This window comes from Streptomyces sp. NPDC001292 (assembly GCF_042896465.1).
In the GTDB taxonomy this organism is placed as follows: Bacteria; Actinomycetota; Actinomycetes; order Streptomycetales; family Streptomycetaceae; genus Streptomyces.
On the sequence record NZ_JBIAXG010000053.1, the window covers coordinates 1 to 53766 of the forward strand.

The 53766-nt window shown below is 70.7% G+C and carries 39 protein-coding genes and 5 pseudogenes; 20 read left to right on the top strand and 24 right to left on the bottom strand.

From position 1 onward, the window contains the following. Window positions 1-715 precede the first annotated feature (715 nt). Window positions 716-817: pseudogene (locus ACFY4A_RS36110) on the bottom strand (DUF4291 family protein); the annotation flags it as partial. A 316-nt stretch (window positions 818-1133) separates the two neighbouring features. Here ACFY4A_RS36110 and ACFY4A_RS36115 point away from each other — a divergent pair. Continuing rightward, the gene (locus ACFY4A_RS36115; protein WP_390833546.1) at window positions 1134-1778 is read left to right on the top strand and encodes a CBS domain-containing protein; all 645 of its coding nucleotides are present in this window, start codon (window positions 1134-1136) and stop codon (window positions 1776-1778) included. A gap of 208 nt (window positions 1779-1986) precedes the next feature. On the opposite strand, the gene ACFY4A_RS36120 is transcribed toward ACFY4A_RS36115, so the two are convergent. Next, window positions 1987-2580: a DUF4291 domain-containing protein gene (locus ACFY4A_RS36120; protein WP_390833547.1), complete on the bottom strand. Its 594-nt coding sequence runs from the start codon at window positions 2578-2580 to the stop codon at window positions 1987-1989. 398 nt (window positions 2581-2978) lie between these two features. Between ACFY4A_RS36120 and ACFY4A_RS36125 the strand changes: the two genes are divergently transcribed. Next, window positions 2979-3719 (top strand): NAD-dependent deacetylase, encoded by a 741-nt coding sequence (locus ACFY4A_RS36125; RefSeq protein ID WP_390833548.1) that lies wholly within the window; start codon window positions 2979-2981, stop codon window positions 3717-3719. Here the strand turns inward: ACFY4A_RS36125 and ACFY4A_RS36130 are convergent. Further along, window positions 3716-4198 carry a methylated-DNA--[protein]-cysteine S-methyltransferase gene (locus ACFY4A_RS36130; RefSeq protein WP_390833549.1) on the bottom strand — a complete coding sequence of 161 codons (483 nt, stop codon included), beginning with the start codon at window positions 4196-4198 and terminating at the stop codon, window positions 3716-3718. The genes ACFY4A_RS36125 and ACFY4A_RS36130 overlap by 4 nt on opposite strands. 12 nt (window positions 4199-4210) lie before the next feature. Further along, window positions 4211-5722, bottom strand: coding sequence for an AlkA N-terminal domain-containing protein (locus ACFY4A_RS36135; RefSeq protein ID WP_390833550.1), 1512 nt, complete (start codon window positions 5720-5722; stop codon window positions 4211-4213). A 143-nt stretch (window positions 5723-5865) separates the two neighbouring features. Between ACFY4A_RS36135 and ACFY4A_RS36140 the strand changes: the two genes are divergently transcribed. The 10 genes and pseudogenes from ACFY4A_RS36140 (at window position 5866) to pqqE (ending at window position 16008) form a co-directional block, all read left to right on the top strand. Then, window positions 5866-6447, top strand: a complete 582-nt coding sequence (locus tag ACFY4A_RS36140; protein WP_390833551.1) for a DUF488 family protein — start codon at window positions 5866-5868, stop codon at window positions 6445-6447. Window positions 6448-6729: 282 nt separating this feature from the next. Next, complete coding sequence (locus tag ACFY4A_RS36145; RefSeq protein WP_390833552.1) at window positions 6730-8124, top strand: LytTR family transcriptional regulator DNA-binding domain-containing protein; 1395 nt, start codon at window positions 6730-6732, stop codon at window positions 8122-8124. Window positions 8125-8194: 70 nt separating this feature from the next. After that, window positions 8195-10343: pseudogene (katG, locus tag ACFY4A_RS36150) on the top strand (catalase/peroxidase HPI). A gap of 130 nt (window positions 10344-10473) precedes the next feature. Continuing rightward, entirely contained in the window at window positions 10474-10983 is a 510-nt protein-coding gene (locus ACFY4A_RS36155; protein ID WP_390833553.1) for an MSMEG_3727 family PQQ-associated protein, read from the top strand. 18 nt (window positions 10984-11001) lie between these two features. Beyond that, window positions 11002-12702: a PQQ-dependent dehydrogenase, methanol/ethanol family gene (locus ACFY4A_RS36160; RefSeq protein WP_390833554.1), complete on the top strand. Its 1701-nt coding sequence runs from the start codon at window positions 11002-11004 to the stop codon at window positions 12700-12702. A gap of 46 nt (window positions 12703-12748) precedes the next feature. Then, window positions 12749-12844, top strand: coding sequence for a pyrroloquinoline quinone precursor peptide PqqA (gene pqqA / locus ACFY4A_RS36165; RefSeq protein ID WP_390833555.1), 96 nt, complete (start codon window positions 12749-12751; stop codon window positions 12842-12844). Window positions 12845-12953: 109 nt separating this feature from the next. Further along, on the top strand, window positions 12954-13841 hold the full coding sequence (gene pqqB, locus ACFY4A_RS36170; RefSeq protein ID WP_390833556.1) for a pyrroloquinoline quinone biosynthesis protein PqqB: 888 nt from the start codon (window positions 12954-12956) through the stop codon (window positions 13839-13841). Between the two features lie 4 nt (window positions 13842-13845). Then, a complete protein-coding gene (gene pqqC, locus ACFY4A_RS36175) occupies window positions 13846-14544 on the top strand; it encodes a pyrroloquinoline-quinone synthase PqqC (protein WP_390833557.1) in 699 nt (232 codons plus the stop codon). 5 nt (window positions 14545-14549) lie between these two features. Further along, window positions 14550-14879 (top strand): pyrroloquinoline quinone biosynthesis peptide chaperone PqqD, encoded by a 330-nt coding sequence (pqqD, locus tag ACFY4A_RS36180; RefSeq protein WP_390833558.1) that lies wholly within the window; start codon window positions 14550-14552, stop codon window positions 14877-14879. Continuing rightward, complete coding sequence (gene pqqE, locus ACFY4A_RS36185; RefSeq protein WP_390833559.1) at window positions 14872-16008, top strand: pyrroloquinoline quinone biosynthesis protein PqqE; 1137 nt, start codon at window positions 14872-14874, stop codon at window positions 16006-16008. Before pqqD ends, pqqE begins: the two co-directional genes overlap by 8 nt. 5 nt (window positions 16009-16013) lie before the next feature. Here pqqE and ACFY4A_RS36190 read toward each other — a convergent pair whose 3' ends face one another. The 11 genes and pseudogenes from ACFY4A_RS36190 to ACFY4A_RS36240 all read right to left on the bottom strand — a co-directional run bounded on the left by ACFY4A_RS36190 (window position 16014) and on the right by ACFY4A_RS36240 (window position 26903). Further along, window positions 16014-16553, bottom strand: coding sequence for a manganese efflux pump MntP family protein (locus ACFY4A_RS36190; protein ID WP_390833560.1), 540 nt, complete (start codon window positions 16551-16553; stop codon window positions 16014-16016). A gap of 117 nt (window positions 16554-16670) precedes the next feature. Then, complete coding sequence (locus tag ACFY4A_RS36195) at window positions 16671-17183, bottom strand: O-acetyl-ADP-ribose deacetylase (protein ID WP_390833561.1); 513 nt, start codon at window positions 17181-17183, stop codon at window positions 16671-16673. After that, window positions 17180-18589, bottom strand: coding sequence for a phytoene desaturase family protein (locus tag ACFY4A_RS36200; protein ID WP_390833562.1), 1410 nt, complete (start codon window positions 18587-18589; stop codon window positions 17180-17182). Before ACFY4A_RS36200 ends, ACFY4A_RS36195 begins: the two co-directional genes overlap by 4 nt. 861 nt (window positions 18590-19450) lie before the next feature. Next, a complete protein-coding gene (locus ACFY4A_RS36205; protein ID WP_390833563.1) occupies window positions 19451-20341 on the bottom strand; it encodes an inositol monophosphatase family protein in 891 nt (296 codons plus the stop codon). A 126-nt stretch (window positions 20342-20467) separates the two neighbouring features. Then, window positions 20468-22297 (bottom strand): gamma-glutamyltransferase family protein, encoded by a 1830-nt coding sequence (locus ACFY4A_RS36210; RefSeq protein WP_390833564.1) that lies wholly within the window; start codon window positions 22295-22297, stop codon window positions 20468-20470. Window positions 22298-22808: 511 nt separating this feature from the next. Continuing rightward, a complete protein-coding gene (locus ACFY4A_RS36215) occupies window positions 22809-24065 on the bottom strand; it encodes a M20 family metallopeptidase (protein WP_390833565.1) in 1257 nt (418 codons plus the stop codon). Next, window positions 24062-24574, bottom strand: a complete 513-nt coding sequence (locus tag ACFY4A_RS36220) for a TRIC cation channel family protein (RefSeq protein ID WP_390833566.1) — start codon at window positions 24572-24574, stop codon at window positions 24062-24064. The genes ACFY4A_RS36215 and ACFY4A_RS36220 overlap by 4 nt, the downstream gene beginning before the upstream one ends. 159 nt (window positions 24575-24733) lie before the next feature. Continuing rightward, window positions 24734-24961, bottom strand: coding sequence for a hypothetical protein (locus tag ACFY4A_RS36225; protein WP_390833567.1), 228 nt, complete (start codon window positions 24959-24961; stop codon window positions 24734-24736). 83 nt (window positions 24962-25044) lie between these two features. After that, a pseudogene (locus ACFY4A_RS36230) lies at window positions 25045-25317 on the bottom strand (2-hydroxyhepta-2,4-diene-1,7-dioate isomerase); the annotation flags it as partial. 136 nt (window positions 25318-25453) lie between these two features. Beyond that, a complete protein-coding gene (locus ACFY4A_RS36235) occupies window positions 25454-26329 on the bottom strand; it encodes a hypothetical protein (protein ID WP_390833568.1) in 876 nt (291 codons plus the stop codon). Between the two features lie 167 nt (window positions 26330-26496). Continuing rightward, window positions 26497-26903: pseudogene (locus tag ACFY4A_RS36240) on the bottom strand (ATP-binding protein). Here ACFY4A_RS36240 and ACFY4A_RS36245 point away from each other — a divergent pair. Beyond that, entirely contained in the window at window positions 26841-27233 is a 393-nt protein-coding gene (locus ACFY4A_RS36245; RefSeq protein WP_390833569.1) for a DUF4190 domain-containing protein, read from the top strand. The pseudogene ACFY4A_RS36240 and the gene ACFY4A_RS36245 overlap by 63 nt on opposite strands. Window positions 27234-27368: 135 nt before the next feature. Here ACFY4A_RS36245 and ACFY4A_RS36250 read toward each other — a convergent pair whose 3' ends face one another. The 4 genes from ACFY4A_RS36250 to ACFY4A_RS36265 all read right to left on the bottom strand — a co-directional run bounded on the left by ACFY4A_RS36250 (window position 27369) and on the right by ACFY4A_RS36265 (window position 36406). Further along, window positions 27369-30263: a toll/interleukin-1 receptor domain-containing protein gene (locus tag ACFY4A_RS36250; protein WP_390833570.1), complete on the bottom strand. Its 2895-nt coding sequence runs from the start codon at window positions 30261-30263 to the stop codon at window positions 27369-27371. A 132-nt stretch (window positions 30264-30395) separates the two neighbouring features. Then, entirely contained in the window at window positions 30396-33326 is a 2931-nt protein-coding gene (locus tag ACFY4A_RS36255; RefSeq protein ID WP_390833571.1) for a toll/interleukin-1 receptor domain-containing protein, read from the bottom strand. A 129-nt stretch (window positions 33327-33455) separates the two neighbouring features. Beyond that, a complete protein-coding gene (locus tag ACFY4A_RS36260; protein ID WP_390833572.1) occupies window positions 33456-34208 on the bottom strand; it encodes a hypothetical protein in 753 nt (250 codons plus the stop codon). Window positions 34209-34276: 68 nt separating this feature from the next. Beyond that, window positions 34277-36406 (bottom strand): hypothetical protein, encoded by a 2130-nt coding sequence (locus ACFY4A_RS36265; protein ID WP_390833573.1) that lies wholly within the window; start codon window positions 36404-36406, stop codon window positions 34277-34279. 230 nt (window positions 36407-36636) lie between these two features. On the opposite strand from ACFY4A_RS36265, the gene ACFY4A_RS36270 reads away from it, so the two are divergent. From ACFY4A_RS36270 to ACFY4A_RS36300, 7 genes and pseudogenes are all read left to right on the top strand, one after another. Beyond that, window positions 36637-39462, top strand: coding sequence for a TIR domain-containing protein (locus ACFY4A_RS36270; protein ID WP_390833574.1), 2826 nt, complete (start codon window positions 36637-36639; stop codon window positions 39460-39462). A 20-nt stretch (window positions 39463-39482) separates the two neighbouring features. Further along, window positions 39483-40172, top strand: coding sequence for a hypothetical protein (locus ACFY4A_RS36275; protein WP_390833575.1), 690 nt, complete (start codon window positions 39483-39485; stop codon window positions 40170-40172). Continuing rightward, window positions 40169-42964, top strand: a complete 2796-nt coding sequence (locus ACFY4A_RS36280; protein WP_390833576.1) for a TIR domain-containing protein — start codon at window positions 40169-40171, stop codon at window positions 42962-42964. The genes ACFY4A_RS36275 and ACFY4A_RS36280 overlap by 4 nt, the downstream gene beginning before the upstream one ends. Window positions 42965-43187: 223 nt before the next feature. Further along, window positions 43188-43718 carry a hypothetical protein gene (locus ACFY4A_RS36285; protein ID WP_390833577.1) on the top strand — a complete coding sequence of 177 codons (531 nt, stop codon included), beginning with the start codon at window positions 43188-43190 and terminating at the stop codon, window positions 43716-43718. A 700-nt stretch (window positions 43719-44418) separates the two neighbouring features. Continuing rightward, window positions 44419-45483: a biotin/lipoate A/B protein ligase family protein gene (locus ACFY4A_RS36290; protein WP_390833578.1), complete on the top strand. Its 1065-nt coding sequence runs from the start codon at window positions 44419-44421 to the stop codon at window positions 45481-45483. 30 nt (window positions 45484-45513) lie between these two features. Next, window positions 45514-45714: pseudogene (locus tag ACFY4A_RS36295) on the top strand (lipoate--protein ligase family protein); the annotation flags it as partial. 264 nt (window positions 45715-45978) lie between these two features. Continuing rightward, a complete protein-coding gene (locus tag ACFY4A_RS36300) occupies window positions 45979-46671 on the top strand; it encodes a hypothetical protein (protein WP_390833579.1) in 693 nt (230 codons plus the stop codon). A gap of 59 nt (window positions 46672-46730) precedes the next feature. Here ACFY4A_RS36300 and ACFY4A_RS36305 read toward each other — a convergent pair whose 3' ends face one another. The 5 genes from ACFY4A_RS36305 to ACFY4A_RS36325 all read right to left on the bottom strand — a co-directional run bounded on the left by ACFY4A_RS36305 (window position 46731) and on the right by ACFY4A_RS36325 (window position 53436). Beyond that, entirely contained in the window at window positions 46731-48257 is a 1527-nt protein-coding gene (locus ACFY4A_RS36305; RefSeq protein ID WP_390833580.1) for an NCS1 family nucleobase:cation symporter-1, read from the bottom strand. A gap of 113 nt (window positions 48258-48370) precedes the next feature. Next, entirely contained in the window at window positions 48371-49390 is a 1020-nt protein-coding gene (locus tag ACFY4A_RS36310; RefSeq protein ID WP_390833581.1) for a TIGR03842 family LLM class F420-dependent oxidoreductase, read from the bottom strand. Window positions 49391-49401: 11 nt separating this feature from the next. Then, on the bottom strand, window positions 49402-50802 hold the full coding sequence (gene hydA, locus ACFY4A_RS36315) for a dihydropyrimidinase (RefSeq protein ID WP_390833582.1): 1401 nt from the start codon (window positions 50800-50802) through the stop codon (window positions 49402-49404). A gap of 49 nt (window positions 50803-50851) precedes the next feature. Continuing rightward, the gene (locus tag ACFY4A_RS36320; RefSeq protein ID WP_390833583.1) at window positions 50852-51694 is read right to left on the bottom strand and encodes a nitrilase-related carbon-nitrogen hydrolase; all 843 of its coding nucleotides are present in this window, start codon (window positions 51692-51694) and stop codon (window positions 50852-50854) included. A gap of 155 nt (window positions 51695-51849) precedes the next feature. Further along, entirely contained in the window at window positions 51850-53436 is a 1587-nt protein-coding gene (locus ACFY4A_RS36325; protein WP_390833584.1) for a PucR family transcriptional regulator, read from the bottom strand. Window positions 53437-53766: the final 330 nt, after the last annotated feature.

The window sequence follows — 53766 nt, forward strand, 5'->3', positions numbered from 1 at the left end:
GTCCGCGTACTGGGCGTACGCGGGCGATCCCGACAACGCGGCGAGGCGCCGTGCCAGGCGTCGCGGGGCAGGCGGGACTTTCGAAACGCGCCCTAATTGCGTGTTCCGAGGCGGCCGCCCTCCCTGTATGGGCCAGGTCGGCGGCGGCGAAGTCAGCCGGCCTGCGACGGAGCAGTGACCAGACACCCTCAGCCGGTTTGCCGCAGTGCGGGGACCGATGGACAGGAAAATGCGAGCACGCCGATTATCGGCAGTGAGGGACTGTTGTGGCTGGTCGAGCTGACCGGGGCTCGGCTCCGCCTGGGGCGATGGTGTGCGGGATGGGAGCACCCCGCGCACGCCACTAGGGACCCGCAGTCGGGAACGGCGCCCCCTGCATCCCGGTGCCGGCCGATCCCCCGCCGGAGGCATCGCCTTGACCGTAAGCCGCTCTATGCGGTGATCGACTCATGGCCACCGGCCCTATCCACCTGTGGGCGCGCGTCGGCGCAGCGCGCGCGGAGCGGGCCGAAGGCAGGAGCGCAGCGCGCGGCGGAGCCGGGAAGCGCGCCCGGCGGAGCGGAGCGCAGCCGGGTGCCTTGGGACCAGTAGTAGTAAGGGTTGTGACTCAGCCGAGGTTTTGGGGGTTCCGCAGCACCAGGTTCAAGGGTTCCCGGACCACAAGACGCCAACGATCTGCGAGGTGCCTTCAGGATCCGGCAGGAGTGTCCTCAACCAGGCACGCGTTGCGTAGCGCCCACTCGAAGCCGTCGCGAGTGATCTCCACAGCGAGAACCGTCTCCTGCCCCGCCTTCGTGCCCCAGCCGCAGCGGTACAAAGAGTGACCAGGTCGGGCACTGCAAGGGCCGGGGGCCGAGCGGGAGGGGGTCGATCACCAAGCCGGTCTTGTCGTACCCGCAGCGGCGCTTGCCGGTGTGCAGTCTTCCGCCCTGGGCGCGGTCGATCATGGAATCGATCCGCTGCGGTGATCGGCTCACTGGAGGCCGCCGTGGGACCGCTGGCCCTCCCCGCCAGGCCGAACGTCACTGGTCGCCGGAGCGGCGTGGTGTTGTCATGGGTAGGGAGACGGGCGTGGACGAGCGGCCGCGAAGGCCGGACCGCCGCGCCGTCACGAAGCGGAGGAGGCCGATGCCATGCTGCACCGCCGCACGGTCGGTGACGTGATGACCGAAGAAGTCATCACCCTCCGCCCCGACACACCGTTCCACGAGATCGCCTCTCTGCTGGACGCGAACGACATCGCCGCCGCCCCGGTCGTCGATGACGAGGGCGCCCCCATCGGCGTCGTATCCGCGTCCGACGTGCTGCGGCACGAGACCGGCATGCCCGATCCGCAGGGGCAGGACGGGAACGACGAGCGGGCATGGGGCAAAGCCCGCGCCCGGACCGCGGGCGCGCTCATGAGCAGCCCTGTCTTCACCGCCCGTGCCGACTGGACGATCCCCCGGGCCGCGCGGGAACTCCGCAGGCGGCACGTCAAGCAACTGCCGGTCGTCGGCGAGCACGGGCTCCTGACCGGCATCGTCAGCCGTAGCGACCTGCTGACCGCCTTCACCCGCTCCGACGTCGAAATCCGCGGCGAGATCGAGCGGGACGTCCTGGGGCGCATCCTCGGCCTGGAAGAGGGCACCGTCGCGGTCGAGGTCCGGGACGGTGCCGTTACCCTGCGGGGTCACGTCCCGGAACCGCGTCTTGTCCCGGTGGTCGTGGGCCTGTGCCAGGGCGTCGACGGTGTCGTCGCCGTGCAGGCCCGCCTCGCGGCCGCCCGGGCGGACTAGTCGCTGGTGACTTCGCGCGCCGGAGCGATGCGCGTCGGGCTGTACGCCCATGCCCGACCGCACGACGTCCGGGGCTCACGGAGCTGCCCAACCAGCTCGAAGAGCCCGATCACTGCGGCAGCGCCTTCCGCCATCGCCGACACCCGCGTCGTGAGCGTCGGCGCAGTAGCGCGATGGGCGGCAGCCGGCCGTTCGGCGAGTGCCTCGGTCACGGGCGCAGGTGCGCCGTGAGTTCGTCCTCGGCGGGGTACGGCCGCTCCTCGGGCAGCAGTCGGGCCGCGGAGTCCAGGTCGCCGCTGCTGACGAGTGCGTGGATCTCGCGGGCGAGCGGAGTCACGTCGCTGATGGAGACCGTCCACTCGTCCGCGTATCGCCGTACGGCCTCACCGGAGAGCCCGAGTTGCAACGAGCGGTAGGGCAGGGGCCGCAGGCGCAGATCGCGCTCGGGGTCCCACTGGACGCGGGTCGGCGCACGCTTCAGCTCGCGTTGCCAGGTGCTGTGGTCGGAATGCAGCCCACGTACGTAACTCGACAGGCACGCGTTGCGCAGTGCCCACTCGAAGCCGTCGCGAGTGATCTCCACAGCGAGAACCGTCTCCTGCCCCGCCTTCGTGCCCCAGCCGCAGCGGTACATCATCCACAGGAACGACGGCTTGATCCACGTCATACGATCCCGCTTCCACGCGGCGGGGAATCGGCCCCGGCGAACCGCGGGCATGCCGATCTCGGGGCAGTACGCCTGATAGACGGTGACCGTGGATGCGGTGTGGAACGCGCGGATCCTGCGCTGCGGTTCTTCCATGGAGCACAGGGTGAGGCCGACGGATCCCTGTCGGCCATTGATTTTCGAATGCGGCTGCTTCCGCAGGACGACTCGGCCGTGGCACCGCGCGTCCGACGACACCACGGCCGGTTGCACCGGGCTCATGCTCGTCCGGCTCCTGCTCCGTGACCTCTGGAGCAGGAGCGAACCCCGTCGGACAGGACGCCCCCAGTTGGTCTCGAACGGGGTACTTAGCTTGACTCCCGTCCCCCTGGCCCGCAGTACCCGTTCGGGTTTTTGGTGTCCGAAAGGTACTGCTGGTGGTACAACTCCCCAGGCAGGAGCCACGATTCCGGAGGGGGCCTGTCGCGGTGTCGCCAGACAGGCGTGCCAGGTATCCGTTCGCCCCGAGCGGGCAAGCGTCCTACTCTCGGCACATGAACAGGCCACTCGTCGCAATCCTCAGTGGTGCAGGCATCTCCACTGATTCCGGAATCCCCGATTATCGCGGACCGAACGGGCTGTGGCGGAAGGATCCCGGGGCCGAGAAGCTCGTGACCTACGAGTACTACATGGGTGACTCGGAGATCCGGCGACGTTCCTGGCAGATGCGGCGCAGGAACCGCGCGCTCACGGCCGAGCCGAACGCCGCGCACCGGGCCGTGGCCGAGCTGGAGCGGGCCGGGGTGCCGGTCAGGGTGATCACACAGAACGTGGACGGACTGCACCAGCTCGCCGGGATGCCCGCCCGCAAGGTACTGGAACTGCACGGCAGCGTGCGCAGTGTGGTGTGCACGCGGTGCGGGGCGCGCGGCCCGATGGAGGACGCCCTGGAACGGGTGGCGGCCGGGGAGGAGGACCCGCCGTGCCGGGAATGCGGCGGGATCCTCAAGTCGGCCACCGTGATGTTCGGCGAACGCCTCGACCCGGCGGTCCTCGGCGAGGCCGTAGCCATCACCAAAGCCTGCACCGTATTCATCGCGATCGGCAGCAGCCTCCAGGTGCAGCCCGCCGCCGGGCTCACGCGCATCGCCGCCGACCACGGGGCCCGGCTGATCATCGTCAACGCCGAGCCGACGCCGTACGACGACATCGCCGACGAGATCGTGCGCGAGCCGATCGGCACGGCGCTTCCCGCGCTGCTGCGCGGGCTGCGCGACGGCTCGCACAGCGGCTAGAAGAGGGCCGTTCCCCGTTCGAAGTCCAGCAGGCGCCGCTTTCTGGGCAGGCCGCCGCCGTAGCCGGTGAGGCTGCCGCCCGTGCCGATCACCCGGTGGCAGGGGACGATGATGCCGATGGGGTTCTTGCCGTTGGCGAGGCCGACCGCGCGGGAGGCGCCCGGGTTGCCGAGGGCGGCGGCGAGTTCGCCGTAGGAGCGGGTCTCGCCGTAGGGGATCTTCCGCAGCTGGTCCCAGACGCTGCGCTGGAACGGGGTTCCGTGCAGGCGCAGCGGGACAGTGAACTCCTTCAACCCGCCCGCGAAGTAGGCCTCCAGCTGGTCGATGGCCTCGCCGAAGGGGCGGTCGTCGGGCTCGCCGAAGGACTCCTCGGGCGGGCGGTGGCGCTGCTCGGTCATGTACAGGCCACACAGGACGCCGTCGTCGGCGACGAGGGTCAGCAGGTCGTATGGGCTGTCGATCACGGTGTGCTGCTTCATGGCGGAACGTCCTCAGACGGGAAGGAAGTTGATCGGGTGGCTGTCGGTCGCCCACAGATACTGCACGGCGTACGCCCGCCAGGGCCGCCAGGCGGCCGCGCGGGCGGTGAGCGCGGCCGGGGTGGACGGCAGGCCGAGTTCCTGTGCGGCGCGCCGGATGCCGAGGTCGGTGGGGAGGAAGGCGTCGGGGTCGCCGAGGGCGCGCATGGCGATGACGTCGACGGTCCAGGGGCCGAAGCCGGGGAGTGCCAGAAGGCGGGCGCGGGTCTCCTCCCAGTCGCTCTCCACGCCCAAGTGGAGTGTTCCATCGGCGAGTTGGCGGACCAGGTTGAGCAGTGTGGTACGCCGGGTGCGGGGCATCGCCAGTGACTCGGGGTCGAGGGCGGCCAGTGCCTCGGGGGCGGGGAAGAGGTGCGTGAGACCGCCTTCGGGGTCGTCGACGGGCTCGCCGTGCACGGCGGCCAGGCGGCCGGCGTGCGTGCGGGCGGCGGCCGTGGAGACCTGCTGGCCGAGCACGGCCCGCAGCGCGAACTCGCCCTCGTCCACGGTGCGCGGCACGCGCCGGCCGGGGGCCTTGTCGACCAGGGGCGCGAGGAACGGGTCGGTGCGCAGCTGGTCGTCGATGGCGACCGGGTCGGCGTCCAGGTCGAGCATGCGCCGGCAGCGGCTGATGGCGACCGGCAGGTCCCGCAGGTCGCCGAGGGTGAGGCGGCAGGCGATGTGGTCCGGCTTCGGGGTCAGCGCGGCGATCCCGTGGCCGTAGGGCAGGCGCAGCGTCCTGCGGTAGGCGCCGTCGCGCCACTCCTCGACGCCGGGTACGGCGGTGGCCGCGAGGTGGCCGAAGAGGTTGTCCGGGTTGAGCGGGGCGCGGAACGGCAGACGCAGGGAAAGGACGCCGGGGGTGCCCGGGGTGCTGGGAAGCCTGCCGGACTCGGTCGCGCCGGGCCGCCCGGGGGCGCGGGTGCGCAGTCCGCTGGGTGACAGGGCGAACACCTCGCGCACGGTGTCGTTGAAGGTGCGGATCGAGGAGAAGCCGGCGGCGAAGGCGATCTCCGCCATGGGCAGGGCCGTGGTCTCGATCAGCAGCCGGGCGGTCTGGGCGCGCTGGGCGCGGGCGAGCGCGAGCGGTCCGGCGCCGAGTTCGGCGAGGAGCTGGCGTTCGATCTGGCGGGTGCTGTAGCCGAGGCGGGCGGCGAGTCCGGGCACACCCTCGCGGTCGACGACTCCGTCGGCGATCAGCCGCATGGCGCGGGCCACGGCGTCGGCGCGCTGGTTCCACTCCGGTGAGCCGGGGCTGGTGTCGGGGCGGCAGCGCTTGCAGGCCCGGAAGCCGGCCTGCTGGCAGGCGGCCGCGCTCGGGTAGAAGGTCATGTTCTCCGGCTTGGGCGGCACCACCGGGCAGCTGGGCCGGCAGTAGATGCGGGTGGTGAGGACGGCGGTGAAGAACCAGCCGTCGAACCGTGCGTCCTTGGACTGGACGGCGCGCACACAGCGCTCCCGGTGGGTGTGCATCCCTTTCTGCATGCGTCCAGCATCCGGCACGAGGCGGGCCGGGGGCTGGCGGGAATCCGACATCGTCCTCGTGTGTCCTGGGTCCGCGCTGATCGCCCTCGGACGAGACGAGGTCCTCAGGACGATCCTGGCGGCACGAAGACGATCCTGGAAGCGTGAAGCAACAGCCGCTCGTCACCTTCGGACACGGTACGGCGGACCGCGAACGACTCACGGAGCTCATCCGCGAGGCAGGGATCGCCGCCGTGGTGGACGTCAGGACCGCGCCCGGGAGCCGCCACAACCCGGACGTGGGCCGGGAGAGGCTGCTGCGGTGGCTGCCCGAGCGCCGGATCGACTACCGCTGGGAACCGCGACTGGGCGGATTCCGCAAGGTGCCTCCGGACTCGCCCGACACGGTCTGGCGCAACGACGCCTTCCGCGGTTACGCCGCCCACACGCGCACGGGCGAGTTCCTCGAAGCGATCACCCAGCTCCTCGAAGAGGCCGCGCAGCGGCGGACGGCCGTCATGTGCGCGGAGGCGGTCTGGTGGCGTTGCCACCGCCGTGTCATCGCCGACTTCGTGGTGCTCGCGCGCGGACGGCCCGTCCTGCACCTGATGCACGACGGCCGGCTCGTCCCTCACCGGCTCAGCCAGGGAGTGCGTCTGCGCGAGGACGGACTGCTCGTCTATGACGACCAGCGGTCTTCGGACCGCCCCGAAGAGGGACGTGCGCGGCCCGGCCGCGGTACCTAGTGCTGTGACCGGGAGGTTTGCCGGGAAGCTCGCGGCGTCCGGTGCCGGGGGCACCTCCCACGCCCTTCAGGCAGTGGGGGAGCGTCGCAAGGCGGGGCGTCGCCCGCGTACCGGACGTACTCGGGTGATGCGACAACGCGGCGAGGTGCCGTGCCGGGCGTCGCGAGCCGCGGCGAGGTGCCGTGCCGGGCGTCGCGAGCCGGTGAACCTTTCCGGTCACAGCACTAGGGTGGGGGATGCAGGTCTGTGTTTCCGGGGAGGGACCAAGGGCGGTTCTGAACCATGAGGGATGTACATCGACTCGAGCCCGTCTCGGCGAACCTGGGCAGCGGCACCGTGCTCGCGGCGTGGGAACGGTTCGTGCAGGGCGAGGATCACATCCCGGACGTCCGGCCCCTGGTGGCGATCTCCTGGCATCGCTGCCGAGAGCAGTACCGGGTCGATCCGCACCTCACGGAGGCCCCGGTCGCCGTCGCGGAGCCCGACCACACGCCCGAGCACGACGTCGTATTCGCCGAGCTGGGTTTCCGTGCCGCCTCCGTGGCGCATGAAGTGGGCAGCCTCGGTGGCGTCGTCACCGTCGCCGATGCCAGCGGCCGGATCCTGTCCGAGTGGGGTGATCAGGCCACGCTCGCCAGGGCCGGCGAGTCCCATCTGGCACCCTGGTTCTGCTGGTCCGAGTGCGCGGCTGGCACGAACGGCATGGGCACGGCGCTCGAGGCGCACGGCCCGGTACCGATCAGGGGCGCGGAGCACTGGTGCCAGGCGTTCCACAACTGGGTCTGCGCGGGCATCGCGGTGCGTGACGTGGTGACCAGGGAACCGATCGCGGTGCTGAGCATCTGCTGCTGGCGCAGCCGGCTTCCCGAGTCCGCGGGGAGCTGGCTGGCGAACGCGGTCACCATGACCCGGTACCCGCTGAAGAGGCGCGCCCGGGACAGCGGCGCCGAGTTGGTCGCGGCCTGCACCCAGGCCAGGGCACGCTCCGGTGCGGCGCTCGCCGCGGTGGACACCGCGGGCAAGGTGGTGATCGCCGACGACATGGCAAGCGTGCTCATGGGCGTCCCGGCCTGCACCCCGGCGGTCGACCCCACGCTGCGCTGGAACCCCGGGCTGCCGGAACTGATCGCGGCCGCCCGGTACGCCACTGCGCAGGCGGCCCACAATCCCGACTGGGTCGGCTCGACGCAGATCTTCGCCCACCTCGCCGACGAGCCGACGTCGATCAGCATCCGGCCGGTCTTCTCCTCGGGGCACCTGATCGGGCACCTGGTCGCGTTCGGTGCCGCCGACGGAGCGCAACTGCCCCAGGTGGAGACGTCCGCGCACCCCAGGATGCAGCCGCGCCGGCTGGTCGCGATGCGCGACAACCGGCTGGTGCTGCTGCGCTTGCCGGAGGTCTCCTTCGCCGAATCGCGGGGAAACGACGTGTGGCTCTCCACCGATCAGGGGCGGTTGCGGGCCGCCTCTCCGAGCCTGAACAAGCTCGAGGGTGAACTGGCGGATGCCGGCTTCCTGCGGGTGCACCGCCGGTATGTGGTCAACCTCGGCCGCATCCGGGAGATCGAGCGCGGGCTCAAGGGCGAGCTGTCCTTGGTCATGGATGACGGAACGAACGAGATGGTGCCGGTTTCCCGGCGGAACGCGCCGGCCGTGCGTCGCGCGCTGGACATCTGAGTCCCTCGGAACGACCTCTGTTCGGAAGGAGGTTCCCGTGACCGACAGTCCGGCCGCCGTTTCCGGCGGGATGAACGTCGGGAGCGCCAGCAACCGCGACTGGTGGCCGAACCGGCTCGACCTGACGGTCCTCCGGAAACACCCCGCCGTGGCCGACCCCATGGGCGAGGACTTCGACTACGCCGCGGAGTTCCGGACGCTCGACCTCGACGCCCTGGCACGGGACGTCGACGAGGTGCTGACGACGTCGCAGGAGTGGTGGCCGGCCGACTTCGGCCACTACGGGCCGCTCGTGATCCGGATGGTGTGGCATTGCGCCGGGACGTACCGCATCGACGACGGCCGCGGTGGCGCGGGCGCCGGTATGCAGCGTTTCGCGCCGCTGAACAGCTGGCCGGACAACCGCAACCTCGACAAGGCACGCCGGCTGCTCTGGCCGGTGAAGAAGAAGTACGGCCGCAAGATCTCCTGGGCCGACCTGATGATCTTCGCGGGCAACCGCGCCCTGGAGACGATGGGCTTCACGACCTTCGGCTTCGCCGGCGGCCGGGCGGACGTCTGGGAGGCCGACGACGACATCTACTGGGGTCCCGAGCGTGCCTGGCTCGGCGATGAACGCCACGGCGGCGTCCGGCAGTTGCAGAGCCCTCTGGCCGCCGACCAGATGGGCCTCATCTACGTCAACCCGGAGGGGCCGAACACCGTCCCGGACCCGCTCACCGCCGCTCGGGACATCCGCGAGACGTTCCGGCGCATGGGGATGAACGACCAGGAGACCGTCGCGCTGATCGCGGGCGGCCACACGTTCGGCAAGAGCCACGGCGCGGCCGACCCGGACACCTACCTCGGCCCCGAGCCCGAGGGCGCCCCCCCTGGAGGAGCAGGGCCTGGGCTGGAAGAGCGGCTACGGCACCGGAAAGGGCGCGGACGCCATCTCCAGCGGGCTCGAGGGCACGTGGACGCCCGCCCCGACGAGATGGGACAACGGCTTCCTCGAGACCCTGTTCGGCCACGAGTGGGAGCTGGGGCTGAGCCCCGGCGGTCTGTGGCAGTGGATCCCGAGGGACGGCGGCGGGGCCGGCACCGTGCCGGACGCCCACGACCCGTCGGCGACGCACGCCCCGGCGATTCTGACGACGGACCTCGCGCTGCGGTCGGACCCGGTCTACGAGCCGATCGCACGGCGCTTCCTGGAGCACCCGGACCGGCTCGCGGACGCGTTCGCCCGGGCCTGGTTCAAGCTGACGCACCTCGACATGGGCCCGATCCAGCGCTACCTCGGACCGCTGGTCCCCCGGGAGACGCTGCGCTGGCAGGACCCGGTCCCCGCCGTGGACCACGAGCTCGTCGGGGCGGCGGACATCGCCGCGCTCAAGAGCCGGATCCTCGCCTCCGGCCTTTCGGTCTCCCAGCTCGTATCGACGGCGTGGGCGTCGGCCTCGACCTTCCGTATCAGCGACAAGCGGGGCGGGGCGAACGGCGCGCGCATCCGCCTGGAGCCGCAGCGGGGCTGGGAGGTCAACGACCCGGGCACGCTGGCACAGGTGCTGCGCACCCTGGAGGGGATCCAGGAGTCCTTCAACAGTTCCCAGACCGGCAAGAGGATCTCGCTGGCCGACCTCATCGTGCTCGGCGGGGCCGCCGCCGTCGAGCAGGCCGCCGGGACCGCCGGCCACGACGTCCGGGTCCCCTTCGCTCCGGGACGCACGGACGCCACGCAGGAGTGGACCGACGCGGAGTCCTTCGCCCCGCTCGAGCCGACCGCGGACGGGTTCCGCAACTACCGCGGCAAGGGCAGCCGGCTGCCGTCGGAGCACCTGCTGGTCGACCGCGCGAACCTGCTGAACCTGAGCGCGCCCGAGATGACGGTCCTCGTGGGTGGCCTGCGGGTGCTGGGCGCCAACCACCAGCGGTCGCCGCTGGGCGTCTTCACCTCGGCGCCCGGGTCGCTGACCAACGACTTCTTCGTGAATCTGCTCGACATGGGAACGGAATGGCAGCCGACGTCCGCGACCGCGGAAACCTTCGAGGGCCGCGACCGCGCCACCGGAGAGGTCAAGTGGACCGGTAGCCGCGTCGACCTCGTCTTCGGCGCGAATTCCGAACTGCGTGCCCTCGCGGAGGTCTACGCGAGCGACGACGCACGGGAGAAGTTCGTGCGGGACTTCGTCGCCGCGTGGGACAAGGTCATGAATCTCGATCGGTACGACCTCGCGTGATTCTCCCACTCCTCCCAACGGCGGCACATCGGGTCCGAACGGTAGCCGGTCGCGGGCGAACGGCATGAGCGGCACGGCGTGATTCCTCCGGCGTAGCGTGCCTGATAACCAATTCTTTACCCTTTTCGGCGTGATTTTCGAGGGCAATTCGGATTCGGGTGAGGAGAGTGAAGCCCCGATGACGAACGCGCAGGAACGATCCGACCTGCTGAGCAAGATCGGATTGGCCGCACAGAACAAGGCAACGCTGGGTCAAGTGCTGGGAACCGGAACCATTGGGCAGGCCACCGAGAAGTCGGATGGCACCATGCAGGCCACCATTCGTATCCACCCGGATGAGCTGACCTGGGATCCCTCCATTCTCGTCATGCCCCATGGAGGCGATATCGAGGTCGAACTCGTCAATGACGACCGGAACACGCACTGTGCGCTCCTGCCGAGCAATGGCGACCGGAAGTTCATCTGGCTGGTGAACCACTCTCGAGGGCGGGCGAGCCTCAACCTCGACGGGCCGGGCTACTACTGGTTCGGCTCGCCCACGGGCAATGACGAGGGCAGGGGGCTGACCGGGGCCATCGTCGTGATGGGGGACGCTCCGCCGGAGGCCCGCCTCGACCGTCCCGAACAGCCGCGGCCGTAGGAAGAGGAGGTGGAGCACATGACCGTCCAGTACGTGGACGCGGGTTGGGCCGTCGACCAGGGAAGCCTGAGCGGCAAGGTCGCGGGCGGAGACGTCGCGCCGCCCGTGGTGGCCGGCGTCGACTACGAGCGGCTGCTCAATGCCCGCGAGGAGCCCCAGAACTGGCTCACCTACTACGGTGCCTACAACGGGCAGCGGTACAGCCCGCTGGACCAGATCAACACGGAGAACGTCAAGCGCATCGGCCCCGCATGGGTCTTCCAGGCCGGCACGACCGGTCTGATCGCGGGCGCGTCGACCTACTCGTTCGAGGCCGCCCCGATCGTCGTCGACGGGGTCATGTTCCTCTCCGGCTGGGACGGCTGGGTCTGGGCCCTCAACGCGAAGACGGGTGTGGAGATCTGGCGGTACAAGCACGCGGTTCCCTTCGACGTGTCCCTGTGCTGCGGGAACGTGAACCGCGGGGTCGCCGTGGCTCAGGGGAAGGTCTTCTTCGTCACGGCGAACGCCCGTGTGCTGGCGCTCGACGCCACCACCGGCAAGCGGGTCTGGGACAGGACCTACGGAGACGTCCGGGCCGGGGAGAGCGCCACGGTCGCCCCGCTGGTCGTGAAGAACATGGTCATCGTCGGCAGTTCCGGCGGCGAGTTCGGCGTACGGGGCCACCTCGACGCGTTCGACCTCGAGACCGGCGAGCACCAGTGGCGCTGCTACACCGTGCCGAAGCCCGGGGAACCCGGCTCGGAGACCTGGCCCGCCGACGGCGAGGCCTGGGCACGGGGCGGGGCGAACTGCTGGGTCACCGGCACCTTCGACCCGGAGACGAACCTGCTGTACGTCGGCACCGGCAACCCGGCGCCCGACTTCGACGGAGCCGTCCGCGAGGGCGACAACCTCTTCACCGACAGCATCATCGCCGTCGACGTGGACAGCGGTCAGATCCGCTGGCACTACCAGTGCACCCCGCACGACGTGTGGGACTACGACAGCATCGCCGAGTGCATCCTGTTCGAGCAGGACGGGCGCAAACTGCTCGGTCACTTCGACAAGAACGGCTATTTCTTCGTCCTCGACCGCACGAACGGCGAGAGGGTCCGGATCACCCCCTTCGTGGACCGCATCACCTGGGGGGCGATCACGAGGGACGGCCAGGTGACGGCCAAGCTGTACCCGGACAAGGAGGGAGAACCGGTCCACTTCTACCCGGGTCCGGCCGGCGCGAAGGAATGGACCCACGCGGCCTACAGCCCGAAGACCGGGCTCTTCTACGTCCCGGTCCAGGACACCGGGGCCACGGCCACCCGGCGGCGCCGGGAGTTCAAGGAGAGCATTCCGTACTGGGGCGCGGGCGTTCAGGTGGACATCGAGGACATGGCGGGGTCCATCAGCGCGTTCGACGCCACCGGCGAGGAGAAGTGGCGCTGGCGCAACGAGCTCCCGATGTGCGCCTCGGTGCTGGCGACGGGCGGTGACCTGGTGTTCGCCGGTGAGGCCTCCGGGGAGTTCAACGCGCTCGACGCCCGCACCGGGGAGCTGCTGTGGCAGTTCCAGTGCGGAAGCGGCCACCACAGCAGCCCGACCACCTACATGGTCGACGGCAGGCAGTACATCGCCGTGCCGGTCGGCTGGGGCGGATGGGCCGAGGGGTTCCTGCCCGGCATGCTCGGCGCGGGACACGGAAGCGCCCTGATCGTCTTCGCCCTTCCGGAACCGTCGTAGCGCGTGACCCGAGCCCGCCCCGTTCGGGCCGAGAGGAGGTGAATCCATGGAGTCTCAGCTCGATGTGTGGGAGACGCCCGAGTTCGAGGAGATCCCAGTCGCGGCCGAGGTGACCATGTACGTCGCCCGGTTGGAGGACTAGCGGACCCGGGACGGCGCCGGACCCGGTCCGGCGCCCTCCGACGGCTCCGGACGGCCACGGACGGCCGGGCCGGCGACGGACCCGGACCTTCGACGAACGGAGTGCCGGCGTGTTGCTGCGCGTGCTGGGCTCGGCGGCGGGGGGCGGCTCCCCGCAGTGGAACTGCGGCTGCCCGGTGTGCGCCGCGGTCCGCTCCCGGGCCGGCCTCGCGCGCACCCAGTCGTCGGTCGCCGTCAGCGCCGACGGCCGCCGGTGGTTCCTCATCAACGCCTCGCCCGACGTCCGCACCCAGATCGAGGCCTTCCCCGGCCTGCACCCGCACGACGACCGGACGACGCCGCTGGAAGCGGTGCTGCTCACCGACGCCGAACTGGACCACACGCTGGGCCTGCTCCTGCTGCGCGAGGCGCGCGCCCTGCGGCTGTACGCCACATGGGCGGTGCGCGAGACCCTGTGTGCCGGCTCGGGGATTCTGCGCACGCTCGAACGCTACTGCCCCGTCGAGTGGCGGGCGGTGACCCCCGGCGCCGACCTGGCCCTGGCGGACGGGCTGTCCTGCCGGGCGTTCGACGTGCCCACCAGCAAGCGCGACCGGTTCGGAACCGGCGAGGACCACGGCCGCGTCGTGGGCTACCGGCTGACCGACGAGCGCAGCGGGCGGACGCTGGTGTACCTGCCGGCGGTGCAATCGCTGGCGCCGGCGCTGCGCGGGGAGATCGAGGGCTGTGCCTGCCTGCTGATCGACGGGACCTGCTGGCGCGACGACGAACTCGTACGGCTCGGTCTGGCCGGCAAGACATCCACGGAGATGGGCCACCTGCCCATCGACGGCCCGGACGGCAGCCTGGCGCAGCTCCCGTCGCTGGGCGTGGGGCGGACGATCTTCGTGCACATGAACAACACCAACCCGATCCTCCTGGAGGACACGCCCGAGCGGCGTACCGTGGAGGAGAGCGGCATGGAAGTGGCCACCGACGGCCTCGAGGTCCAGGTGTAGAGCCGTGACGACAACGACCACGACAACCGGCGCCGACGGTTTCGTCCAGGCGTTGCGGGCCCATTCGCGGCGGTACCACGACCAGCACCCGTTCCATGTCCGGATGAACGCCGGCCGGCTGAGCCGCCGGCAGGTCCAGGGCTGGGTGGCCAACCGCTTCTACTACCAGGAGAACATCCCCCGCAAGGACGCCGCGATCCTCTCCAACTGCCCCGACGTCGAGGTCCGCCGCCGCTGGATCCGGCGGATCACCGACCACGACGGCACCGCGGCCGGCGAGGGCGGCATCGAGGCGTGGCTGCGCCTCGGCGAGGCCGCCGGGCTGACCCGCGAGGAGGTCCGGGACCACCGGCACCTGGTGCCCGGGGTGCGGTTCGCCGTCGACGCCTACGTGAACTTCGCCAGGACCCGCCCGTGGGTGGAGGCGGTGGCGTCCTCGCTCACCGAGCTGTTCGCGCCCGACCTGATGGCGGCACGGCTGGCCGCGTTCGAGCGGTGGTACCCGTGGATCGACCCCGAGGGCCTCGCCTACTTCCGGGCCCGTCTGGAGCAGGCACCCCGCGACTGCGAGCACGCCCTCGAGGTGGTCACCGCGCACTGCCTCTCCGCCGAGTCCCAGGCGCGCGCCGTCGACGCGCTGTCGTTCAAGTGCGACGTCCTGTGGAGCCTGATGGACGCCGTCGACCAGGCCTATCCGGAGTGACCACCATGGACCCGACCCTTACCGGAACGACCCGGGCCACCACCGGGACCCGCCACGGCATCGAGGTGTCCGGCTCGGACCGGCCCCGCCTGGCGCGCCATGTCCGGCTGACCTTCTGCCGGACCAGGCAGCGGCAGGTCCTGCTGCACCCCGAGACGGTGGTGGTGCTGAACGGCAGCGGCGCGGACATCCTCGCGCTGTGCGACGGGCGGCACACCGTGGCCGGGATCGTGGCCGAGTTGGGCGCGCGCTACCAGCGTGTTCCCGACGACGAGGTGCGGCAGTTCCTGAGCCGGCTCGTCGCCCGGCGCTGGGTGGAGCTCGACGATGGATAGCCCGTTCGGGTTGCTCGCCGAGCTCACCTACCGCTGCCCGCTGGCCTGCCCGTACTGCTCCAACCCGCTGAACCTGGGCGACTACCGGGACGAGCTGGCCACCGACGAGTGGCGGCGGGTGCTGGTCGAGGCCGCCGACCTGGGGGTGCTGCAGTGCCATCTGTCCGGCGGGGAACCGCTGCTGCGGCGCGATCTGGCGGAGATCGTGGCGGACGCCCACGACCTGGGCCTCTACACCAACCTCATCACCAGCGCCGTCGGGTTCTCGCGTCCGAGGGCGGAGCGGCTGCTGGCCGTCGGCCTGGACCATGTGCAGGTCAGCATCCAGGCCGACGAGCCGGCCGTGTCCGACCGGATCGCCGGGATCCCGTCCTTCCAGCGCAAGGTCGAGGCGATGGGCGTGGTCAAGGAGCTGGGCTGGCCGCTCACCGTGAACGTGGTGCTGCACCGGTACAACATCGACCGCGTCGCCGACGTGCTCAGGCTGGCCGAGGAGGTGGGTGCCGACCGGGTGGAGCTGGCCAACACCCAGTACTACGGCTGGGCCTGGCGGAACCGTGACGCGCTGCTGCCGAGCCGGGCTCAGCTCGAGGCGGCGGAGGTCGTCGTGCGGGCCGCCCGCGAGCGGTTGCGGGACCGCATGGACGTCATCTACGTCATCCCCGACTACTACAGCCGCTACCCGAAGCCCTGCATGGGCGGCTGGGCCTCCCGGCAGCTGACCGTGACGCCGAACGGTGACGTCCTGCCCTGCCCGGCCGCCCAGTCCCTGCCGTTGCCGCGGGCCAGCGTGCGGGAGGACTCACTGGAGCGGATCTGGTCCGAGTCGCCGGTGATGACCGCGTTCCGAGGGACCGACTGGATGCCGGAACCCTGCCGGAGCTGCCCCCGGCGGGAGGTGGACTTCGGCGGGTGCCGCTGCCAGGCGTTCCTGCTCACCGGCGACGCCGCCCGCACCGACCCGGTCTGCCATCTGTCGCCCGACCACGACCTGGTCGCCCGGGCGGTCGAGGCCGCCAACGCCGGCTCGCGGGCCGACGCTCTTCGTCTGATCCCCCGTTCGCACCGGGGGCGCCGGCCGGTCGGCCACCCGGGTGGGGCGGGCCGGCCCGCCCCCGGGGCCGAGTGAGCGCATCAGCCGCCGAACACCAGCGGCAGCACCGCGGCGGCGATGATCAGGCTGACCCCGCTCACCAGGTCCGCCCGGATCCGGACGAGGCGCGCCGCGGCCCGCCCGAGTTGCAGCCCGACCAGCGACATCACCGCCGTGATGAGACCGAGGACAGGGGCCGAGAACCACGGCGAGAGCCCGAGCATCCCCAGGCTCGCCCCGGCGACCAGGTTGTCCAGGCTCAGCGTCAACGGGATGCCGAACAGCGCCCACGGGTGGTCCAACTCGTCCGGCTCGGGGTTCCGGAGGGACGAGATGACGAGATAGAGGCCGTACCCGCCGAGCGCGACCGCGCCCACCACGTCGGCGACGCCCCCGACGGCCTCCCCGATCTCGCGACCGATCAGCAGCCCGACCAGAGGCATGACCGCGTCCCACAGCCCGAAGGTCAGCGCGACCTGCACCGCCCGCTTCAGACCGAAGGGGACGGTGCCGAGCGCTATCGACACCCGGAAATTGTCCAGGCTGAGGACGAAACCCAGGCCCAGCATCTCCCAGATCATGGCGACGTCACTGCCCGATGACGACCGACGCCGGCAGGAGCGACTCCGCCTCGGCTAATATCCGCCACAATTACTCATGCTATACGGCGATTTGCCGGAGTTCCGCCCGTATGGGGGTCAATCGACCTGTGCGGCGAACGCCTCGTAGGCCCGCTCGTCGAAAAGCACGAAGCGGACCTCTTCGACCGAGGTGCCGGCCTCCCTCACGGTCTCCACCGCGATCCGGGCCGCGTCGTCCATCGGCCAGTGGTAGACGCCGGTGGAGATCGCCGGGAACGCCACGGTGCGGGCGCCCAGCTCGTCGGCGACGCGGAGGGACGCGCGGTAGCAGGAGGCCAGCAGGTGCGAGCGGTCCTCGGTGCGGCTGTGGACGGGGCCGACGGTGTGGATCACCCAGAGGGCGTCCAGTTCGCCGGCCGTGGTGGCGACCGCCTGGCCGGTGGGCAGGCCCTTGGCGTAGCGGGAGGCGCGCAGGGCACGGCACTCCTGGAGGATCGCGGGGCCGCCGCGGCGGTGGATGGCGCCGTCGACGCCACCGCCGCCGAGGAGGGAGGAGTTGGCGGCGTTGACGATCGCGTCGGCGCGCTGCCTGGTGATGTCGCCCCGGACGAGCGTGATGACGGTGGTCATGTCTGGCGCAGCCTCCTCCAGACGGCCTTCGCGGCGTTGTGCCCGGACATGCCGTGGACACCGGGGCCCGGCGGGGTGGCCGACGAGCAGATGAAGACGGCCGGGTGCGGGGTGCTGTACGGGAACAGCGACGGTTTCGGGCGCAGCAGGAGCTGGAGCCCGGAGACCGCGCCGGAGGCGATGTCGCCGCCGACGTAGTTGGCGTTGCGGGCGGCGACCTCGGGCGGGCCGGCGGTGGCGCGGGCGAGTACGCGGTCGCGGAAGCCCGGGGCGAAGCGTTCCAGCTGGCGTTCCACGGCGTCGGTGAGGTCGCCGGTCCAGCCGTTGGGGACATGGCCGTACGCCCAGAAGACCTGCTTGCCCTCGGGGGCGCGGGTGGGGTCGGCGACGCTGGGCTGGACCGTGATGAGGAAGGGCCGGTCGGGTGCACGGCCCTCGCGGGACGCGGCGCGCAGCGCGGTGCCGATCTCGGCGCTGTCCGCGCCGATCTGGACGGTGCCGGCGCCGCGGGGCTCCCGCGCGGTCCACGGCACCGGGCCGTCCAGGGCATAGTCGATCTTGAAGACGCCGGGGCCGTAGCGGTAGCCGTCGTAGTAGCGGCCGAGGCCGGCGATGCGGGCCAGCGCGGTGGGCGAGGTGTCGAAGACGTACGCCCGCGCGGGGGGCAGGTCGTCGAGTCGCTTGACTTCGTAGTCGGTGTGCAGGGCGCCGCCGAGGTCCTTCAGGTACGCGGCGAGGGCGTCGGAGATCGCCTGGGAGCCGCCGCGGGCCACCGGCCAGCCGCGGGCGTGCGCGGCGAGGGCGAAGACCAGGCCGATGGCGCCGGTGGCGAAGCCGCCGAGGGGGGCCATGACGTGGGCGACGAGGCCGGCGAAGAGGGTCCTGGCCCGCTCGTCCCGGAAGCGGCGCATCAGCCATGTGGACGGGGGCAGGCCGACCAGGCCGAAGCGGGCCAGGGTGACCGGGTCGCGCGGGAGCGCGGTCAGGGGCAGCGACATGAAGTCGCGGGCGAGGGTGTCCCACCTGGGCAGGAACGGCTGGACCAGTCTGCGGTACGTGCCCGCGTCGCGCGGTCCGAAGGAGGCGGCCGTCTCGGCTACGGAACGGGCCAGCACGGCCGCGGTGCCGTCCGGGAAGGGGTGCGCCATGGGCAGCTCGGCGTGCAGCCACTCGAGGCCGTAGCGCTCAAGGGGCAGGGCGCGGAACGCGGGCGAGTTGATGCCGAGGGGGTGTGCGGCGGAGCAGGGGTCGTGCCGGAAGCCGGGCAGGGTGAGCTCCTTGGTGCGGGCACCGCCGCCGATGGTGTCCCGCGCCTCGAACACCGCCACGTCGAAGCCGCGGCGGGCGAGCTCCACGGCAGCGGTCAGTCCGTTCGGCCCCGCACCCACCACGACCGCATCAAGCATCGCCGGCACCTTCGGACCCCCTCGTCAGCCGATGGCCACTCGCGCCCAGGATATGCCGCGGGACCGACACACCGGGGGCGGGGCGGCGGAGCCCGGTCAGGGCGGGGTCGGGGCAGGGCGGGGTCGGGCAGGGCGGGGTCGGGCAGGGCGGGGTCGCAAGGGGTTGCCCCAGGTGCCTGGGCGGCGTTGGCCCGGGGCAGGCCGGCCTTGGGATGGCGGCCTTGGGGAGGACCGGCCCTGGGGGTGGGCGGCCCCGGGAGACTCCGGCCCCACAAGCAGTCCGGGCCGTGATCCGGTCTGCGGGCGCACAGAGGCGGAACGGCCCGCGCCACGAGGCCGGGGCCATCCGTCCGGGCGGGGCGCCGGCGCCCGAGCTGTCCAGGCTCGGGGCACACCGGTCAGGGCGGGCCGCGCCAAGCCGCATCCGCAGGGCCGCGGGCAGGACACCAGAGTCGCCAGGACGGGCCGCCGACGCCGGACAGGCCGAAGCGAGGCCGGTGTCCGGCGTACCCGAACGCACGGGATCGGCCACGGTCACGCGGCCGGGCCCCCGCACCCAAAGGCCCGGGTCACGGGACCAGGACCAACACGCCCGAGCATGCCGGCATAGGGACACCCTGATCACGGCACCCCGCGCCAAGCCGCCGACGCCGGACAGGCCGAAGCGAGGCCGGTGTCCGGCGTACCCGAACGCACGGGATCGGCCACGGTCACGCGGCCGGGCCCCCGCACCCAAAGGCCCGGGTCACGGGGCCAGGACCAACACGCCCGAGCATGCCGGCATGGTCCGACGTACCCGAACGCGCCGAAATCGGGGCGCCGAGGTCGGGCCGGGCCCGACCTACCCGGGCCTTGCCGGAGTCAGGGCGCCGGGGTCGGGCGTTCTGTGCCCGGCTGGGGGGTGGGGGTGTCCGGGGTGGAGAGCAGTCCCGTGATCCGTCGGGCCGTCGCCGTGTCCCGGGCTGCCGTGAAGGGCAGGGTGTTGCCGCCCGTGATCTGGAAGGGGGTGCCGGTCAGGGTCAGATGGGTGCCGCCGGCCTCCTCGACCAGAAGGAGGCCTGCCGCGTGGTCCCAGGCCGCCTCCCAGCAGAAGGCCGTGGCGTCCAACTCGCCCCGGGCGACCGCGAGATACTCCAGTCCCGCCGACCCGCAGGGACGCGGTGCGACACCGTCCGCCCACAGGCCGCGCAGCGCCCGCTTCTGTTCGTCCGTCGTGTAGTCGGGGTGGGACGTGGCGACTTCCAGGAGCCGCCCCGGCTCGGGCGCACCGCAGCGCAGGCGTGCGCCGTCGAGGAAGGCGCCGTGACCGCGTACGGCCGTGGCGAGTTGGTCGGGCGCCGGCGCGTACGTCCAGGAGGCGAGCACGACTCCGTGCCGGGCGAGGGCGACCAGGGTGCAGAAACCGGGGTCGCCGTGCACGAACTGCCGTGTGCCGTCGACCGGGTCGACGATCCAGACGGGGGCGTCGCTCCGCACCGCCTCGTACACCGCCGGGTCGGCGTGCACCGCCTCCTCGCCGACCACGACGGAGCCCGGCAGCAGGGCGCCGAGCGCGTCCGTGAGATACCGCTCGGCCAGCCGGTCCGCGTCCGTCACCAGGTCGTGCGGTCCGGACTTCTGGTCCACCTCGTGCTCCGCCAGTCGGCGGAAGCGGGGCATGATCTCGGCCGCGGCCGCCTTGCGCACCGCCTCCTCCACGTCGGCCGAGTGACGTGCGAGAAACTCTTCGATGGTTTCCGTCTCTTCGATCATGCCTCTATGAGACCATGCCCCACTGACATTCCCCGCCGGGCCGGTGCACTACGGGTGGAATCGGCGTGAACACCCGTCACCGGACATCCCGGGACGGTCCGGTGGACGCCCGCGGCCGGCGCCGGGTCACCGGCCGACCGCGTAGCCCTGCATCCCCCGCGGGTTGGCGGCCGCGGACAGGATGCCGGTCTCGGGGCAGCGGGCGACGGCGCACAGGCGTCCCTCGGACCACGGCCCGCCGACGGTCACGTCATGACCGCGACGGCGCAGCTCCGTGACGACCTCCGCGTCCGTGCGGGACTCGACGGTGACACTGCCGGGGCGCGTCCCACGCGGATAGAAGGAGCCGGGGAAGCTGTCGTTGTGCCAGTTCGGCGCGTCTATCGCCCCCTGGAGGTCGAGGCCGCCGCGGACGGTGGCGCGCAGCGCGACCGCGAGGAAGAAGTGCAGCTGCCACTGGTCCTGCTGGTCCCCGCCGGGCGTACCGAACGCCATGACGGGCACCCCGTCGCGCAGCGCGATCGACGGGGTGAGGGTGGTGCGTGGACGGCGGCCCGGCGTCAGCGAGTTGGGCAGGCCCTCCTCCAGCCAGGCCATCTGAAGCCGGGTGCCGAGCGGGAAGCCCAGTTCGGGCACGACGGGGTTGGACTGGAGCCAGCCGCCGCTGGGTGTGGCGGCGACCATGTTGCCCCAGCGGTCGACCACGTCGATGTGGCAGGTGTCGCCGCGTGTGCCGCCGTCGGCCGCCACGTCGGGTTCGCCCGGCACGGGTGACGTGGGGCTCTTGGCGAACGTCGGCTCGCCAACGCCCATCGCGTCGAACCCGCCCTCGTCGGCGGCCACCGCGTGCGCCTGCGTGCTCAGCCTCGGGACGCGCCCGCCGGGGCTGCCGGGCCGCAGCTCGTACGAGGCGGCGGCGCCGACCAGCTTCCGTCGCTCGGCGTTGTACGGCGCCGACAGCAGCTCCGCCAGCGGCACCTCGGCGGCGTCCCCGTACCAGGCCTCCCGGTCGGCCATGGCGAGCTTGCAGCCCTCGATGAGCAGGTGAACGTAGTCGGCGGAGCCGTACGGGGGCAGCTCGGCCGGGAGCAGGGCGAGTTGCTGGAGGAGCACCGGACCCTGGCTCCAGGGGCCGGCCTTGCACACGGTCCAGCCGTTCCAGTCGTACGCCGCCGGAGTCTCGTAGGTCGCGGACCAGGCGGCCAGGTCGGCGGCCGTCAGGGTGCCGGTGTGCCGTTCGCCGCTGGTGTCCAGCGTCGGCCGCCCGGCCTGCCGGACCAGCGCCTCGGCGATGAAACCGGCGCGCCACACCTCCCGCGCGGCCTCGATCCGCGTCTCCCGGTCGCCCGCGCCCGCGGTCTCGGCGAGCAGCCGCTCCCAGGTGGCGGCGAGCGCGGGGTTGCGCAGCAGCGAGCCGGGGCGGGGCGGGCGGCCGCCGGGCAGGTAGACCTCCGCGGACGAGGTCCACTCGGTCTCGAACAGCCTCCGCACGGTCTCGACGGTCTCGCCGACGCGTTCCACGGGCGCGTGCCCGTGCTCGGCGTAGCCGATGGCGTACTTCAGGACGTCGGCGAGGGACTTCGTGCCGTGGTCGCGCAGCAGCACCATCCAGGCGTCGAACGCGCCCGGCACGGCGGCGGCCAGCGGGCCGGTGCCGGGTACGAGGTCCAGCCCCAGCGCCCGGTAGTGCGCGACCGTCGCCCCGGCCGGGGCGACACCCTGCCCGCAGAGCACCCGCACCTCGCCGCCCACCGGGGCGAGCAGGATCGGCACCTCACCGGCGGGCCCGTTCAGGTGCGGCTCCACGACGTGCAGCACGAAGGCCCCGGCCACAGCCGCGTCGTAGGCGTTGCCGCCGTCCTCCAGCACGGCCATCGCCGACTGCGAGGCGAGCCAGTGGGTGGAGGACACCATGCCGAAGGATCCTTGGAGCGTGGGTCGGGTGGTGAACTGCATCCCTCACCTCAGTGTTCGCGTGCGTCAGCCAGCCCGATCAGTTGTTCAGACCGCTCTGGGGAGAATCTGGGGAGTTCGAGCTCGGCTCCGGCCGGCTCGATCAGGCAGCAGAGTACCGAGGCGCCGCCTGGCAGCAATATCCTCAACGACCGCCACGGGTGTCCCTTCAGCGTCCGGACATAGCCCGTAACACCCACACCGCGCATGCTTACGCACTCGCCGAGCCGCAGTTCGAAGGCCCCCCTCGCGACCGCGCCCAGCGTCACCACGCCTCTGCACGACGCGTCATCGAAACACCCGGCAGGCCGAGCGCACGCTGGACACGCTCGCCCGACGGCACAGCGTCTCCGCACCCCGGGTCGGCCCGCCTGGCCGCGGGGCCGACCCGGCATCACAGGCATCGTCCTCGGCGCCCGTACCGAGGAGCACCTGCGAGACAACCTCGCCACGCCCGACTTCGGGCTCACCCGAGGGGCAGGCCGTCAGGCCAGGACAGCTTGTCGAGTTCGCGTCAGCCGCCGAGCCAGGCGAGGGCGGCCACGGTCATGGCGCTGACGCCGGTGTCCAGCGTGGGTTGGACGACGGGGGCGAAGGCGGGGCTGTGGTTGACCGGGACGTCCTGGGCGATGGTGCCCTTCTTGGCGGCCTCGGCATACAGGTCGGCGTCGATGCCCCCGATGCCCCAATAGGTGAACGGCGCGCCGAACGCCTTCGGGATCTCGCTCATGTCCTCGCTGGCGGTCTGCAGGTCGATGGTGTGGGCGTCGTCGCCGAAGTGGGCGGCGAAGGCCACGGCGACGCGCCGGGTCGCCCCGTCGTCGTTGACGGTGGGCGGGAAGGCGGCCGTTCGCTCGATCTCGGGTGCCTTCGGCGACCCGGACGCCTCGCTCTCGGTCCGGACGATGCGCTCGATCGCCTTCAGGACCTGGCTGCGCGTGGCATCGTCGTAGGTACGGACGTTGAGCTCGACGACGGCGCTGTCGGGGATGACGTTGGGGCCGGTGCCGGCGTGGATGCTGCCCACGGTGACGACGGCGGGGGTGGTGGCGGCGAGTTCCCGGGAGACGATGGTCTGCAGGCGCACGACGATCATGGCGGCCATCACCACGGGGTCGATCGCCGCTTGGGGCATGGAGCCGTGGGCCCCTCGGCCGTGGACGGTGATGCGCAGGCTGTCCGCGGCTGACAGGAACGATCCAGGACGGGTGCCGACGTAGCCGGCCGGATAGGGCAGGACGTGCTGGGCGAGTACCACGTCGGGCCGGGGCGCCCTTGCCGTGAGACCGTCGCCGATCATGGCGTGGGCGCCGTCGCCGTTCTCCTCCGAGGGCTGGAAGAGCGCCACGAAGGTACCGCGCCAGGCATCCTTGGCCTGCGCCATCAGCTGTGCGCAGCCGATCAGGGCCGTCACATGCACATCGTGCCCGCAGGCGTGCATGACCGGCTGCTCGGTGCCGTCGGGACCTGTCCGGGTCACCGTGGAGGCGTAGGGCAGACCGGTCTGCTCGCGTACCGGGAGGGCGTCCATGTCCGCGCGGGCCATGACGGTGGGTCCGTCGCCGTTGGCCAGCACGCCGATCACGCCGGTGCCGCCGACGCCGTCGGTGACCTCGTAACCGAGATCCCGCAGAGCGTCGGACGCCTTCTTCGCCGTGCGGTGCTCCCGCAGGCCGAGTTCGGGATGCCTGTGCAGATCCCGGTAGAGGTCCTCGAGAGCGGAGCGGATATCGGCGAGGCCGGACAGCACTGCACGGTTTCGGTCGGTCACGGCGTCTCCTTGCGCGGATGGGACTGCTCTTCTTCTCCGTTTCGGGCGGCGGTGCCGGTGCCGTGCCGCAGCGTCGCGGCCGTCCTGGACCGGGCTGCCCGTCCAGGCTGTTGGGCAGGTTCCAGCCGAACCGCACGGCAGTGAGCCGGAAGGCCAGAGCCAGGGTGATGCCCAGGCCGGCGCCGATCGCCGGCACGCGGAGGTACACGCAGATCACCGTGACTCCGGCGACCGCGATGGCGACGGATCACGCCTCCGCCCAGACCGGAGATGATGCCCACCACCAGGAACCCGACCGGGTCCAGGCCGACCGTGCGGGCCACGGCGCCTCCCAGCAGCGCGCACGAGAAGACACCGGCGAGGTCGAGACGGCGCGTCGCGACCGGGATTCCGGCGGGGATCGGGGAAGCCGACCTCACACACACGGTGGACACGATGACGAGCCTAGTGATTCGCCGTCTCCACGGCACGCGCAGACGGCCACGGACAGTGACGTTCCGCGACGACACACGGCCGGCGGGTCGGATCGCCTGCGGTCACGACCGCGTGGGCGCAGAAGAGACGGGTGGTGCGGGATCGGATGTGCGGGCTGTCGAGGTCCGCAGACGCTGGGCGGTCGAGCCAGCGGCCGAACGGGGTGCGGACGGCCGCGGACACGTAGGCGTCGCTCACACCGCGCTGCCTTCAACGACCGTCAGAGGGGCCTCGGCGTCCGCCGACGACAGCGGGATCGGCGTGAACATGGGCGGCTCCTGGTCCGGGGTCAGCGCGGTCGGGCGCATCCTGCGGGCGGGAGAGTGCAGGCCGTCGGCCGCGATCATCATGCCGGCCTCGTGGTTCTCGCCGGAGGCGACGGTCACGCGGGCGCCGTTGTCGGTGTTCTCGTACGAGGTCACGTGCGCGTCGTTGATCAGCTCGGCACCGGCGCGCTGACACGCGCGCAGCAGCAGGCCGTGCAGGTCGCTGCGGTGGATGACCAGGTCGGGTAGTTCGGCAGCTCCCGGCCCATCTCCTTGATGTGGTTGGTGTAGTTGTGGCCGACGCAGACGACCTTGGAGGGACTCGGTACGACCGGCGCGAAGTCCGCGCCCTCGACCGGGTGGGTAGTGCCGGACGCTGCTGCCGCCCTGGCCTGCCAGTCCTCCTGGGCGAACAGTTCGCCCAGGTCGGCATAGCCGAGGTCGACGAGGACGTCGCCGTCGCGGCGGACCGCCCGGGTGCCGTCGGCGGTGCGGAGGGTGGCGAGCTTCATGGTCAGGCGTCCTTCTGGGTGCGGTCGATGCGGTGGAGCTTGAGCGCCTCGAATACGGGCGCGTCGGAGAAGCGGACATGCGGCGTCTCACCTCGCTGTTTCCGCGCGCCGGTCGGTCCGGGCGAACGACCTCGTCTCAGTGCGCGTCCGCCGGGAGCTCAATCCTCCCGGCATACGCCCCCTGGTTCTCCTCACCGACATGCTGCTCGAACGCGATGTCGGCGCCGCCGTACGGGATCAGGAAGCCGAAGTCCAACCGGTGACTCCTGATCCGGTACGTCTTCGCGTCCAGGACCAGTACCTCGTCAAGGCCGGAGAGGGTCAACTGGGCATCCTCGACGGCCACCCCCGCCTTGCGGAGCTGTTCGGCCGTCGGACCGAACTCGCGCTTGGCCTTCTTCGCCCAGGCCCGGTCGGCGACGGCACTCAGCTTCCGCTTGCCGCTCGCGAGGCGGAGTTCCACCGTGCCGTCGTCCTTCCCGGTCACCTTCACGTCTCCCGCGGCGGCCTTCGCGTACGTCCGGAACTCCTCGAGGACCGCGACCGGGTCCTCGACCTTGTTCCGCATCTCCGGGTCGGTGACGGGGGCGTGCTTCCAGGGCGCGTCGCCCTCCTTGAGGTACGCGGTACCGTCGGCGACGTAGATCTCCTCGTTCTTCCTCGTCCCCTTGCCGCTGGTGACGACGCCCTCGGACCGCAGCGCCTCAGGCCTCATCGCGCGCCGGACCGTGGCCCGGTAGGTGGCCGCGTTCTTCTGCCCCTGGAGAGTGAGCCCCTCCTCGCCCTTCACGGAGAAGGTCCAGCCGGACTCCTCGGCCATCGCCTTCTCCGCGAGGTCGAGGAAGTCCGACGGCGACTCGGGCGTCGCGGACGGCTCGGGCGTCGCGGACGACGGGGTCGCCGCGCCGGGGCTGCCTGCCCGGGCCGGCTCCCCCACCTGCGCGCCACACGCGTCCAGCGAGAGCACGAGCGGCAGTACGAGCACGGCGGCGCACCGGAGGCGAGTTCGCATGGACCTTTTCCTTACGTCATGGCGGAGCGGCGCGGACTGTACAGCAATACGCGGCCGCGATCACCCCGACGGTCATTCCGCGCACATCGACGCACTCGACGGCTCATCCTCGGCCTCATGACCCTGAAACCAGTGCGCGTCGAACAACGGCCTCGGCGATCGCGTCATCATCTCACCCGTGCCGACCAGCCCGTGCGTCGGCCGCACTCAGGCCCTGGCGGCGGCGCCGCCGGTTCGCACCACACGGTCTTGCTGCCGGGCCACTGATCCACACCCACCGCAGGCTCAGCGCGTCGAGCAGGGCGAGGCCACGACCGGACTCGTCGCCCTCGGCGACCGTCCGGCACAGGACGGGCAGGGCGCGCGGATCCGGGTCGGTGACCTCGAGTCGCGTACGGTCCCGCGTACAGGACACCCGGACGGTCACGGGGACGCCCTCGCCGAGGTGGCGAATGACGTTGGTGAGGCAGCCGGTTCGGCCGACGCTGAACGGCTTCGCGGTCACGCGCTGGTGACCTCGCTGGTGTGCCTCGCTCCCCTGGGGCTGATGTTCGGCATCGTCGCGCTGGTGCAGATATCCAGGAGCAGGCAGCGGGGCAAGGGGCTCGCGATCGCCGGGCTCTCCGTCTCCGGCGCGGTTCTGCTGCTGGCCGCCCTCGTCGCGGCGACGGCCGACTTCAAGGTGTGGACGATTCCCGGCAGGGACGGCGGGGCTGCCGTTCCGGTGGTCCTGCCGCTGTGGGCGGAGGCGGCCGAGATACCGACGGGCGATGGGGAGCGTACGCCTCCGCCATCGCCCGATGGGAGAACCTCACCCGCCCCGCGCCGCCGCCCACCGACGCTGCCGGACGCCTGCGCGCCGACTTCGTGGAGTGGATGCAGGGCCTGGCCCCTGGCTGGGTGACCGCCACTCCGGGACTCGGCCGACCGGCCCAGCTCACCGCGCTCGCAACAGCGTGGTCCCCCAACATGCCCCCCTCGCCGTGCAGTTGCTGGCACCGCCCCCGGGAGCCGGATCCCGGCCCCGCACGCTGTCTCGTCAGGGCGTGTTGGATGTCCGGTTCGGGTACTCGCTGCACGCGGTGTGTCCACGGGAGACTGCTGTCAGGTAGCGAGCGCGTTCCGCCTCCGTGAGGCGGCGGCCCACGCGGTCGCACAGCTCTTTGATCCAGGTGTTGACCGAGGTGTCCCAGGACAGGACTTCGCCTCCCTCGGTGATGGACCACAGTCTTTTCCCGTCGGGGGAGAAGACGAGGTTGCTCTGCGCACCGTGCCCCTCGGCCCCGCCATACGAACGGGACACCGGTAGGGCGGTGCTGGCGAGTCGATCACCGCTCTCGGTGTCCCACAGCCATACGGTGCCGTCTCCGGTCAGCGTTGCCGCCCACCGGCCGCTGGGGTCCGCCGCGACGACCACGGGTCCTGCACCTTCCGACCGCCACCTCAGCTTGCCCGTCCGCACGTCCCAGCGCTGCAGCACGCGGCCGTCGGTGACGGCGAACAGGGAGTCACTCTTCTCCGACAGCGCCAGGGCGTCGAGCGAGCTGCCGTCGAGGTCCAGCCGGTGCACCCGACGGCCGGACGGGAGTTCGTAGACGTCCACACGGCCGCCAGGAGTCGCCACGGCGGCGAGACCGCCCTTTTCGCCGACCGCCGTCCGGTACTCGGTCAGGCCGGACGTCTTGCGGTCCCTGTCCGTCAGGTGGGGTGCTGTGCGCTCGACCGCCGTCGAGAGCTCCTCCGTCTTGGAACTGTAGAGGAGGACGGAGCCGTCGGAGAGCACGACCACGACACCGCCGTCCGGTCTGGTGGCGATGCGGGGCGGCACGGAGATGGTGTCCGTGCTGGCGGGCAAGGCGAAGACCCGCCTCCCGAGCAGGATTTCCTCTCTCCATGTCCAGGCCTCCACCGCCTTCTGTGAGGCGGCGTACAGAGTGTCGCCGTTCTGCGCGAAAGCGAGCCCCTCGTAGAACGTCTGCCCTCCTGCGCTCATGACCTTGCCCTTCGGGGGCCGCAGTTCCAGCGTGGACGGGACATCGGGGTCCCACTCGTGGCTCCACGCGATGTGCCCGTCCGGTGTCATGGCGAGCGGAAGCCGGGACGGGATCATCGCACCGTCGGGCACAGAGACGCCGAGCCGGTGCATGGTGGGCGCCGTCTTCCCCAGGGACCACAGGGCAACAGTGCTGCCGTCGGCTGAGGCCAGGCGGTCGCCCGCCCCCGGCGAAAAGGCGAGCACCGACGGTGTCTCGACTCCGGGGAGCGTCTCGATGACCGTCCTCTCCGGATCTCCCTGTGCCGTGGCCAGGAGGAGGCCCTGGCTCGTGCCCACCGCCACCCGGTCGCCGTCGGAGATGGCCAGACTTGACGACTGCTTGCCGGAAAGGACCGGCTGGGCTCCGCAGCCGTTTTCTCCAGAGGTGTCCCCCGGGAACTGTCCCTGGAGCAGTTGCGTGACCGACTCCAACTCCACGCTCCCGAATCTGGAATATCCGAAGCAGTTCCCGTTCGGCGACGCGGCGGAGACGTAGCCCTCGTGGGTATACAGGCTGTCGTCGGACGACTTGATCCTGCGGAGCCTGTCGTCGTACACGCGCCAGCCCTCGGCTGTGACCACGGCCAGTTCGCGCCCCTTGTTTCGAAAGGCGAGGTTCAGTACGCCGGCACGCAGGGCGGTGACGACCTGTGCGTACGGTTCGTCGGTCCCGGCCCGGTAGAGCCTGAGCGTTCCGCCACCGTTGGCCGCCAGGTCGTGGCTGGACGGGCGGAACGCAACCGCGTCCACCGGACCATTCCCGGCAGACAGCTGACGCGTATCACCGGCGTGCAGGTCGTGCATGACGGTCTCACCCGAGCCGGTGCCGATGGCCAGTAGCTGGTCGTCGTCGCTGAACTCCAGTGCGCTGACCTCGCCCTTGACGGAGACGCGCCCTACCTTGCGTGTGCCGTCGGACGTCCAGACGGTAACCAAGCCCTTGTCGGTGCCGGCGGCGACGTAGCGGGGCGAGGTGGTGAGGGCCAGGGCGGTCACGGTTCCCTCGCCTCGCACGAAGCGGACCAGGCGGGGGCTGTGGGTCGTCAGCTGAGACAGCGCCGACAGGGTCTCCGGGGTTTCTTGCACCTGATATGCCTGGAGGGCCAGGAGGGAGGCCACCTCCAGGTCGTCATCTCTCAGGTTCAGCGCGGTGGCTGCCAGTTCGCGGGCGGTCGCGAGACGGGCCTGGTCCTGCGCAGTGTTCCGCTGTACGAGGGCGATCACCGTCGCAGCGATGAGCGCTATGCCCAGTATGATCGCCAGCCCCTGCATGATCCAGCGGAAGTTCCGTAACTTGCGGCGCTGGGATACGTCCTCGCCGATCAGCTCGTCCTTGGGACGATCGTGCAGGGTTGCCGCAAGGTCGGCCACGCAGTCCTGGAACCGCGGGTCGCGTGGGTCGTCCGGCTGGTCCTCGCCCATCCAGCGCAGATCCAGCCAACGCGGTTCCTCGGGGAAGTAAGCCCGAAGAGCGCGGGGGAGACAGGTGGTCCGGTCCCAGTCGAAGTCCCCCGCCGCGCGGTCCCAGTGGAGCTCGCCTCCCGTGACGACGAGCAACAGCTTGCTCGTCCGGGGCCCCTGCCGCCACCAGGAGATCTCCTTGTTCACCCAGTGAGACTGCGCGGACTCGGGTGATGCCAGCAGGATGAGGTACTCGGATTCGCCGAGCGCCTGCTCCAACCTGCTCCAGAGACCCGGATCGGCCGACAAGGCGGCATTGTCGAGAAAGATTCGGAGTGCCCGTACCCGCTTCCATGGCCTTGCGAAGCGGTGCAGGGCGTGTCGCAGTTGCCGGGCCCGGTGACTGTCCGCTCTGCTGCTGTACGAGATGAATGCCGCGTAGCCCATCGGGAGCCTCTCCCGCCCTTCCGCACGGATCGTCGGACGCCATCCCGCCATTGTTGTCGAGCACGTGTCAATCTGGCAGCAGTAATCAAGCACGGCCGAGTCACCTCGTGCCGAATGCAGGATTCCGTGCCTACACCCGGCACCAAGGCGACCGTGACCTGCGACGCCGACTCAGTAGCGCGTTTATTTGCAGGACTGCGGTAGTTCGCTACGCTGCGGGGTGAACTCCTGCCACTCGCGCGCCGTCAAGCCACCCTCCGCGATCCGGCACAGGGCGGTGCGCCAGTGCTCGGGATTCAGATCCCACAGGGTCGTTCCCTCGGATGTGACGACGGCCGCTTGATCTCCGGATCGGCTGCCGGCGACCGCCAGAGGGGTCCCGCTGTCCCAGGGGGATGTCCACGTGGGTGCGGGCCCGCCGCGGTCGACGTAATGGAAGGTGACGCTCTCGGGGGCGAACGACGCCAGCCGGGTAGCAGCGCCGTCCGCCACCCAGCCCTGGGAGCTGGCCGGCCAGTTGCCTGGAACGACCGACTTCCGCCGCCCAGTCCGGGGATCCCACAGCTCCATTCCGCTGGATTTCTCACCGTCCCTCTCGGTGCCATCGGCCGTGAACTTCCAGTGGACCACGTAGAGAATCAGTGTCGAACCGTCAGGGCTCATCGCGATGTCTGCGACGTGGGCGTCGGGAAGGCGCAGCTGGACCGGTGCGGAGAGTTGCCCCTTCTCGCCGGGTTGCCGGACCTCGACCACGGCCTCGGGGGTCCTGGGGGCCTCGTAGCCGCTGACGGTCAGGGTTGCCAGGCGACGGCCGTGAGGATCTGCCGTGAGCGTCCCTTCGCCCTTCAGGAACGAGCCCGGCCGGCCGTCCCGGCTGACCAGCCGCACTCCCTTGTCCGTGGCCACCGCCAGCGTGCCGGAAGACAACTCGGCGACGCTGTGCAGCTCCCGGGCCCCGAGCCGATCGGCCGTCGTCTGCCACACCGGAGTCAGGGGCTCGCGGCGCCAGTGGACGAGGCGGTATGCATCTCCTGACACACCGATGGTCGTCAGGCGGTGCCCGTCTGGAGAGAAGGCCAGGTCCAGCCAGTCAGTGCCCCGCCCCTCGCCAGGTGAAGAACGGTCGACAGGTTTCAGACGCTTCGGGTCGTAGACGGCGATGCGGTCCTGTTCGAGGACGCCGAGTCGGCCCGCGTCGTCCCACTCCACCTGGGAGGCAGAGGCGCCCCAGGGGAGTCGGCGAAACCTGTTGTCGTGCCCGGGAGTCGTCAGAGCAAGCTGCTGTTCGTCTGTGGACAGCACCCGCCTGCCGTCGCTGCCGATGGCCAGGGCACGGATGCTCTTCGCGTGTCGGAACAGCTCGGTGTGCGAACCGGACCTCAGATCCAGGGCAAACACCCGGCCGTCGGCGCAGCCGACAACCGCAGTACGGTTGTCCGCTGCGGCCTTCAGGTCGTAGACGTCGCATTCGGCAGGCAACGACGCTCTGCCGTGACTCGACCCGTTCCTGGTGTCGACGAATTCCACACGGGTGTCTTGTACGGCCGCGATACGGCTGCTGTCCGGGGAGAACGCGGTCGGCGTGCCGGGGAGAGCGATCGCCTCGCCCTTCGGCAACCACTGCCGACGTCGAACGTCCCACGTGCGGAGGGTCGCGCGGTCACTGTCGATGTTCGTCGCCAGGGCAAGCACCCATCGGCCATCGGCGGAGAATGCGACGTCGTCGATCCTCAGCCGAGGGCCGAGAGGCGGCGCCGTGGTGACCGACCCTCGCTCGGGATCCCACAATTCCAGGCCGTTGCCGCCGACGGGCTCCGCCAACACGGGGCCTTCGTCTGCGGTGTCGATGCCGCCGGACGCCGCAATCAGGGATGCGTCCGCCGCGATGGCGAAAGTGGACCCGATCCTGTCGGTGTGCGGTCCTTCCCGGCCGCCCTCGGCGAGGTTCCAGCTCCGCATTCCGTGGCCTATCTGCGAGGCGAACAGCCATCGCCCGTCGGGGCTGAAGACCAGCTGGTCGATGTCGCCCCAGCCTTCCCCGCCGGCACCCGGTGGGACGTCCTCGGAAACCGGTGCGGTCAGCAGGAGCGTTCGACGCGACGGGTCCGCGTCCCAGACCTCGATGGTCGAGCCGTCATGCCCGCTGAATGCGAAGAGGTTGTCCGGGCCGACCGCTGCGGCGGTGAAGGAGACCGTCCCGTCCACCTGGTGGTCCCGGATCAACTGGACGTGCCGCATCTGGTCCATGCGCTGGATCATGGCGGTCGTGGACTCTGGAGTCGGCTGCATGGCGTAGGCGGCGACGGCGAGCCGGGCCGCCAGCACGGGGTCCTCTACGGCCTCTTCACTCGAGCGCTTCGACAAGGCCTCGGCAAGCTTCAGGCGTTCCTGTGCATTCGCGTCACTCCGGGCCTCCCCCCAGGCCAGCAGGCTCCACGTCAGTGCCAGAACCAGGCCGAAGGCGACGGTGAGCTTTCCACGGCGTCGCCATCGCTCTTCCCTGAGCAGGACCTCGGGCCTCTCGTCATACAAAGGCGCCGCCAGCTGGCAGACGGCGACGCGGCCGGACCACCAGCGGAGAGCGAGTGCGGGGTGGAGGCGCCACCAGCGCTTAAAGCGCCGCAGGTCGACCCATTTCGGTTCCTTCTTGTAGAATCCCCTCAGAGCGGGCGGAACGGCGTTGGAACCGACGCGGAAGTCCCCGGCCTCCGCATCCCATGTCAACTGCCCACCGGTCTGGGCGATCAATATGGGACGGCTGGCGTCGTGCTCACGCCACCATTCGATCTCCTGGTTCGGCCATGGCTGGGTGGCTGCCTGAGGAGAGGCGAGCAGGATCAGATACCGGGACCTGTCCAGAGCCCGCTTCACTTCATCGGGAAGCTCCCCGGTAGCCGGCAGGGACCGCTGGTCGAGGTAGACGCGGAGCTGCGGCCGCTTACGGCGTCGGCCGACCCTGATCACCCCAGCGCCGACACTCCGTAGCCTCCCGCGTAGCGACGGCGCGAGGCGGCGGTCCGCCTTGTTGGCGTATGAGATGAAGGCGTCGTAATGCTCGTGGTCGTCGTGGTCCTCGGACCGGTCGGACTTCCCGAGCCCCACACGCCATCTCACGCAGTCCCCCTCCGACGCTCGAAATCCGGTTCTTCCCCACCTTGTTGTCCGCCACACGAAGATCGCCTCTGATGGCTCCGAGCACAGGTGACTACGGATGAGAACGAGCGACGGGTGATTGGGACGCGGTCAGGCGGTGGCGGAGCGTTGTGCTGTGTCCTGTTCAGGGACGCCTCCCAAGTGGCGGGCCTTGTGCCAGGCGGATCTGCGCAGATGACGTTCGGGGTCTCGGATGCCCGCGATCTCACCCAGGCCGATGATGTACGGCCGCAGATTGCACTGGAGTTCGCGCAAGGCCTGCCGGAACTCCGCATTACCGGGCCAGGCCGACTCGTCCTCGTCGGGGTGGGCCTCCTCGAAGGCACGCAGCCGGGGATGCCAGGTGGCCAGGAAGGGCGCGAGTTCGAAGTTGAGGATGTCCAAGACGAGTTCATGGACGGAGTCGCCGTTCGCCGGGGGAGGCGGAGCGCTGCCGGACTCCAGCGGCTCGCGGTACAGGTCGAACAGCGTCTTGAGGGACGTGAGGGCTTCGCGCAGATTGCCGCTTCCGTCGTCCAACGGACGGGTTGCCACACGCGTCGCGGCCTGAAAGAACATGCGCAGCGCCGCCTGCCGCATGTCCGTGTTCGCCTTGAACGTCATCTCGCTGCCCGGGAGGACGAGCCGCACCTCGGTCAACTGGACCGACCTGCGGTAGACATCGGTGCCGAGTACCAGGGCGACGCCGACCACACCGCCGACCGCGACGGAGAGCAACTGGCCTCCCGTCTGGCTGATGGAGTACGCGGCGACGCCGATGACTGCACCGACTGCCGCAGCCAGCACCGCCCGCCCCGCCGTGCGTATCGCAGTAGCGATGGTCCACCCCCGACGCGCCGTCACCTCTTGTGTCCTTTCCCCGGATCTCGCATTGTACGGACACCTATCTGTGCTGGTGGGGACCTACCGAGTCAGGTGCTCTGGCGCAGTCGCCCCAGCCCGCGGCTTGCCAGGGCGGCGATCTCCTGGGGGTAGTGGGAACCGGCCAGCTGCTGGTTCTCCTCGTCGGTCAGGCCGTTGTGCAGGCCCGTCCACGTGGGAGCGTCAGTGAGTGCCCGAAGCCGCTCCAGGCCGTCGAGGAAGCGGGGATCGGGCGGGGTGGCGTCCGAGGGATGGGGTACCTCTGGTACACCGGTGAGGCCGAGCGTCTTGGCAATCTCGGAAGTGACTCCGCCGTAGCCAGCCGCGAGATAGACGGGCAGCCCGGCTTCCAAGGCCAGCAGAGCTTCTTCCACGAGCCCCGGCAGGGACCCGAGGAACCCTCCCCGCTTGCCGCCGAGGAGCAGGTGCGCGTCCACATGACGCATGACGTAGCGACGCATGCCGGTGAGCGCGCGGTGCCTGATCTCGGGGTCGGTCGCGGGCACAGGGGCCTCGCCCCGGTCGGCGGCGGGGTCGACCGGTTCGCCATCGACGCTGAGGCAGACGATCTCGCCATAGCGTCCGAATTGTTCTCGATGGAGATCGAGTTCCGACAGCGGCAGTCTGCGGTGCTCGGTCCAGGCGAGGCAGTTGAGCAACGGGCGGGACGAGGGCGCGTACGTCCGCATCTGCTCGATCAAGAAGAGGGTGTAGCCGTCTTGCCGCAGGTTTCCTCCGTAGGCCAGCTTGCCGCCCGCCGTCACGACGAGCTGCGCAAGTTCACCCAGGACCGTGCGGAACTGGATTTCGGCCAGGCCCAGTCTGTCCAGGTCTGCACTGGTCGCGACCGAGATACCGATCCGCATTCCCTTCAGGGCATCGGTCGGCAGTACGTCGGACATGTACGTCCCTCCGTTCTCGCGCATACGGTCCCGGTCCAGGGCGACGAACTGCTGAGGGGTCATGGACTCGAAGACCAGCCCCCTCAATGACGCGACATCCCGCAGCTGCGCGGCCTCGGTCGGCCGGACCGGGGCGCCGGCGTGCAGGACGCTGAACCGGTGGGTCGTAGACGGGGCTGTGGCGGTCTGTGTGTGTTTCTTCAGTTCTGCCGTGAGCGTTTCCGCTTCCGGCGGGTGGAAACTCATCCGGGTCGTCGACTCGTCAATGTACCGGCGCAGGGACGTGCTCTGGTGCCGCCACAGAGCGTACGACAGGTAGTCGTCCACCAGGAGGTTCACCCCCCGGAAAACGTCCGGCTCCGACCAGCCACCCTCCAGCATGCACACGCGTACCCGGCGCGCGTTCCCGGCGAGCGACGAGGCTCGCTCCTCGCCGTGGGTGAGGGCGTCGAGCATGACAATGGGAATCCCCTCCCGTTTGGCGGTCCACAGTTCCTCCAGACACCAGTGACGGGTGGAGTACAGGTCGGTGACGACGGCCAGGAAGGCGCCGCGCCCGGCGTTCTCGTAGAGCCGCTGGGCGAAGTCCTCGCCCGGCTGGAGGGAGACGGCGTCCAGGAAGGCGTGCACACGTGTGCGTCCGATGACGGACATGACGAGGTCGACGAGGGCGCCGGGGCCGACCGGGTCGTCGGGGGTTCGTGTCTGTCGGGTGTGGCTGACGAACACCTGGAGCCGACCGTCCTGATCCGCGGCGACGAGCTGTGCGATGCCCTGCGCCAGCTCGCGGCAGAGCGCCTGCGACCACGGTTCGGGCGCAGCTCCCTCCGGCGTGCGGGGCACGCCGATCCGCTGCTGAGGGAAGAGACTCTCGAGCGCCGTGGGTCTGTCACCCGGCTTGACCGTGGACACAGGGAACACGCCCACATGACGTGGACTGTCCGCCCACGCGTCCGCAATGGCCCGGGCGTATGCGTGCCACGGGCCCGAGGTGTCCTCCGCGGCGACGATCCACTCGTCGTCGAGCACCGGGACGACCACGGTGAAGTGTCCCCGCTCGGGTCTTCGGGAGCCCGGCCCTCCCGGGAACGGTATGGACCGGGGGATGTCACCCGGCCCACGGAACCCCGCCGACCGGATGTAGGTCTCCACGGGGTTGCTGATCAGGCCGGTGCCGACTCCGCCGCGGAAGTGCGCGCTCACCCGTTCCGCGATCTTCGGGCCCGACCGGTCTCCCGGATGCCACACGACGTAGATCTCGACGACGGGCGCGAGCACCTGAGTCCCCTTCCTGTCAGGCCGTACGGCAACGATGCCTGGTGAGGGGAGAGTTGGCCAACAAGACGCCCGCTCCGGTTCCGTCGGATCGCTGTGGCCGCCAGGTTTCCCTCACCCGGATAAGGGAACAGAACGTACAACATGTGACCGATGGCCACTTGGTACGGACGCCGCGGGGGAGCGGACGAGCGGATGAGCGGACAGTGGGGTCGCCCTGTCTTGGGTGACCAGTGAGTCGCAGGCGCGGCGAGGAAATCGAAGGCCGGGGAGTCGCATACGACGCCTTCATCTCCTACAGCCATGCCTGGGACAAGGACGTCGCGAAAGCCTTCCAGAGCGCGTTGCAGGGCTTCGACCGTCCTTGGTACAGGCCGAGAAACCTGAAGCTGTTCCGTGACGAGACCAACCTCGCGGCAAGTCCCCATTTGTGGCGGGAGATCGAGCGGGGGCTGACCCGGTCCCGGTGGCTCGTGGTGATGGCGTGCCCTTCGGCCGCAGTGTCTCCGTGGGTGAGGCGGGAGATCCGCTGGTGGCTCACGCACCGGTCGGCGGACACCCTGCTCATCGGGTGGACCGACGGCACGTTGGCCTGGGACTCCGGTCGGGCGTCGTTCGACTGGTCGCTGACCGACGCTCTGCCGCAGGAGGAGATGGCCCAGGCCTTCGGTGAGGAGCCTCGCTGGGTCGACCTGCGCTGGTTGCGCAGCCCGGAGCAGGCCAGTTCGGACCCGCGGCTGATCGAGTGCATGGCGGAGTTCGTCGCGCCCCTGACGGGCAAGTCGAAGGACGAGCTGATCGGCGACCATGTGCGCCAGCGCCGTCGGACCCGCCACTGGGTGCAGGCCACGGTCGCTGTGCTCACGACGCTGCTTCTCCTCGCCGCGGCCGGCGGAATCACCGCCTACAACCAGCGCAACAGCGCCCGCGCCCAGACCCTGGTCGCGCAGTCCCGGCAACTCGTCGCCGAGGCGTCGTCGATCAGAGACAGCCAGCCCGATCTGGCACGCCAACTGATGGTGCAGGCCTACCGACTCGCGCCCACGGCCGAAGCGATCGGGGCGCTCGTCGAGAGCTACTCGATGCCCCGGGTCATCCGCGGGCGCGGCATCGTCCAGGCGGCCGCGTACAGCAGCCGAGGACTGCTGGCCGTGGCCGACGACGACGTCCGCCTGTTCGACCCCGCCCGCGGCACAGCGCCGGTCTCCCTGGACTCCACGAAGCGCCCGGTGACCGCGGTTGCCTTCAGCGCGGACGGCAGGCTGCTGGCGCTCGGCGGTGCAGGCGGCGAGGTGCGGCTGCTGGACGTGACGGACGGCAGCCGCCCCAAGCCCCTGGGGTCGGCCGCGGCGGCCGGCCGCACGGAGGTCCTCGTTCTCGTCTTCGCCTCCGGCGGGCGGCTGTTCGCCATGACGGAGAAGGGCGGTGCCGTCCTCAACATTCAGGACCCCGCGCGTCCGAGGTCCCTCACCTCCCTGCCCGCCCGCGTGGTCGCGGCGAGTCCGAGGGGCGATCTGATCGCCACAGAGGAGGGGACGGGGCAAGGAGAGCAAGGAGCACGTCTGCGGTTGTGGAGCGTGTCCGACTCGGCTCGGCTGAGCCAGGTCGCCGCTCTCACCTCACCCCCTGGCGCCTTTTACACAGCGCCGCAGCACGTGGTGTTCAGCCCGAACGGCCAGGCCCTCGCCTTCGCCGGCGGGGACAGCCGGGTGCTTCTGTGGGACATCGCGGACCCCGCCCGTCCGGTCGCTCGACCGGATCTGTACGCGCAGAGCCGCGACGGCATCCTCGCGGTGGCGTTCTCCCCTGACGCGACCACCCTGGCCACCGGGGACAGCGACGGCACGGTCACGCTGTGGGATGTGTCCGATCCCCTTCGCCCCCGTTCCGGCGCCCGGCTGAGCGGCCACACGATGGCGGTGGGCAGCCTGTCCTTCAGCCCGGATGGGCACACCTTGGCCTCTGCCGACACCGACGACACCACGGGCACCGGCGCCGGCAAGGGCACCGTACGGCTGTGGACCGTCTCGGGAAGCGAGCGGACCTCCGCAGCCGCCATGCTGCCGACCGAGGGGAGCTTCCCGCCTTCCTTCAGTCCGGACAGTCGCCTGCTGGCCACCGGCGGCAACCCGACCACGGTGTGGCGAGTGGACGGCACACGTCCGCCGCGTCTCCTGGCCACCCTGGAGACGTTCAACGCCGGCGGCCAGGCCGCGGCCTTCGGCGCCGCCGGGCACACCCTGTTCTCCGGCCTACCGGTGCGGGCATGGGACATGACCGACCCGGCGAACCCGCGCGACCTGGCCCCGGAAGCGACCCGCACGAACGGAGCGAAGAGCTTCAGCGTGAACCCCGTTCTTCCCCTGGCGGCCGCAGGCGCGGGGGGCGAGGCGGTCCAGCTGTGGGACATCAGCAGGAGGACGCGGCCCACCCTGCTCGGCACACTCGGCGAGTCCCGCACCGAACACCAGGCCGTCGCGTTCAGCCCGGACGGCGCGCTGCTCGCGGCACCCACCCAAGAGGGCGGCGTACGGCTCTGGCGGGTCGCACAGCACAGCCGGCCCACGCCTGCCGGAGACCTCTCGGCGGCAGACGGGAAGGCCACCGCGCTGGCCTTCAGCCCGCGCGACCGCACACTGCTCGTCGGCGACGACACCGGGAGGATCACCACGTGGGACGTCTCGCGTCCCGACCGGCCGGTGCGCAAGGGCAACTCCACCCGGCACACCGGTGAGGTCAGGGGACTCGCCTTCCATCCGGGCGGAGAGCTCGCGGCCACCGCCGGCCTGGACGGCCGTATCCGCCTGTGGGACCTCGGCGACCCGGCCCGCCCCGTCGAGGTGGCCTCGCTGAGCGGCGGCGGTCTCTACCCTTTCGCGACCGTGGGCTTCAGACCGGACGGACGACTGCTGGCCGTCAGCGGTGACGGAGGCCTGCGGCTGTGGACGGTGGACCGGACCGGCATCGCCCAGCGTCTGTGTGCGGAGTCCCCCCGCATCACCCGCAACCAGTGGATGCAGTACCTCCCGAACCGGCCCTACGACCCACCCTGCGCCTGACACAGGAGACGGAGGACAACGTGGCAACCGCCTTACGGCGCATCACCCCGCTCACCGCATTCCTGACGATTCTGCTGACCACCAGTGCGTGCGACACACCGAGCCCCGCTCCCCCTGTCAAGCCGTCGGCTCAGGGGACCGTCGCCACCGACGCCGAGCCCTCGGACGCCTCTGCCACGACGTCGTCGGCCAGCCCCGAGGTCGTCGGACCGGCGCCGGCGGATCTGCACGATGTGGACTGGGCGAACACCCCCGTCTCGGGCGAGTTCTGTGGCGTGCCGGGGCTCGTGCGGTTCGATACCAAGGGCGAGGCCAGGGCCACATCCACAGTATGGGGACCGGTGCGTATCCGTAGCGGGACGGAAGTCCTCTACGGCGACACCGACGGCGACAACCGCGACGAGGCCGTCGTCTACGTCGGCTGCGACGACAACGGCCGTACCCAGAACACCCAGATCGCTGCCGGTTACGTGGTGTACGGGCACGCGGGGAAGAACCTCGTCGTCATCGGTTCGATCACCCCGCGGCAGAAGGGCGGGACGTACCCCACGGCACTCGCGGGGGCGGAGTTCGCGCCGGGCCGGATCATCGTGCACGAAAAGTGGTACCGCGCCAACGACCCGCACTGCTGCCCCACCGGTGACGCCACCACCGTCTGGACCCGTGAGGGCAGCGGGCTGATCCCGGGCGATCCCCGCATCACCTCATGAGGGCAGGACGTGAGGAGACAGAGGGCCACTACGACGTCTTCATCTCGTACAGCCAGAATCTGGACCGCGAGGTCGCGACCGTCTTCCAGCGGGGCATGGAGAACTTCGGGCGCCCCTGGTACCGGCCGGTGCAGTTGCGGGTGTTCCGTGACACGACGCATCTCAGCGCCAGCCGCAATCTGCAGGAGGAGATTGAGAAGGCCCTGGCGCGTTCGAGCTGGCTCATCGTGATGGCCTCTCCGCTGGCCGCGGAATCCCCCTGGGTCCGTGCCGAGATCGACTGGTGGGTGGCGAACAAGCGCGGCGAGCGGATGCTCCTCGCATGGACCGACGGCACGCTGGAGTGGAGCCGGGAGGCGGAGGACTTCGACTGGTCCCGGACGGACGCCCTGCCGCGTGAACAGATGCAGACGTCTCTGGCCGCCACGCCCGGATGCCCCCGGTGGGTGGACCTCCGATGGCTACGCGCCCAGATCGACGAGCACGGCTCGGTGCCCGTCAACGACCCCCGGCTGGTGGCGGACGTCGCGGAGTTCGTCGCCCCGGTCCAGGGCCGGTCGAAGGCCGAGCTGATCGGACACCACCTCCGGCTCAAGCGCCGCAGGAACCGACTGGTCGCGGCCACGGTCTCCGTGCTCTGCGCGCTGCTGGCGACGGCCACGGCGTTCGGCCTGGTGGCCAACCAGCAGCGCAACGTCGCGACCGAACGTCAACTGGCAGCAGAATCACGGCAATTGGTCGCCGAGGCCGCCTCCATCCAGGACACCCGCCCCGATCTGGCCCGGCAACTCCTAGTCGAGGCCTACCGCCTGTCACACACCGAGCAGGCGGTCGGGGCGCTGCTGGGCAGCGGGGCCGTCCCCCGCCTCCTGAGAGGCGACGGCTTTTCCCGTGCCGTCGCCTTCAGTCCGAGCGGCCAGTTGATGGCCGTGGGCTTCGACGGTGGGGTGACGCTCTACGACAGGGGGACGGGGGAAGCCGTCTCCACCCTGCCCGGGCACAGTGTGAGGGCGGTCGCGTTCCACGCGGACGGCAGGCTTCTCGCCGAGGGAGACTTCGACGGGCGGGTACGCCTGTGGGACCTGACGAGCACGACCGAGCCGAGGCTCCTGGGGACCGTCAAGCCCGACGGCGGAGTACAGAACCTGGCGTTCGCAGAACCGGCGCCCCTGCTTGTGGTGGGCACCGGATCGCAGGTCGTCCTCTTCGACATCCGTGACCCGAGCCACCCCAAGGCGGCCAAGACCTCGTCCGATATGGGGGCGGGTCTCGGGTGGGGGGCCGACGTGAGTCCGGACGGAGAACTGATCGCGACAGGCGCGGGGAGCGACCGGGTACGGCTCATGCGGCTGTCCCGGTCCGGGAGAATATCGCCCCTCAGCTCCTTCTCGACACCCGTCTCCCTGCTGGCCTTCAGCCCCGGCGGCCACCTCCTTGCCACCGTCGGTAATGACTACACCGCACGCCTGTGGGACGTCGCCGATCCCCGACGCCCGGAACTTCGCTCGGTACTCAACGGCCACAACGAGGACATCTGGTCGATAGCCTTCGCGCACGACGGGAAAACGCTGGCCACCGGGGCGATGGACGGCACCATCCAGCTGTGGGACATCTCCGACCCCGTCCGCCCCAGGCAGGGCACACGTCTGTCCGGCCACACGGCGTACGTCGGCTCCCTCGCGTTCGCCCCGGACGGCCGCACCCTCGCGTCCGCGGCACCGGACGGCGCCGTGCGTCTGTGGAACGTCCATGGCCCGCAGACCTCGTCGGCCTTCGTGTCCCTCCCTTCCGGCGACCTGTCCCCCCAGCCCTTCGACCCGAAGGGCCGGTTCGTCGTCGCCGGTCGGCCCAGCACCATCTGGCAGGTGCGCGAGGTTCCGGAACCGCAGCGCCTGGCCACGCTTCCCACCTACAACCGCGGTGGTCAGCGCGTCTCCTTCAGCCCGGACGGCCACACCCTCGCGACCGGTGTACCGCTCCGATTCTGGGAGGTGAGCGACCTCTCACGACCACGCGAAAGAGGCGGCTCCCAGGAGGTGGAGGACTCGACGACCGTGGTGTACGGGCCCGACGGTTCGGTGCTCGCCGCCGCCGAGCCGCTCGGGCCGGTTCGCCTGTGGGAGGTGAGCGACCCGGCGCATCCCCGGATCCTGGGCACACTGTCCGGTTCTGGGGCTGTCTCGATGTTCACGGGGACCGCGCCCGTCGCCTTCGCTGGGAAGCGTGGCCTCTTGGCCGCCGTCCGCAAGGACCGCGAGGCCGTCCAACTGTGGGACGTTAGTCGCCCGGACCGGTTTGTGAACACTGATGTGATCCCGATGGAGTCGGCAACGGCCGTTTCCCTCGCCACGAGCTCCGACGGTCGCACACTCTTCGTCGGGGACTCACGGGGAACGGTGACGGTCTGGAACATCACGGACCCGCACCGGCCGAGGAGACTCGGCGAGACAGAGCGGCACTCGGGGGAGGTGACTCATCTCGCGGTGCACCCTACGCGGGACCTGCTGGCCAGCGCGGACCAGTACGGGGCCGTCAGGCTGTGGGACGTGAGCGAGCCTGCCGTCCCCCGGGAGACGGCCCTGCTCGCAGCCATCGGTTCCTTTACCCCGACCGGACTCGCGTTCAGCCCTGACGGAGGGCTCATCGCAGTCTCGACGGACGACACCACGTTGATGTGGCACACGGACGTCGGCGCTCTCCTCCGGCAACTGTGTGCCGAGTCCGCCCCCATCACCGAATCCCAGTGGAAGCAGTACCTCCCCGACCGTTCCTACGACCCCCCATGCGCCTAGCCCGCGCCCAGCCCCACTTCCAGACGACTGGCAGTACTGCCGGGAGGACCCCATGCAGCGCTCTTCGGCCGCCTTGTGTACGGCAGCACTCGTTCTCGCACTCGGCGCGGGGTGCTCGTCTCCCACCCCCGATCCCCGAGTCCCCCAGGCCTCCCCGCCCTCACGCGGCGCGGCTGCCGAGCCCTCACGCAGCGAGGTTTCCGAGCCCTCGCCCGCCCCGCCCATGCCCACCGAGCCCGCCGGGCTGGGCAGCGCACCCGAGGACCTGCACGATCTGGACTGGGAGCGGGTCGCGGTACCTGGCGACTTCTGCGATGTACAGGGTCTCATCAGCTTCACGGCCGGCGAGGCGTGGGCGCAGTCCGGCACGTGGGGCAAGGTCCATGCCGAGAACCGCCCCGAGGACGTCGTCTACGGGGACGTCCTCGGCGACGCCCGCGTCGAGGCGGCGCTGCTGGTGGGATGTGACACCGGGGGCGAGACCGCGAGCGGCCGACTCGCCTGGGCCTACCTGGTCTTCACCAGTGAGGACGGCGAGCTCCGGCTCCTGGGCACCGTCGCTCCGCAGCAGTACCTGGGCGGACAGGCCAGCGCGTTCAACGGAATCGAGCTGGCCTCCGACCGGGTTACCGCCCACGAAAGCTGGTACCGGGAGAGCGACGCCGTCTGCTGCCCTACGGGCAAGGCCATCACCACCTGGAACGTGCGCAACGACGGGACCCTGGAGGCGGAATCCCCGCGTATCACCGCCTAAGGGGAGCTGTCGGGTCGTAGAGACTCGGTGCCGTAGCCGCCAGCAGGTGAGCACTTCCACCGCCGGTAGCATCCGACTTCTGAGGTCAGACCGTGCCCCTGCTGGTCGGCCGGGAGGCCAGACCGCTGATGGGGCTCTGCGGTGCGCAGGTTCGAGCCCCGGCGGGGAACCCGGAACCTCCGGGATGTCCGCGACCGTGGTTCCCCCCGGCCACCGGTACGGCTGTCCCACCGCTCCTTGACCGTGACCTTGTGCCGATTCCAGTAAGCGTTGACTTCGGCCTGCCGGGCCTGGGCCGATGTTTCTACATCGTTCGAGGATTCCCGCTGTCGGACGCAACGCTGCCGGTCACAGCGTTTTCATCGAATGGTGCTTCAGACGGCGAACGTCGCGCTGCACGCGCACGATGAAATTCAACACGGATTCGACAGCCGCCGATTTTCGCCGCGCAGCAGCGCTCTGACCTGGGAAAATGTCGGACCGCAACGACATTCGGATGTTACGCCGGGTTCTGTTCCCTCACAAGGAGACAGCCGGGACGACAGGTCGGCATCCCTTCCGCCCCTCCAGTGCCCTTGGGGCTGCGTATCCGCTCGCTGCGGACGAGCTTTAAGATGCAATCCGGAAGATGTGCGCATCTGTCTGAATGTCAGAGCAACAGGCTCAGGACACACGCCGCGCACTGGAAGGAAACGAAGCCGTGCATGGCGAGTACAAGGTGCCCGGCGGCAAGCTGGTCGTCGTAGATCTGGATGTCGAGGAAGGTGTCCTGCGCAACGTGCGAGTCGCCGGGGACTTCTTCCTGGAGCCGGACGAAGCGATCCTCTCGATCAACACAGCCCTTGAGGGTTCACCCTCATCGACGGACGCCGCAGGGCTGGCCGCCCGGATCACGGCGGCGCTGCCGGAGTCGACCGTGATGCTCGGGCTGACAGCGGAGGGCGTCGGCATCGCCGTCCGGCGTGCTCTGGCCCACGCGACCGAGTGGAGCGACTACGACTGGCAACTGGTGCACGTGGAGCCGCAGGCACCGGCCCTGCACATGGCACTGGACGAGGTGATCACCGCCGAGGTGGCCGCTGGGCGGCGAGCCCCGACTCTACGGGTATGGGAGTGGGCCTCGCCTTCTGTGGTGATCGGCAGCTTCCAGTCCCTGCGGAACGAGGTGGACGCCGAAGGGGCCGCGAAGCACGGGATGACCGTGGTTCGCCGTGTTTCTGGTGGTGGGGCCATGTTCGTAGAGCCCATGAGTACGATCACGTACTCCCTGTCCGTGCCGGAGTCCCTGGTATCGGGCCTCTCCTTCGCAGACAGCTACGCCTACCTCGACGACTGGGTGCTGGGCGCACTCGGCGACATGGGCGTCAAGGCCTGGTACCAGCCCCTGAACGACATCGCCACCGAGGCCGGCAAGATTGCCGGTGCCGCCCAGAAGCGCATGGTCGGCCCTGATGGCGGCCCTGGAGCCGTCCTCCATCACGTGACGATGTCCTACGACATCGACGCCGCCAAGATGCTCGAGGTGCTCCGCATCGGCAAGGAAAAGATGTCCGATAAGGGGACCAAGAGCGCCAAGAAGCGCGTCGACCCGCTCCGCCGGCAGACGGGCCTCGCGCGGGAGCAGGTCATCGAGAACATGATCGCCTCCTTCCGCAACCGCTACGGGCTGACCACCGGCGAAGTCACGGCGGAAGAGATGGCCCGCGCGGAGGAACTGGTGCGGACGAAGTTCGCCACCGAGGAGTGGACCGCGCGCGTGCCGTAAACGCCACGTCCGCTGTCCGACAAGGGGATCAGGAGCGCGAAGAAGCGGGTGGACCCGCTGCGCCGGCAGACCGGGCTCGCCCGCGAGGGCGTCATCGCGCGGATGGTGGAGTCCTTCCACGCCCGGTACGGGCTGACGGTCGGCAAGGCGACCGACGAGGAGCTGGCCCGCGCGCGGGAGCTGGTGCGCACGAAGTTCGGTTCGGCCGAGTGGACGGCGCGGGTGCCGTAGCGTCCGCGCGCACGGTCACCGGTCCCCGACTCCTGGGCGGCAGCGCGAAGTTGCCGGGCGCAGGCCTCACGGGTCCTGCTCCGCTTCCCTCCCTCCGCAGGGACGTAAGCGGCAAACGGTACGTCAGGAGCGGGGGGTCGTGACCGCGCGGGCACGGAGCGGAGTACCGCTTCCGCCACGCGGGGACTCGTGTGACACTGAGGTCCCGTCCGCAGTGTGGAATCGCTCCGCACCCGCGTCCGTCCCCCACACGAGAAGTGCGCCGTGCGTGAACTTCCTCTCCCCCTCGCGCTCACCGCGCGTCTGAGTCCGGTCGTCGTGCTCGCCTGCGCGGGCTGGGCGTTGACGTCCGGCCCGTTCGCCGCCTCCCCGGCCGCCGCCGGCCCCAAGGCCGCGCAGCAGGAGAACCGCGGCACCGACGATCGGTCGTCCTCCGAGGCGTCCGCCCCGTCGTCGACCGCGGTGACCAAGACGTACGCGTCCGCCCCGGCGCCGTGCACCAGCATCAGCGAGAAGACGATCACGTCCCTGGTGCCGGGTGCCAAGCCGGCGGGCAAGGAGATCCCGTCGACGGACACCAAGGTGCGCCGGACCTGCTCCTGGAACGCGCTCAAGGACTACGACTACCGCTGGCTCGACGTGTCCTTCGAGATCATGGCGACGGACGAGGCGGCGCAGAAGTCGTACCAGCAGCGGACCACCGAAAAGAACGGCGGCGGGGCGGTGCCCGGCCTCGGGGAGAGCGCCTACTCGGTGGTGAACCTGACCACCGAGGACAAGCAGGAGACCCGCGAGGGCATGGTGCTGGCCCGCGCCGCCAACGCGATCGTGGTCGTCACGTACAACGGCAGCGACTTCGAGACGAAGAAGGCGCCGAGCACGGACGAGATGAACAAGGGCGCCATCAGGGCCGCCAAGGAGGCGATGGCCGCCCTGGAGGACGGTCGCGCGGGCTGACCGTCCTCCAGGGCGGTGACGCGCGTCAGACGGTGACGCGCGTCAGGCGGTGACGCGCGTCAGGCGGTGGCCCGCTCGCGGGTGCGCGCCGCCATCAGCAGCAGGTACAGCACCAGCGAGGTGCCCAGGCCCACCGCCCAGCCGTAGTCGGCGAGGGACTTCAGGGCCGGGATGGGCCGGCCGTCGATCAGCGGGTGGAAGTCCGCGCCGCCGATGGCCAGCACGCCGCCCACCACGAAGGCCACGACCGCCCGCCAGTTCCAGCCGCCCTCGTACCAGTAGCGGCCGCCCGCGCGGTACAGGTCGGCCAGGTCCAGTCGGGAGCGCCTGAGGATCCAGTAGTCGGCGATGAGGATGCCGGCGACCGTGCCGAGCAGACCGCCGACCAGGCCGAGCCAGGTGAAGATGTAGCCCTGCGGGTCGGCGTACAGCTTCCACGGGCACATCACCACGGCGAGCACGGCGGTGACGAGCGCGCCGGTGCGGAAACTGACCTTGCGCGGCGCGACGTTGGAGAAGTCGAAGGCCGGGGAGACCATGTTGGCCGCGATGTTGACGGACAGCGTCGCCACCAGCACGGTCACCAGCGCGTACAGCAGGCCCACCACATTGTCCGTCTTGGCCGCCAACTGCACCGGGTCCCACACCGGCTCGCCGTACACGGCCTGGGAGCCGGAGGTGACCAGCACCGAAAGGAACGCGAACAGGGTCATGGTCGTGGGCAGTCCGAGCGCCTGGCCCCGGGTCTGCGCCTTCTGGCTCCTGCCGTACCGGGTGAAGTCCGGAATGTTCAGCGACAGGGTGGACCAGAAGCCGATCATGCCCATCAGGGAGGGCGCGAACAGTTTCCAGAAGTCCGCTCCCCAGCCCAGTTTCGACGGCTGCTCGAAGAGCGGGCCGAGTCCGCCGGCCTTGCTGCTCATCCACCACAGCATCACGAAGGCGCCGACGAGCACGAAGGGCGCCGCCCAGTTCTCGAACCGGCGGATGGTCTCCATGCCCCGGTAGATGACGGCCACCTGGATCGCCCAGAAAATGGCGAACGACAGCCACATCGTCCAGGCGTGGCCGCCCACCTTCGCGGTGTCCGTCCAGCCGCTCCCGATCAGCTTCCCGGCGAGGAAGTAGATCGCCTCGCCGCCGATCCAGGTCTGGATGCCGAACCAGCCGCACGCCACCAACGCCCGTACCACGGCGGGCAGGTTGGCGCCGCGCACGCCGAAGGAGGCGCGGGCGAAGACCGGGAAGGGGATGCCGTACTTGGGTCCCGCGTGCCCGGTGAGCAGCATGGGGACGAGCACGATCAGGTTGGCCAGGGCGATGGTGAACACCGCCTGCTTCCAGTCCATGCCGACGGCGATCAGACCGGAGGCCAGGGTCCAGGAGGCCGTGTTGTGGGCCATGCCGACCCACAGCGCGGAGAAGTTGTACGTGGTCCAGGTGCGCTTGGCGACCGGGACGGGCAGCAGGTCGGCGTTGGCGTAGGGGCCGCTGGGCGGCGGGGTGCCGGGGGCGATCTCCACGCGCCCGTCGGGGAGGGTGACCTGTGCGGACGGCGGTATGGCCGCAGGAGCGGTGTCGGTCATGGGCAGCCCAATCGATGAGACGGGTCGAAACGGGGCGGTGCGGGCGCCCGGCCCCTCCCCCGGGGAGGTGGGGAGGGGGGACACGAGGGGGGTTGTGAACAGCGCCCGGCGGGTCAGGAGTTGACGGCCGGGATGACCTGCTGCCCGTACGCGTCGATCACGGCTTCCTGCGCGTCGTGCATGTCGTACACGGCGAACTGGTCCACGCCCAGCTCGCGCAGCGCGGTCAGCTTCTCGATGTGCTTCTCGACCGGTCCCACCACGCAGAACCGGTCGACGATCTCGTCCGGCACGAACTGCGTGTCCGGGTTGCCGCTGCGCCCGTGGTGGGCGTAGTCGTAGCCCTGGCGGGCCTTGATGTAGTCGGTGAGTTCGTCGGGGACGGCGGCGGAGTGCTCGCCGTAGCGGGCGACCAGGTCGGCGACGTGGTTGCCGACCATGCCGCCGAACCACCGGCACTGGTCGCGGGCGTGGGCGAGCGCGTCGGGCGAGTCGTCGGCGGTGACGTAGGCGGGGGCGGCGACGCAGATCCTCACCTCGGACGGGTCGCGCCCGGCCGCGGCCGCCGCGTCCTTCACGGCCTTCACCATGTACTCGGTCAGGTACAGGTCGGCGAGCTGGAGGATGAACCCGTCGGCCTCCTCGCCGGTCATCTTCAGCGCCTTGGGGCCGTACGCGGCCATCCACACGGGCAGTTCCGCGCCGGGCTTGATCCACGGGAACCTGATCACCGTGCCGCCGAGGTCGGCCTCCTCTCCCCTGCCCAGCGCCCGGATGACCTTCATCGCCTCGCTGATCCGGGCCAGGGTGTTGGGCTTGCGGCCGGCCACGCGCATCGCGGAGTCGCCGCGGCCGATCCCACAGACCGTGCGGTTGCCGAACATGTCGTTGAGGGTGGCGAAGGTGGAGGCGGTGACCTCCCAGGTGCGGGTGCCGGGGTTGGTGACCATGGGGCCGACGGTCAGCTTCTCGGTGTTCGCGAGGATCTGACTGTAGATCACGAACGGCTCCTGCCAGAGCACGGCGGAGTCGAAGGTCCAGCCGTAGCGGAAGCCGTTGCGCTCGGCGCGCATCATCAGGCTGACCACGCGCGAGGCCGGCGGGTCGGTCTGCAGGACGAGTCCGAAGTCCATGGGCGGCACTCCTAGTCGAGGTACTGGCAGGTGGAGCGCGGGGTGTAGACGCCGTGCCCGGCGCGCCCGGTGTACTCCCGTTCGGTGATGACGGGTTCGCCGCGGGAGAGCACGGTCTCCACCCGGCCGATGATCCGCTTGCCCTCGTACGCCGAGTAGTCGACGTTCATGTGGTGGGTCTCGGCGGACATGACCTGCTCGGCGTGCGGGTCATAGACGACGACGTCCGCGTCGGCGCCCGGCGCGATGGTGCCCTTCTTCGGGTACATGCCGAACATGCGGGCCGGGGTGGCGCAGGCGATCTCGATCCAGCGGCGGCGCGAGATGTGCCCGTCGACGACGGCCTGGTGGAGCAGGTCCATCCGGTTCTCGACGCCCGGCATTCCGTTGGGGATCTTGGAGAAGTCGCCGCGGCCGAGTTCCTTCTGGCCGGTGAAGCAGAAGGGACAGTGGTCGGTGGAGACCACCTGGAGGTCGTTGGTGCGCAGGCCCTTCCACAGGGCCGCCTGGTGCTCCTTGGGACGAAGGGGCGTCGAGCACACGTACTTGGCACCCTCGAAGCCGGGCTCGGCGAGGTTGTCGGTGGACAGGAACAGGTACTGCGGACAGGTCTCGCCGAAGACGGGCAGTCCCTGGTCGCGTGCCCTGGCCAGTTCGGCGACCGCCTCCTGCGCCGAGACGTGCACGACGTACAGCGGCGCGCCCGCGACCTGGGCGAGCCGGATGGCGCGGTGGGTGGCCTCGGCCTCCAGCAGGGCCTTGCGGACCTCTCCGTGGTAGCGCGGGTCGGTCTCCCCGCGGGCCAGTGCCTGTTCGACCAGGACGTCGATGGCGATGCCGTTCTCGGCGTGCATCATGATCAGCCCGCCGTTGTCGGCGGCACGCTGCATGGCGCGCAGGATCTGCCCGTCGTCGCTGTAGAAGACTCCCGGGTAGGCCATGAACTGCTTGAAGGAGGTCACACCCTCCTCCACCAGCAGGTCCATCTCCTTCAGCGTCTCCTGGTTCACATCGGAGACGATCATGTGGAAGCCGTAGTCGATCGCGCAGTTGCCCTCGGCCTTGCTGTGCCAGGCGTCCAGGCCCTCGCGCAGGGTGGAGCCGACGGTCTGGACGGCGAAGTCCACGATCGTGGTCGTGCCGCCCCAGGCGGCGGCCCGGGTGCCGGTCTCGAAGGTGTCCGCGGCGTAGGTGCCGCCGAAGGGCATCTCCATGTGGGTGTGGCCGTCGACCCCACCCGGAATCACGTACTTTCCGGTGGCGTCGATGGTCCGCTCGGCGGTGAACGCCTCGGCGGCCGGCGTGCCGGAGGCGGCGAGGGCGGCGATGCGGCCGTCCTCGATCAGGACGTCGGCGTGGATCTCGTCGGCGGCGGTGATGACGAGGCCGCCGCGGATGACGGTGCGGCTCATGCTCCCTCTCCTTCCGGTCGGGTGTGCACGGTGGGTCGCGGGTCCCCGGTCAGGGCGCGGTCAGCGGCTCGTACGTGCCCGGGGCGCGGTCGCGGTAGAACTGCCAGCGGTCGCGGACCTCGCGCAGCTTGGCCAGGTCCAGGTCGCGCACGACCAGTTCGGTGTCCTTGTCGCTCGCCGGTTCGCCGACGAACTGCGCCTCCGGGTCCACGAAGTACGAGGTGCCGTAGAAGTCATTGTCCCCGTACTCCTCGACGCCCACCCGGTTGATCGCGCCGACGAAGTACTCGTTGGCGACGGCCGCCGCCGGCTGCTCCAGCTGCCACAGGTAGCCGGACAGGCCGCGCGAGGTGGCCGACGGGTTGAAGACGATCTCGGCGCCGGCCAGTCCGAGGGCCCGCCAGCCCTCCGGGAAGTGCCGGTCGTAGCAGATGTAGACGCCGATCCTCCCCGCCTTGGTGTCGAAGATGGGCCAGCCGCTGTTGCCGGGCCGGAAGTAGAACTTCTCCCAGAAGCCCTTGACCTGCGGGATGTGGGTCTTGCGGTACTTGCCGAGGTAGGAGCCGTCCGCGTCGATCACGGCGGCGGTGTTGTAGAGGACGCCGGGCTGCTCCTCCTCGTACATCGGCAGCACCAGGACGATGCCCAGTTCTCGCGCGAGCGCCTGGAAGCGCCGGACGATCGGGCCCTCGGGGATCTGCTCGGCGTACTCGTAGAACGCCGGGTCCTGGACCTGGCAGAAGTACGGTCCGTAGAACAGTTCCTGGAAGCACAGCACCTGGGCGCCCTGCGCGGCCGCGTCGCGGGCCGCCTGCTCGTGGACCTGGATCATGGATTCCTTGTCGCCGGTCCACGCGGTCTGGAAGAGGGCGGCACGGATCACCTTGCTCATCGGGACCTCCACTCGCTGGATGTGCGGGGAGCGTAGGAAGCCGGCGGCTCCCCTTTGAGGTGCACCGTGTCACGTCTGCGGGGGCGGGGCGTGCCACCGTGTCACTCCGGGTCCGTTCCATGTCTCACCGCCGTTCTCCCGGCCGTTTTCCTGTGTCACTCCTGTTGCGCGTCGTGCGCGAGGAGCGCGATGTGCACCGAGGCGGCCTGTTCGAAGTCGTCGAGGTCCACCCCGAGGCACGCCTGTATGGACTCCAGGCGGCGGTAGAGCGCGGGCCGGGAGACGTGGTGGAGCTGGGCGGTGCGGGACTTGTTGCGGCCGGTGGCGAGGTACGTGCGCAGCACCGACAGCAGGTCGTCGTCGGCCCGGCGCAGCAGGCCGTCCAGCTCCCGCTCGGCGAAGGACTGCACGTGCGGGTCGTCGCGCAGCAGCCGGATCAGTCCGCGCAGATGCACGTCCTTCAGGCGTACGACGGCCGGGAGGTCCAGGGCGGCGGCGGAGTCGGCCACGGCCCGGGCGACGTGCCGGGCCTCGCGCAGCCCGGCGGGCACGTCGTCCCAGGCGGTGCGGCCGTCCGCGGCGGCGACGACCGTGCGGTCCGCGCCGGAACCGTCGCGCAGCCGGGCCGCGAAGTGCCCGGTGAGGGCGTCGGCGTCCTGGTCGCGGGCGAGGCTGAGCAGCACGGCGGTGGCGCCCTCGGCGAGCTCGGCGACCAGCCCCGGAAGGCCCAGCAGGCGCAGCAGCCGGTCGAGTGCGGCCACCTCGCCGTCCGGTACGACCAGCGGTACGAAGGTGCGTCGGTTGACCGGCAGTCCGGCGGCCCGCGCCCGGGGCAGCAGCTGCCGGGCCGGTACGGCTCCGCCGACGAGGTCGGTCAGCAGGCCCTGCGCGGACTGCTCCTCCCAGGAGCACCCGGCGTTGCCGCCGAGCATGCGGTGCAGGACGAGGGCCTCGGCGGCGCGGTCGGCCAGCAGCCGTCCGGTGGCGCTGTCGCCGCGGTGGCCGCACAGCACGATCCGTCCCCACCGCTCCCCGCGCCCGCCCAGTTCGGCGCGGATCCAGCCGTCGCCCTGCCCGGCGCCGGCCTGGCGGGAGATGCGTTCCCAGTCCCGCAGCACATCGTCGACCGCCGACCGCTCCCCCGCCGTGGCCAGGACGCGGTGGGCGAGGTTGGTGACGACGACGGGGCAGGCGCTGTGCTGGGCGATCTCGTCGAGCAGCGCCTGAAGCGGGGCGCCCGCCGTGATCAGCGCGGTGAGGGCGGTGCGTACGGCCTCCGACAGGCTGACGGAGGCGAACTTGCGTCGCACCAGCCGGGACTGGACCTCCTCGGTCAGCTCCGCGAAGGGGAAGGGGCGGTGCATGACCACCAGGGGCAGCTGGCACCGCTCGGCTGCCCGGCGCATCACGTCCGGCGGCGTGGGGAAGGCCCGGCCCAGGCCCAGTACGACGGCCGCGGCCTCCGCGCGGTGCAGGGAGCGGATGTACTCGGCCTGTTTCTCCTCGTCGCCGGCGAGCAGCACGCCGGTGGTGAGGACCATCTCGCCGCCGCTGAGCATCACGCCGACGTCGGCGGCCTCGGCGACGTGCACCCAGCGCACGGGCCGGTCGAGGTGGCCGGCGCCGGCCACCACCTCGGGCTCCCCCGCGAGCACCCGCTCCAGGGTGAGGACCTGGCGCACCGACAGGGCGGGTTCCGGCGGATTCCAGCAGGCCGGGGGTGTGTCCGGGGCGGTGGTCATGGTGACGTTCCCCTCTTTGTGCGGTTCGGTCCACCTCCGGGGCGCCAGTGCCGCGGCAGGCAACGTTGGCCCCGTCGCGACGCCCGGCACGCCCTCTCGCCGCACCGGCCGAAAGCCCGAGTACGTCCAGTACGAGGGCTTCCGGCCGGCACTCCCCCGAGCTCTTCGAGCAGGGGGCCCCCGGAGCACGCACCGGACGCCGCTCCTTCACGGGCGAACGCTGCCCGCCGCGGCACCTAGGGCGTGTTTCGAAAGTCCCGCCTGCCCCGCGACGCCTGGCACGGCGCCTCGCCGCGTTGTCGGGATCGCCCGCGTACGCCCAGTACGCGG

Excerpts from the sequence above, each read along its gene's own strand:
- ACFY4A_RS36115 (WP_390833546.1), top strand. The coding sequence starts at position 1,134 with ATGCTGCACCGCCGCACGGTCGGTGACGTGATGACCGAAGAAGTCATC.
- ACFY4A_RS36120 (WP_390833547.1), bottom strand. The coding sequence starts at position 2,580 with ATGGAAGAACCGCAGCGCAGGATCCGCGCGTTCCACACCGCATCCACG.
- ACFY4A_RS36125 (WP_390833548.1), top strand. The coding sequence starts at position 2,979 with ATGAACAGGCCACTCGTCGCAATCCTCAGTGGTGCAGGCATCTCCACT.
- ACFY4A_RS36130 (WP_390833549.1), bottom strand. The coding sequence starts at position 4,198 with ATGAAGCAGCACACCGTGATCGACAGCCCATACGACCTGCTGACCCTC.
- ACFY4A_RS36135 (WP_390833550.1), bottom strand. The coding sequence starts at position 5,722 with ATGCAGAAAGGGATGCACACCCACCGGGAGCGCTGTGTGCGCGCCGTC.
- ACFY4A_RS36145 (WP_390833552.1), top strand. The coding sequence starts at position 6,730 with ATGAGGGATGTACATCGACTCGAGCCCGTCTCGGCGAACCTGGGCAGC.
- ACFY4A_RS36160 (WP_390833554.1), top strand. The coding sequence starts at position 11,002 with ATGACCGTCCAGTACGTGGACGCGGGTTGGGCCGTCGACCAGGGAAGC.
- pqqA (WP_390833555.1), top strand. The coding sequence starts at position 12,749 with ATGGAGTCTCAGCTCGATGTGTGGGAGACGCCCGAGTTCGAGGAGATC.
- pqqD (WP_390833558.1), top strand. The coding sequence starts at position 14,550 with ATGGACCCGACCCTTACCGGAACGACCCGGGCCACCACCGGGACCCGC.
- pqqE (WP_390833559.1), top strand. The coding sequence starts at position 14,872 with ATGGATAGCCCGTTCGGGTTGCTCGCCGAGCTCACCTACCGCTGCCCG.
- ACFY4A_RS36190 (WP_390833560.1), bottom strand. The coding sequence starts at position 16,553 with ATGATCTGGGAGATGCTGGGCCTGGGTTTCGTCCTCAGCCTGGACAAT.
- ACFY4A_RS36195 (WP_390833561.1), bottom strand. The coding sequence starts at position 17,183 with ATGACCACCGTCATCACGCTCGTCCGGGGCGACATCACCAGGCAGCGC.
- ACFY4A_RS36200 (WP_390833562.1), bottom strand. The coding sequence starts at position 18,589 with ATGCTTGATGCGGTCGTGGTGGGTGCGGGGCCGAACGGACTGACCGCT.
- ACFY4A_RS36205 (WP_390833563.1), bottom strand. The coding sequence starts at position 20,341 with ATGATCGAAGAGACGGAAACCATCGAAGAGTTTCTCGCACGTCACTCG.
- ACFY4A_RS36210 (WP_390833564.1), bottom strand. The coding sequence starts at position 22,297 with ATGCAGTTCACCACCCGACCCACGCTCCAAGGATCCTTCGGCATGGTG.
- ACFY4A_RS36235 (WP_390833568.1), bottom strand. The coding sequence starts at position 26,329 with ATGCGAACTCGCCTCCGGTGCGCCGCCGTGCTCGTACTGCCGCTCGTG.
- ACFY4A_RS36250 (WP_390833570.1), bottom strand. The coding sequence starts at position 30,263 with ATGGCGGGATGGCGTCCGACGATCCGTGCGGAAGGGCGGGAGAGGCTC.
- ACFY4A_RS36280 (WP_390833576.1), top strand. The coding sequence starts at position 40,169 with ATGAGGGCAGGACGTGAGGAGACAGAGGGCCACTACGACGTCTTCATC.
- ACFY4A_RS36285 (WP_390833577.1), top strand. The coding sequence starts at position 43,188 with ATGCCCACCGAGCCCGCCGGGCTGGGCAGCGCACCCGAGGACCTGCAC.
- ACFY4A_RS36305 (WP_390833580.1), bottom strand. The coding sequence starts at position 48,257 with ATGACCGACACCGCTCCTGCGGCCATACCGCCGTCCGCACAGGTCACC.
- ACFY4A_RS36310 (WP_390833581.1), bottom strand. The coding sequence starts at position 49,390 with ATGGACTTCGGACTCGTCCTGCAGACCGACCCGCCGGCCTCGCGCGTG.
- hydA (WP_390833582.1), bottom strand. The coding sequence starts at position 50,802 with ATGAGCCGCACCGTCATCCGCGGCGGCCTCGTCATCACCGCCGCCGAC.
- ACFY4A_RS36320 (WP_390833583.1), bottom strand. The coding sequence starts at position 51,694 with ATGAGCAAGGTGATCCGTGCCGCCCTCTTCCAGACCGCGTGGACCGGC.
- ACFY4A_RS36325 (WP_390833584.1), bottom strand. The coding sequence starts at position 53,436 with ATGACCACCGCCCCGGACACACCCCCGGCCTGCTGGAATCCGCCGGAA.